This window comes from Chloroherpetonaceae bacterium (assembly GCA_033763895.1).
Lineage (GTDB): Bacteria > Bacteroidota > Chlorobiia > Chlorobiales > Thermochlorobacteraceae > JANRJQ01.
The window spans coordinates 1-53,816 of sequence record JANRJQ010000002.1; the positions used below are offsets into that span (position 1 = coordinate 1).

A 53,816-nucleotide genomic window follows, 5' to 3' on the forward strand; every position below is an offset into this window, starting at 1 on the left:
ATCACCGCCACACGGAACAAACCGGAAGTTTTTCTCAAACCTCGGCTTTCACCACCACCGCCCGCCTTCGCTTGCATTTACAAGCCTTTAGCCCATTTCCCCATCATTTTCTCATTTCTCAAACTTCCGAATCCTTTATAGTTGGTACCTCAAAAGATTCGAGGCAGTACAAACGTATGAAAGAATTATGCCGAAGAGAAGGATTATCTAAAATGAAAAAGGCGGTTTAACCCGCCTTAGTCTAAGTAAACAGACGCAATCTGTTTTTACTTTGACAAAAATTTCACCCAATCATAAGGAGCTTCAGCGCCACTTTCAGCGACTTGTTCGGCTTTTTCTATCAGGAAATTCGTCATTGTGTTAATAATCCAATTGTAGTTGTCGTGACCAACGGAGTGAAAATCGGCGTCCGGTGCCGGGTTGAGGTAATCAATGGCGTACGGGATTCCGTTTCGAACTGCAAATTCAAGTGTATTGAGTTCATAGCCTAACGCATTACAAATGTCGAGGCAATAGGTTTCGAGTTTTTTCTTCATTTCCTCTGTTGGTTTGAAATCGGCAACATACCTGAGATGATGCGGGTTTCGCGGTTCATAAGGCATAATATGAACATGCTTTTTCCCAACACAATAGCAGCGGTAATACTCAGTAAAATCAATGTCTTCCTGCATGACCATAACCAAGTCTCCGGTTTGGTTATAGACGCTAAAAAATTCATCAGCATTGTGAATTTTATAAACATTCTTCCATCCACCGCCTGAATGTGGCTTAAACCAAAAAGGAAACCCGATATACTCAAAGTACTCTTGCCAATTGAGAGGGTAAATGAGATTTCTCATTGAATCGGAGGTTGTGTTCGGTGGGTGTTGGTTGCTGGGAAGCAAAACCGTTTTTGGAACAGGGATGCCCATTTTATCCGCGACTGCATAATTAAAAAATTTATCATCAGCACTCCACCAAAAAGGGTTGTTAACAACATAAGTTCCGCTCAGGATAGCATTCTTTAAATAAGCACGGTAAAAAGGAATGTCATGAGAGATACGATCGAGAATGACTGTATATTCACACGGCTCAGCCATTTTTGCACCGCCGGCACGAACAAATTCTGCAGAAATTTTCTTGCCCGATGACTCTGCAACCCGATTTATATTGGCGATAAGGCCTTCAGGAAAACTGTTTTCCTGCCCACGGAGAACACCGATTTTCAAGGTTTCACCTTTTTGATTTCGCTCAATCGTGCCTTTTTTTGTTTTTGCCATAGGAATTTTTGAATAAGTTTATTGAATGAATTACGGGTAAATTTACTAAACACAACGACGATTCTTTGCAAAACAAAGTCTGAAATCAGAAAAAGAGATAAAAAAACATTCACTTTCTCAAAAATCCGAAACTTTACTCAATTTCTCTTCGTTAATCGACAAAATGACTGCAAGTCATTAAATAACTGATGGTCATTATGTTCCTGAAAGTTCAAAATTTCACTGAAAACCATTTTATGAAATCGCTTATCAAAACGCCAAAACGGCTGCTCGTTATTCTTTTTATAGGCGTAACGGCATTGTTAATTGTTCCGCTACGAGCCCAAGTGAAGATTTTATCTCTTGATGAAGCAGTCACACTTGCTTTGGAAAATAATCGTGAATTGCAGATTTCTAAATTAGAAAGTGAAAAAAACGACCAATCGGTTCGTGAGGCGTGGGGAAATGCAATGCCTTCCATTTCATTTTCAAGTAACTTTACGCATAGTTTTCAAACCGCACAATTTTTCCCTCGCAGTTTCGGAAATCCGGGTGCAACTGGTTTTCAAGGCATTACACTTTCCGGAGTAAATAGCGCAAATGCAGGAATTACACTTCAGCAACCACTTTATCGCGGTGTGGTTTACGCTGCAATATCAGCTGCAGATATCTTTGCAACTTTGAGTCAAAAGGGTGTTGAAGCGACAATGGCTCAAACCATTACCGATGTAAAAAAATCTTATTATGATGTGCTCATTGTTCAAGAGCAATTGAAGCTCATCGATCAGAGTATAGCGCGATATGAATTGGCTTTGAATGACACGAGAGGGCTTTTTCGTCAAGGGTTAGCCTCCGACCTTGACACATTAAGAGCGTATGTCGCCCTTGAAAATCTTCGGCCCAGTCGTATTAAAGCGGAAACAGGAATCGATATCGCGCTCACGGTTTTGAAAACAAAGATCGGAATCAGCGCTACCGATAATATCTCACTCAGTGATTCTCTTCAAGAAAATGGACTTCAAGCCCCAATTGCTTTTGAAGAAGCCTATGCCACCGCACTTTCCGAACGCCCAGAGGTTGAACAATTAAAATTGCAAGTGGATGCAAGCGAAGCCTTAATCGACGCTGAGTTTTCGAATCACCTTCCAACTTTAGACGCTTTCGCACAATTTCAAACGCTAACCCTTACCGATAATTTTGAATTTTCAAAATATAACTTCATTAGTCAGTACTCTCTTGGAATTCAATTGAATGTTCCCATTTTCAACGGATTTAAGACAGATGCAAAGGTTCAAAAGGCAGAGATTGAAAAGAAGCAATCAGAAACTCGATTTGAAAATCTGAAAGAACTTATCCGCGCCGAAGTTCGGGTGAGTCTTTCGGGCGTTCAAGAATCTAGAAAGCGAATCCTTTCACAATTAAAAACGGTTCAGTCTGCCGAAAGAAGTTATGAGATTACCAGAAGCCGTAGGCAGCAAGGCTTGGTTTCACTTTTAGAGGTTTCAGATGCAGAACTTGCACTCGCTCAAGCAAAAGGAAATTACCTTCAAGCGGTGTATGATTTCCTGATTGCAAAAGCCAATCTGGATAAAGCATTAGGGGTGGCGACTAAATTCGCAAAATCAGAATCAAAGAAGTGATTTTAACTCACTAAGTGCTTGTATAAGTTGCATCAGCAGTTAAAGCAAATTAAACTTACTGCTTAGTTCGCTTCAAAAACAAAAAAGGGCTTCTCCGAAAAGAAGCCCTTTTTATTGCTGAAATTAAACGGATTGAAAGTGTTAAAGCCCTTGAAATGATTGGTTACTTCTCATCATATCCACCAGCAAAGTTTTGAACGCACATTGTTCGATAAACTGAATGTGCACCAATCCCAATTCCCACAACATTAAACGAGCTGTTGAAGATATTCACGCGATGACCACGGCTTGGTACACCATCATCAACAATTAATTGAATCACGATCTCCCTCGCTGTTTTTGAGCCGTAGGCAATATTTTCACCGGCGCTCATTTTCCAAGTTCCATAACGATTCATTCGCGATCCCATATCAGATCCATTAGAACCGGTGTGTCCAATTTTTCCCGTTGGTCCTTGATCATTACAATGATCTTTGGCTGCTTTCGCTAAACCGTTTGAACTTTTCAAGGCACCAATCGGCTTGGCACCTTTAAGATACCGAATCGCTTCATCCAAGGCATCAACGCCTTCGCTGGTAATGATTGCTGTTTCACCGGGTTTTTCAAAGCGTTTGCCTTTGAAATAAGGCCTTATCGATTCTAATTCAGCTGCGTAGGCTTGCGGGTTGGTTCGTGCACGGTTCAATTCAGAGACCACTTCATTTTCGAGAGCGCTCATTGAAGTCGAATTGTTGTTTGAAGACGAAGCAGGAGTGGGCGGAGCATCAGCATGTTTTGGGATATCGGCAGTTGGTGGTGGCAATGGCGGTTCGGGTGGCGGCTCTGGTTTTGAACGGCGGCGTTTTTTTGATTGAACCGGTTCTCGAAATTTCCATAAGCGAATTGCTTTGCTATCGCCTCCGCTTGCCAATTGACTTCCATCGGGACTAAATGCGACGGCATAAACAAAATCGGTATCCATATGTTCGAAAAGCAACTTGCCTGTAAGCGGATCCCAAATACGAAGAAAATTATCGGAACTTCCGCTTGCTAATAATTGGGCATCGGTATTGAAAGCAACGGCATTAACTTCAATGGCAGCATTATGTTTTAGCGTTTGAGCAACCGTTCCTGTTACCATACTCCAAAGCCGAACATTGCCATCTTGACTTGCAGTTGCAAGAAATTTTGAATCGGGGCTAAATGCCATACCTTTAACATAATGATCTTTGGCATAGGCTAAAAGCTTTGCCTTTTGAACATCCCAAAAAGCAATTGAGCCAAAACTCATTACAGCGGCAATGACGCGGCTATTAGGGCTGAAAGTAAGTGCTGAAATTTGATCCAGACCTGCTTCCATTGTTCGAAGCAATTCACCGGTTGATACATCCCAAAAGCGAATGGTGTTATCGTAACTACCCGTGGCAATAACTGTTCCATCATAACTGAAGGAAACAGAGAGGATATCACGCTTGAGCCCGCTCATCGATTGGAGTAGCTTTCCGGTGCGGGCATTCCAAACTTTAATGAGTCGATCGTCACTTGCTGTAACCAAAAGCGTTTCATCGGTAGGGCTAAAAGCAAGAGATCGAATTGCCTTTTTGTGTGCGCCCTTTATAACCCGGAGTTCCTCGCCGCTTTCTGCATTAAAAATATAAATGTTCCCTTCGCGTCCCGCTCCGGCAACAAGTTCGCCATCGGCATTAAATGAAATAGAATTAACTTTCCCGACAAGTTGCGCGCGGAGAGGGATTGTCTCAGAAAAAAAGATTGAACAAAAAAGGATTAGGAAAAAAAGTGGTTTCTTTTTCATATCAGATGTCTTTAAGAAATCAAATAAAGCCAAATTGGAAATTCGCAATTCTATATTTCGTTAAAACTGCACTTCAAATGAAATTTCCAAGAGTGAAATCAATCAACTTGAATATAGATGTGCGTTTTTTGCATAACAATGACACAAATATGTCATTTCAGTGAATTGGTTTATTCGTGAATTCAAACGAAGAGATTATTTTATAAAAAAATTGAATAAGCTTTGCCAAAAGGAGAAGAAACGCCGCTGATGCGGCAATACGAGAAGATAAAATCGCAGTATCCCAATGTGGTTGTTCTTTTTCGTGTAGGTGACTTTTATGAAACATTTAATGACGATGCCAAAAAAGTATCGGCAGCCTTAGGGATTGTATTAACCAAACGCTCGAACGGCGCGGCCTCTGAAGTGCCGCTTGCCGGATTCCCGCATCACTCACTTGACGGATATGTAGAAAAGTTGGTTCGGAAAGGATTTCGAGTTGCTGTGTGCGATCAAATGGAGGATCCAAAATTTGCAAAGGGAATTGTCAAAAGAGAAATTACGGATATCATAACACCGGGCGTAAACTTTAGCGATAAACTATTAAGTGAACGAAAAAACAACTATCTCACCGCCCTCCATTTTTCATATCAAAAAAAGGAAACGATTGTGGGCGTGGCATTTATTGATGCGACAACAGCCGAATTTCAAGTATCTGAAATACACCTTGCCGATCTCAAGGATTTACTAAGTACCATTAACCCAGCTGAGGTTTTAATTTCAAAATCAGAAAAAGCGAGAATCACGGAGATAAAAAAATTTATCACTGAATCTGCCTTTACCGAATTGGAAGACTGGCGATTTCAGGGTGACTTTGCAAGAGAAACGCTCACCACGCATTTTCAAACCCACTCCCTTAAAGGTTTTGGGATTGATGGATTTCAAGAAGGAATAATCGCTGCGGGAGTAATTCTTGGGTACTTACAAGAAACACAACGCGCAAAACTTTCTTATATCCAAAAAATTACGCCCTTTGATATGGGCAGTGTGATGTCGCTTGACCCACAAACAAAGCGAAACCTTGAATTAACCGCAACACTTCAGAATGGGGGAAGAGAAGGTTCTTTGCTTTCAGTATTGGATAAAACTCAAACCTCAATGGGGGCAAGGCTTTTCAAAAAAATGATTGCCCGTCCTTCGAAAGATTTATCCTTAATAAATTCAAGGCTTGATGCCGTAAGGGCCTTTGTAGGTTCAAAGGAAATTCGCACAGCACTTTGTGAATTGATGAGTAACATCTGTGATCTTGAACGCGTGTTTTCAAGAATAGCAACACATCGGGCATTGCCAAAAGAGATATTAGCATTTTATGCTTCAACGGCGTTAGTCCCAAAAATTAAAGAGATTCTTTTGAACATACCCGCTGAGCCCTTTCCTGAACTGCTCAAAGAAATTTGGGATGGACTTTATGAAATGAAGGAAATCCAAGATGAAATAGAACGGGCGTTAAATCCCGATGCTTCAAATTCTTTAGGCGAAGGCGGTGTGATTAAAGAAGGCTACTCGCCTGAACTCGATGAGTATCGAACACTTTCCTCTCATGCAAAAGACAGACTTTTAGAAATCCAAGAAGAAGAGCGGGTAAAGACGGGAATCGGATCTCTGAAGGTACTTTACAATAAAGTCTTTGGTTATTACATCGAGGTTAGTAACGCAAACCGCGCAAAAGTCCCTGATTATTACGAGCGTAAACAAACGATGGTAAATGCCGAGCGATTTATGATTCCGGCGTTGAAAGAATATGAAGAGAAAATTCTCAATGCTGCAGAGCGCATCGCGGAGTTAGAAGTAAAACTTTTTCAGGAATTACGAATAAAAATATCGAAAGAATCGGGTCTAATATTAAGAAATGCCGCTTCTATCGCACTTCTCGATACCCTGCTTTCGTTGGCAACCGCGGCGATAGAGTATGATTATGTTTGCCCTGAACTTCATGAAGGTGATGAGCTAGAAATAGAATTGGGTAGGCATCCGGTGCTTGAACGAATTTTACCCGTGGGCGAAACTTATGTTCCAAACAGCACCCTGCTCAATCACCAAACGCGCGTGATGTTGATAACCGGACCGAATATGTCGGGCAAGAGTTCTTATTTGCGTCAAACCGGATTAATCGTTCTATTGGCTCAAATCGGGAGTTTTGTCCCTGCTGCGCGGGCGCGCGTGGGAATTGTTGATAAAATATTCACCCGTGTGGGTGCTTCGGATAACTTGGCTGAGGGTGAAAGTACCTTCTTGGTTGAAATGAATGAAGCCGCCGCAATTCTTAATAATGCCACCGCAAAGAGTTTGATTCTGCTTGATGAGGTGGGGAGAGGAACGAGCACTTACGATGGAATGTCAATCGCTTGGGCGATGACTGAATATTTGCACGATGTGATTGGCGCAAAAACTCTGTTTGCAACGCATTACCACGAATTATCCGAATTAGAAACGCAACTCTCAAGGCTTAAAAATTTTCATGCGACCGTTGCGGAAAGCGAAGGAAAGGTAATCTTTTTAAGAAGGATTGAAAAAGGTGCGGCTGAAAGCAGTTTTGGTATTGAAGTTGCAAGAATGGCGGGGTTGCCGGAACAAGTGATTTCACGCGCCAAAGAAATCTTGGGTGAATTGGAATCGGCTGAAGCTGCGGCATTCAATGACGGGGACTCGTCTCCTTCAAAAGGAAAAAAGGGGAAAAAGGCAGAGCGGTTTTCGAAGGTCAAACCGAAGGATGATTTTTATCAAATTTCCCTTTTTGAAATTGGGGATTCAAAAGTGAAGGAAGCACTTGATAAAATTGATGTTAATAAACTTACGCCAATCGAAGCCCTTTTAAAATTAGCAGAGATAAAACGACTCGCCGAGAAGCTATGATAATGAATTGCCTCCGGAAAGAAGGTTAAAGCAAAGTTTTTTATTAAAAGGAGTTCGATTCCTTTGCAGATTGGTAGAAAACACCTATCTTTGCGGCTCACTTTGAAAAATTTAGACGCGATTTTTGAACAATGAAAACGCTCGTTTCCATTTCTGATAAGCAGTTTTTTGTAGAAGCCGGGGATATGATTAATGTTCCGACTCAAAAAGCAAATGTAGGGGATACAATTACCTTTGATAAAGTATTGCTGACTGCGGACGGTGCAAATACCAAACTTTCACCAAAACTTACGGTCACTGCAAAAGTTTTAGAACACTTTAAGGACGATAAAGTCTTGATCTTCAAGAAAAAACGTCGCAAGCGTTACCGCCGGACAAAAGGTCACCGACAAGGTTTGACCAAAGTTGAAATTGTCTCGGTTGGATAATATTTTAATTCACACTAAACACTAACGACGATGGCACATAAAAAAGGGGCAGGGTCGACGAAGAACGGACGCGATTCCAATCCGCAATACTTGGGAATTAAAGCTTTTGGCGGAGAAACTGTAAGCGCAGGTTCAATTATTGTTCGCCAGCGCGGTACGCGCTATAAGCCCGGAAAGAATGTTGGCTTGGGCAAGGATCATACCATTTTTGCTTTAACCAACGGAACCGTTCTTTTCAAGACCGGTAAAGAAGATAGAACTTTTGTTCATATCACGCCTGTGGCACAAGCGTAAAAGCTTGTTTCATTAAGACTTTAAGGCTGTTTATTTCCGGATAAACAGCCTTTTTTTATTCATCGAAATTTTAGTTATGACAATACGCTCTTTGAAAGCGGAGGATAAAGAACCTCTTCGAAAACTTCTCTGGGAAACGAATTCCTTCAGAAGCGATGAGATTGAAGTTGCGATGGAACTCGTTGAAGAAAATCTATCGAAACAAGGGAAGCTTACGCCGGAGGATTATCACATTGCTGTTTCTTTCAACGATGAATCAAAAACCGTTGAAGGCTATGTCTGTTTTGGGAAAACACCAATGACCATCAGCACCTTCGATTTATACTGGATTGCTGTTCATCCTAAAGCCCAAGGAAAAGGGCTGGGAAAAAAATTATTTTTTTATGCTGAAATGGAATCGGCAAAGATGGGTGGAAGACTTTTTGTCATTGAAACCTCCTCACAACCTAAATATGAGGCGACGCGTCAATTTTATGAACGTATCGGTTGCACATTAGAAGCGACCATTCGAGACTTTTATGACCTTGGCGATGATAAGCTCATTTACTCAAAAAGAATCGAAGGCCATACTATTGGGAAGGATACACACAGATAATCAGATGTGTGGTATCATCACTGCCTATAAATAAGCGACCTCGGCGGTCGGTGAGCAATCCAACAGGCCTTCCCCAACGCTCGGGCCGCGAGCCATCATATTTCGGTACAAAGCCTGTTAGGAAATCGGAGACGGAATTGGCTTCCAAATCAAAATCATTATCGAAATCGAGATATACGACCTTGTATCCTGTTGCAGGGTTACGATTCCACGAACCGCGATACGCCACAAATGCCCCGCGCTTAAACTCCTTTGGAAATGTTTCGTTTGCAAACTCAATAGCCATCAAAGCGGAATGGGCTTGAACAAGTGCAGCCGGTTGCTTCATTGAGCGCACACGTGCGGAGTCTTCTTTGGTGATGGGCAAAAGACGCTCGTAATCTCGGCTGCCTTTATAAAAATCAAAATAAACCCCGTGGGCATACGCAATCGGGTAGCCATAAAAACCGCCATCGCGAATGATATCAATCCACTCCGGTGGAATATCGTTGCCTTGATTATCGCTTCCGTTATTGGTTGCCCAAAGTGCATTGGTTCTTGGGTGAACCGTGAGCCCCACAGCGTTGCGAATTCCACTCGCATAAATTCTTCGGTTCTTCCCTTCAATTGAGTATTCTTCAATGATGGCGCGGTAGTCTTCGCGGCATACATTGCAAAGCGAGCCGATGGAGAGATACACTTTTCCATTTTTTTCATCAAAGGCAAGAGTGCGGGTATCGTGACCGCCGCCGGGTTGAGTGGCACCGGAGGCAATGTTATTGATGAAAACGGAGCGGGTTTCAAAGCGGCCATCGCGGTCGTCATCATTTAATTTCCACACACGGCGCTCTTCGGTAACATAAAGAGCATCTTGATAAAAGGCCACATCGTGGGGCGAGTCAAAACCTTCTGCGGCAATAAATGCTTCATCCGCTACGCCATCTCGGTTGCGGTCGGGCAGGGCAATAATTTCGCCGCTGTTTTTATTCGCAACATAAATGGTGCTATCCGGCGACCACGCCATAAAGCGGGGTTTATCAAGTTTCGGGCGGCCATTTCCACCGATATAAAATACTTTGGCGCGCCAACCCTGAGGAAGGTTTACTATTTTGGGTTCAATCAATCCTTTATACTGTTCGGGGATTTCGAGTGCAACCGAGCGAAGTTTTAAATCTTTAATTGGGGTTAACCTTACGCCGGATGGTTGAGCCAGAACGAAAGAAGCAGAAAAGAGAAGACAACAAATAAGAGTCAGGTGAGTCAATGAGAAAACATTTTGCTGTTGAGTCATAATCCAAAACAAAAATGTGTGAAATGAAAGTGGTTAAAATTTTTCACGAGCAGAGTCAAGCAAAAAGAGTTTCATTTGTTGTGAAGTAACTCCTTTTGAGAAAATTAAACTTTAAGCAGCAGGGATTGGCACATGTCAACACAATGATCGAATTAATCTGTCATAAAAATTGATATTTCAATCGAAAGCCTCTCGTAAACAAAATTGAACTCGTCGATCGTTGCATAGATTAATTTCCCGCAATCCATTAACCGCGCAATCACTTCATTATTTTTCTTTGGCACATAGCCAACTTTTTCACCGCGTTCTGTTTCAACACGAATTGCAAATTCGTCATAAAGATTTTCTTGTTCGCGAATTAATTTTAGTCGGTCATTTTTACGAAGAGTTTTTGATAGTGTCTCAGGGTCAGGATTTTCTAAATGAAAAGTTCCGGCTATATAGGTTTCAAGAAGAAGAATTTCTTTTGTGAATGGGAGGGGAAGAGGGCTTTTTCCATCTGTAACCTCATTTAAATATTTCCCTAAATGGATGTTGAAAGGCGAGAGATTTGGCATTGCAAAGAGAATTAAGTCAATAAATTTATGTTAGCTTTAAGCTGTTCTATTTGCATCTGAAGATTTTTTTTTAATCCTTCAATTTCATTTCTTTTATTTTCAATCTGAGCCGGATCGGATAAAATTGATTTATAACGAAACGGTACATCAAGCGAAAGGTTTGAAATTTTAGAGCTAATTTTGTTGATTTTTACCTCCCACGTTTCTCTTTCCTGCATCAATGTCTCTAAATGGCTTTCCTCTTTTTCAAAGTTTATCGGAATTGATGTTGTCACATAGTCCCAAAGCGTTTTCAGGGCATCTATATCACGATTTTCGTAGGCATAAAGGGCTGAATACCAAAGCCCTTTATGTACTTCAGTCTGATTTGGGTTTAAATCGGGATGCAAAGTTTTTGCCAAAGCGTGATAAAGACTTGTTAATTGTTTGCTAACTTCAGAACTCATTTGAGAATTCAAATGTTTTTTTGAGGATTCAACGGATTCTGCCCAAACTCTTAAAGATACCTTCCATTCTTCAAATTCAGTTTCAAGAATTTTATCAATCTGTTTTTCATTGGGATATTCATTCCTATTCAATGCAGCTTGAATCAATTCTTTTTTTCGTTGAAGTCGTTTTAAATCGCAATGAAGAAAAAAAACTTCCAATTCAAATTGGCCTATCTCCTTTTGATAGAGTGCTTCCAAATTTGGCTTTTGAACTTGAATCATATTATCGAAGGTTAAAAAAAGCTCTGCATAGGTTTCCTTAAGCTTATTGATGCACTTCTTCAAATCATTTGTTAGTGTGTGGGTCTGCGGTATCATAATATCTTAATCTAGATTATGAAGTGATGAAGATTTTTGAAAGTATTGAAATCTATTACCAAAGCTATTAAAGAATGTACTGCTCTTCAAAAAGCATTTTGGCGTTGTTGGGAACTTTCACGTTCTAAAATTATTTTTGCAATGTTTCAGTATAGATTTTTTTATTGAGTCGAGACGATAGTCGTATCTGCCCCTCGGCGGAAGTTGGATAGCCAACAGCGGGTGCAAATCCCGCCGACTTAACATAAATTTTGAATCTGAAAAGCGGCTCGACTGCTGAGTAGGATTCACCCGGGACGGTGAAAGCCGCCCCTTTTTTATTCAACGATCCGCAAGGAAGGCTTTACCCAAAATCATTATGTTTTTTTCCTTCAAGCGCAATTCTTCAACTTTAATCCTCACGGCTTCCAACACTGCTTGTAAATTCAACTTAATGTCGCTATTAGTGAATCTCAAAAAAGAAATTTCATATTGCGAAATCACGTCTTCGCGTGCTTTGTCCCTTGCCTGTGCCTCGTCGGTAAAATGAACGCCTCCATCTAATTCAATCGCCAAGCGAACTTCGGGTGCGTAAAAATCAATTACAAAGCGCTCGACGCTATACTGCCGTCGAAACTTACAGTTTGCCAGCCGTCGGTCGCGTACACAATTCCAAAATATCGCCTCTGCTTCGGTTTGGTTCTGCCGTAACTTCCGTCGCAAGTCTTTCACTTCCGTCCGATTAAAGACGCGCTTGGTCATATACTCTGCTTGGTTGATTAAACTTTCTACTGCATTGCATAAAATAACGGTTGTGGTCGTGTGCAAGTGTGCTGACCTCACCCTGTTTCGGCTTGTGCCGAAACGACCCTCTCCTTGCAAGGAGAGGGACGTTGCCGCTTGCGGCATCAGGGTGAGGTCACCACCACCGCAATCTCTTCCGCCGTTAAGCCATAAAGCGCATAAACCTTTTCATCAATCTCCCGCTCAAACCCCGCCGTCTCTTCGCCCACAGACTTCGCAGCAATTACCGTTTTTACCAATTCAACAATCTGTTTCTCTGTCTCGACTGAATCGGGTTTGGCGATGCCAAAAGCGTTTAGGTAATCGGGCGTAAAAGCAAAATAGCCGCCGCGAAAAATTGTACCTGTATTTTTTAAAAAATACCAAAGCAGTTCTGAGTTCAGTAAGCCTATCAAGTAATGATAGTCAAGTATAATTCCGCTCTTTTTAATCAAGCCAAAGCATTTTGTATTACCGTAAAAAATGCCTTCCAAATCAGAACTAAACTGACTTTTCAGCCCTAAATATGGACATATCAACTTTGGCTTATCAAACAAAGTCAAGTTTTTTGGATAGATATAACGAAACCAAAATTCGTCGTGCATCAATTTTCCATTTTCTCTTTCTCGCAAAACTTGTTCATTCTTTTTTAGATACGCATAGCCTTTTGGGAAAAGCGTTTTGATTTCTTGCTCCGTGTAAAGAGCGGCTTTACCATTGTTGAGTTTGTAAGGGAAAATTACATAGTTATTTGTTTTTAAGGTTTCGTAGCGATGCACTTGGTCGCCTTTAAGCAAGGGCTTTACAAGACCGCACTCGATTTCTACTTCTTGGTCAAGTTCTTTGGAATAGCCTTTAATGATGTAGCCGCTGTTCGTGCAATTCAAGAGGAAATACACCGAGTCTTTAGATGTTGCAATCCCTTGAAAGATTTTCTCAAAAATGTCTTTAACCTTTAAAGGTTGCTGCTGAATTTTCTTGAGAATATTATGGGTTTGGTTATCTGAAAGAATCCACCCTTCGAGGGAAAGCGAATCAGGGTTAAATGTATTAAATCGTGAATCATCGAGTTCATTTAGAAAATGGTGAAGGTCTTCATTAGTCAATAAATCTCGGTTTAATTGAAAATAATTAAGGTGATTTGAATTGGGTATAAACCATTGCAGACCCGTATAAGTGGAAGCATTAAATACTTGATAGGCTTCAAAGGAAATTATTTTCTGTGCTGCTTTATAATTTTTCACGACTTCTCGAAGTCCTTTTCCAAATGCGGAATTTGTCCATTTTACAGGCATGATATAATTCAATATCCCTCTATGTGTGAGCAATTCGAGCCCTCTTTCCACAAAGAGTACATATAAATCAAAAGAGCCTGTCGCTGAATTAAAAATACTTGCAAGTAAATTGGCATAAGCACTATTAACCTTTCGTATTCCTTGAATTCGTAAGTAAGGCGGGTTCCCGATAATAACATCAAAGCCTTTTGAAATGCCAAACATCCAGTTTTTGTCAAAAAAGGGACTTGGTATTGAGTCATTGAATGGGTCCCACACGTCAAGTCTCGCTGCAATAGAAGCAAAAAGCGGCGGGCCTTCTTTCAAGTCTGTAAGCGTACTTTGTTTGGTGTTTTCGAATTTGGCTTTAATGAGTGCTTTCTTTTCAGGGTCGTGAGCATGATCGTAATAGGTATTTCTCAGCGTTTGCAGTTCGGTGAGGTGCTTTTTATAGGCTTCAAAAAAGATATTAATCTCAGACGTTTTTTCAAGTTCCTCGAGTCCTAATCCTATTAAGGTATCGGCACAAATGAATTTAAAATCAAGGTTGGGCAGGGGCTTCAAGTTGAAATTGTGTTTTGTGTCTATGGGTTTATACTCTTCATCCAAAACCAATGAGAGCCACGCGCGAAGCCGTGCGATTTCGGTGGCCATCGGCATAATATCCACGCCATAGATGTTGTGGCTTAAAATATCCTTTTTGAGTTCATAACGGGTTTTGAGTGTGCCCAGTGCTTCGTTTAACTCCACCAATTGATGCAAGGCTCCCATCGGGAATGCACCCGAGCCGCACGCGGGATCCAATATTTTCACGTCTTCTATCCAACGAAGCAGCTTTTGACGGTCCTCTTTGCTTTCAATGGCTTTCTCGGGATTTTGAGAAAAGAGTTTGGTGAGGCTTTCATCAATCAATTTTTTTTCTGACTTGGAAAGTTCTGCTTTTTTGAGTGGGATTGAAAGCTGTTGATGCGGTTTTTCTCCAAAAAGATTTGGAGTGGGTTCGGGGTTATTGAGTGCTTCGGTTTTGGCCGAAAGAATCTCCTCTTCCCACCGCGAGGCGAGAAATGTTTTGAGGCTTTCGCGCACCATATAATCCACAATTTCGCGGGGCGTATAAAACGCGCCAAAGGCTTTGCGGTCGTTGGCTAATTGTTCGGTTTCCTGATTTTGGCTGGCCAAAAGGTTTTCGAAAATGCGGCCAAGCATTTCGGGGTCAACGGCCACTTGTTGGTAGGTGCTGCTGCTTTCATCAACCGTGAAGTCGTAGCTTTCGAGGGTGGAAACAAATTCTAAAAGCCACACATCAATGGAAAGCGAAGGAATTGCACGGTCTTCGGCGCTGAAATCAAAAAGGCCGCCATTGAGATACGGAACTTTAGAAAAATGTTCGGCTGCAAAGGGGTGGATTTCTGTATGCGCACGATCTTCAACTTTGGTATTGAGCGTTTTGAAAAAGAGCGCCGATAAAATGGTATTGAAAAAATCAGGATTTGCGTCAATGGCTTTGGTGCCAATTGATGCAGTCGGGATGATGCCCTTTTCCTTGAGAAACCAACAAAAGATATAGCGGCCAATGAGGCGAATGGCAAATTGTTTTTGGAGCCTGTCTTCGATGGCAGGATACTGATAGCGAATAAGACCAAGCAGTTTATCGAAACTTTCTTTTATGGCTTTGTAAAACTCCTTATTGACCTCTTTAATATCAAGCGACTCCCAAAGCACAGTTGCAATATCAGGTTTAGGAAGCCGTTCAATCCCTTGCCATTTATGGAGAATTTTTTCGTGTTGGGTAACCGTAAGCCGATTAGCAAATGTAATAATGCGCTTTTGATTGCCTTTATTAAGGACGATAAAAAGCTTTTGATAGTCGGGCGTAGTAACAAAATGGATAAAATAGGGACGAGTTGAAGGAAGCGCGGCGGGGCTTCCTTCACCACCTGCATTCATGAGAGATTCAAAGGCTTGGTAACTTGTTAGGCCCGGGTCGTTATCGACCAGTTGAACGAGCGTGTCTTTGCGTATTTTTTTTAGAACAGCAAATCGCACGAGAATTTTAGTATGGTATGCAGAAAGACGGAATAATTGTGCCTGATTGGTGATTGGCGCGCCTGCAAGCCACTCGCGGAGTTTTTGAGTTTGAGGTGTAATGAGTGGCGGTTTCTGAAATGGTTCTGCGGGAATGCCCATCCACTCTAAAAGGGCAGAAGAAAAGGCAAGAATATGGTCGCGTTTTCCTTCGGAAAATTTGGAAAGAAGTTCATTTAAGCGAGGTAATGACATCATAAAAATTTGGAATTAGACGGTGAACACTTGGAGAACATCAGCTAAGCTTGGTATTTCTTCTCCTGTTGAAGAATTGGGTTGTTCTGAAAACTTTAAGAACGTTTGAATAATGCCATCATCAAACGCGTTCCCACGGCGATTGGCGCGGTTGATGTCACGAATAAGGCGTCTGGTTTCTTTGATTAAAAAGGAATTCGAGGTATGATTAATGAAATCATCGACTTTCATAATATCGTTTTCGGCATACCCTAAAGTAATCATACGGCGAAGCAGCGTGCCGATTGCTTCACGATGGGCTTCATTGAAACGATTATTGTGCTGAGCAATCGGAATTTGGTAATACTCTTTGAAATGCTCTAAGTAGGTTTCGAAAGGTGCTTTTTCTTTGAAGTTATCTCTGAAGCGTTTATTTTGTTCAACTGATGCTTTTATATAGAGAAGTCCTTCATTAAGCGTAATCTGCTCCGGGATAATTTCGCTTTTTTGGCGTTTAAAGAGGAAAAAATAGCCGGAAGACTCTGTTGTATCAGTACCTGCAGAAAAATGAACCAAATAATTAAACCCGTCATCGTCTTTCTTCCGCTGGATTTTGCCCCATTTCCCTTTAGGAAGGTTGATAATGCTTTGTTTATAAGATTCTGAGAAATTGGTGTTTCGGTCAAATTCTCGTAAGTCTTCGAGGAAGATGTCATCGGTAGCCAGTAATTCGGAGGTTTCAAAGATGCGTTGAAACGCGGCGAGTCGTTTTTGTTCATCGCGGCTGTAAAGGTCTTCGGAAAATTCCTGTGAGATAGGCTCTTCGTCAAGAACGCTTTGGTCTGTGCCGACGGAATAGCGTATGAGATTAATCTTATCTTGAAGTTTACTAACCAAATTCAAATAGCTTTCAAGTTGCTCGGTTGGTCTGAAATTATAGATGAATATTTCTTCAAACGGGCTCCCAATACGATTTATACGGCCATTGCGCTGAATCATACGAACCGGATTCCAATGCAAATCATAGTTGACAATCATTCCGCAATCTTGAAGGTTTTGCCCTTCAGAGAGTTTATCGGTAGCGAGTAAGTAATCAATTTCTTTTTCACCCTGCTTCAAGGCGTATTTCTTCGCGTTTGGAGCAAAACGGCAAGCAAAGTTTTCAACCTCATTTTTTGTACCGAGTGCAAACTCCACATTTTTTCCTTTCGTCAGAAGTTGGGGGAGATGTTCTTTGAGATACTGAAGAGTATCGGCAAAGTAGGTAAAGACTAATACTTTTCGATCGTCATTTGTATTGAGGTGTTTTGCTAGAACCGCAATCTTATCATCTTTTTTGATCAGCAATTGAATTTGCTTTTTTAAGATGTCAAGAAGGCGGAGGTCTTTTTCGATGTCTTCTTTGAGAGTTTCGATTCTAAAGTGCGCGTTGCTTGCTTCAATAGGTGCATTCTCGCCAAAGTCAAAGGAATCAATATCAATATCGAGTTCATCTTCCTCGGCATTTTGTTCGTTATAGGAATCAAGCACTTTATTGAGAGCGTCTAAGTTTTTTATCGAAAAAATGCGATTGTATTTCAAGAGATTGTTTTTGAAATCGGTTAGCTTTTTTTCGTAAGTGATGATGGATTTTTGAATTGAAAAAATTGATGATTCCAGCCGCTTTAGGAATACCGTTCTAAAAATACCGTAAATCCCGATTTGGCGAGTTAAAAGCCGGTTATCATCGACATCAAGATTAAGATCGTCTCGATTAATCCCGTAGTATTCGTGGCGGTAAATATTATAGCGATAGCAAGGGAAACCAAGGCAAAGAATTGCAGAATAGATAATTTCGAGAGATGAGTGAATTGGTTTTTCTCTTTTTGAATAATGGTCAAAGAGGTCAAGTGGATGTGCAAGAAACTTGAGTTCGGCTAAGCTATCGATATTGAAATTCAAAGCCTCAGATAGTAAAGGATATTCTTTAGAAAGTTTAAGAAGATCGGAACGGTATTGATTGGGAACTTCGTACTCTAAATTGTCTGGAATTGACTGAGGAAATTTTACTTTTTTTCCATTGATTTCAAGTCCCTCAGGGTATTCTTTTTCGATTCCTTGCCGGGTACGTTTTACAATTACTTTGTTTAAGAGAGGGGTAAGTTGTTCTCTTAAACCGCTGTAATCAACAGACCTTGTTTCACGAATTTGTCTTTTAATTTCTTTTTGAATGCTTTGTATTCGGTCTTCGAAGGTGATGTATTCGCTTCGTGATCGATCATAAAACTTACCGATAGTTTGAAACTCGCCTCCCGATCCCAGCATGATTTGATTGGTAAGATCAGTGAGTTGGTTGTTTATGGGTGTTGCAGTCAGTAAAAGTGTTTTTGAATTTGGGTTAAGCCTTCGCCAGTCGATAAATTCTTTGAACCTATCTCCGCCGCTTCCACGAAGGTTATGGCTTTCATCAAACACAAATAACCCGATTGGGATGTTGTAAACTTCTCGAGTTTGCTTGATTTTGGCAATATCCTGTAAACTGTAAATTTCAGGTAAGTGGGCAAATTGAAAGTCATTAAATGCTGATTGCCACTGCGGTATGAGGCTTGCAGGTGCAACAATTACCACACGTTGATTTTTGATGTTTTTATAATAAGAAATGACCTTTATTGCCGTGTAAGTTTTACCTAACCCTACTGAATCAGAAAGCATTGCCACACTTTGGCGTTCAAGTTTTTTAATCAGTGAATTTGAATTTTTAACCTGAAAAGGAAAAAGTGTGGGTGAATTTTCGTCTTCTGTTTCTTTATCGAAGACAGAATTTTTCTCATCGTTTAAGTCTTCTCCAAAAATCCTGTAAAGTGAGTGGATATACATTTCATATGGGCTATAACACATAGAGCCGTGTCGGCTTAATGTCAGAATTTCTTCAACAAAAACCTTTGTCCAAGGTTCACTTTCTTGCCAAAGACTTTCGAACCAAGAGCGATGCGAAGGATGTTGGGAGATGTTTTTTCGGATATAATTAACCGTTGCGTTATTGTCTTCCACCTGATTGAGCTCTAAATTTCCTTCGAGTCCCTGTTTAGTGAAATTTGAGCTCCCAATTATTCCAATCGCATTTTCTTCTTCAGAGCCAAAGATGTAGCACTTCGCGTGGAGAAATGACTTTTTATATACGCGTATTTCAAAACGGCTGTCAGCATTTTCAGAAGAAAATTCTTGAAGGAGCTTTGCTGCAGAAGAATACTCGTCTTTAAAGCTTAAGGTTTCAAGATCTCTTTTGAGGTACTTCTGAGGAAAATCGGGATCTGGTTTTGAAGGATTTTTTATTTGATATGATCGCACACTTGGTTCTTCACCTAAAAGCAGGTGCAAACGAGTATTTCCTCTATTAAAAAAATAAGATAGTTCCGATTGTAGTAAAGCAATTGCTGGTAAATCCCAGTAACCGGTAGCAATTGAAACTTCAGATACCGATGGGTTTTTGAAAAGATTCTTTAAGGTTTCTGATAAGAGGTAATCTTTGCTTGAATTATCAATAAGCTTAAAATTGCTTTTCATAATTTTTTTTGAATTGGTAGTTTGTGGAAGCGAAAAAAAGAATCAAAAAAATAAGTAAATATCACCAATAGTTAGCTCTTCGAGAAAAGCTCGACATTAAAGACGCCCTCGACACGCTTAATTTTTTCGACAAGGCGGTAGAGGTAGTCGATATCTTTCGTTTGAAGAATCGCGATGCATTAAACTATTCCGTTTTTTTGAATATATAGGGATTGTGTGAGAGTTTTTGATACTTCAAAAAAGTGTTATTGAATACTTTGAATCAATCTTCGTTTTCAATGTTTATGAATAACGGGAATTGAAATTTATTAGAGGCATGAAGCATTTCAAAAATTCATATTCATTCTTTCATTCATCCTATTTTAAGTTTGCCTTTTGTTCTTGAATCTTATTCATTCTGGCCTGAAGACTTCCAATTGCCTTTTGTATTTCAATTGCTAATAAACGAAGTCTGCTTATTGTTCCATCTAAGGGTGTCATGATAAATGAAATTCGTTCATGATCAATTTGAGTCAGAATATCTTCCACATCTCTCATTTTCTTCATCGCTTCTGTATCATGACGTTTATTTACTTTTTGACGCAGTACATAAACGATACAATAAATACTCATCTCTGTAAAAGCTTGAGAGTTAATGAGACTTTGGTTACATACGCCATCATGCATTGTCCATTGACCCGAAAGACCCTCCAGACCGCCTGTTCTTAAGAAAGGACTTGTCCGTACATCAATTCTTGAGTTAGAAGCGAAAGAGGCTATTGCTGCATTGCTTAACTGAGCAATTCTTTTAATTATTGCTAAATTTTCTTGATACTCCGGTGTCATTGCTTCAACAACGATTTCCGGGACTTGATACACCTTCATTGAATCTTGCTGAGAATTTTGGTATGCCTTAAGAGCGTTTTTTGCTTTTTGATTCCCCTTAAGACTTATTTCCGCCAAATCTTTCATTCCTTGATTATTTCCAAGATTTGAGAGTAAAATTCCACGTGCATACCTTGCTTCATCGTAATTTGCATCAAGATTGAGGGCATTATCATAATCCAAAATTGCATCGTTGTACTTTCGGTAGAATTCCTTTATTAAAGCGCGTTGATAATACGCTTCCGGTGAAGGTTCTATAACAATGGATTCTGAGAGATCTTTCACTGCCGCTTCGGGATTTCTAAGTTGGAAGTAACAATATCCTCTATTGTAATATGCTTTTGAATTTCGCGGGCTGTGTTTTAAAAACTGGGTAAAATCGGCAATTGCCCCTTCAAAATTCTTTAATGCAATTCGGGTAAGTCCCCTTTCATATACGTAGTTCGGTGTATTAGGGGATAACTGAACGGCTTGGTTAAAGTCAATTTGTGCCTCAACAAAATTCCCAAGAGCATTGTAGCATAACGCTCTTTGAAAAAAGGGCTCGGCGCTATCGGGGTAGAATTTAATGACAGTTGAATAATCATAAAGCGATCCAAGAGAATCACCGATTACTCGCCTTACTTCTCCTCGTTTCATCAAAGCAGTATAGTTTTTAGGGTCTCTTTGAAGAACATCTGTAAAGTCCAGTATTGCGCGATTGTATGAACCTGATTGAAATCTTGCTATGCCAAGATTCAATAGACTATCAATTGAAATATTCCTTGTTTGAGCATTTAGACTTTCTGATAATAACAAAAAGGTAAGAAGTAGGAGACTGAATCGTTTCATATAAATGTTGTGGGGTTAGATGATTTTAATCCTATAAATCTCCCAATTATTGAAAAAAAAAGATTAAGAATCCATTTAGCTCTTCGAAAATCGATCAACTTTGAAAACACCTTCGACGCGTTTGATTTTTTCAATAAAGCGGGAATGATGATCGGTGTCTTTGACTTGAAGAATCACGGTGCATTCAAATATTCCGTCTTTTGCATTCAGGGTGATGAAATTGAGTGTATAGTAAATATTTCTTAAAGGGTTATTGAATACTTTGAATCATTTTCTCATTTTCAACTTCTATGAATAACGGGAATTGAAGGTTATTCGAAGCATGAAGCATTTCAAGGCCTACGATGTTTCCATCTTTATCAAAGTCTAGAATCAGACCTTTCTTTATTTCATCTGATTCCTTAATTTTTGCACCTGAAAATTCAATTCTCAATATATCCACAGATTTATCATAACTGATTTTCATTATTCCCTCCAATATTTATTGATTTTAGAAGTTAAGTAAAGGGTAATAACTCTCTTTGGCTCATCTTCTGCTACAAAAATCCTCAAAAGATACAATTTCTCTTCCCCAATATCGACTTTTGATTGATAAACCCAAATATTGCCTTCATCTTGAAAAAATTGATCCGGCGTTTGTAAAGTTTTTTCAACTAAAGCGATATTAATATTTCGACGAATAATCTCTTTTTTTGCATAATCAGTAAAAAGAATCATAATTATGATATAAGTGATGGTTCAAATATCAATAACGGTATAAAAGGACTCAGCTCTTCGAGAATCGCTCGACCTTGAAAACGCCCTCGACGCGTTTGATTTTTTCAACGAGGCGGGAGAGATGATCGGTGTTTTTGACTTGAAGAATCACGGTGCCTTCAAACATTCCGTCTTTTGCATTGAGAGTGATAGAGCGGATATTGGTTTCTGCCTTTAAGATGGCTTGGGTAATGTTATTCGTCATTCCAATTTTATCTTCTCCGAAAATTTTAAGTCCGGCAAGGAAGTTGTTTTCTTTTGTATTGCGCCAGCGTACGCTCACGACTTTAGGGCTGCGGGTAAGGTTTTCATCGGTCATGTTTTTGCAGTTTCGGCGGTGAACTTTCACCACACCGCCGGCTGTCACCAACCCGATAATATCATCCCCCGGAACGGGATTGCAGCACTTGCCGTAAGCAAAGGCAATATTTTTAAGCCCTTCAATTACGATAGCCGATCCAGTAACCTCTGATTGTTCATCAGTTTCAAAACGCGCTTCTTTAACAAAACTTTCAAACTCTGCCAATTGCTTTTCAGCTTTTTGCTCAGGCGTCTCAACTTCGACTTTAACCGACTCGGGGTCAATTTGCTTTGTTGCAAGCGCTTGAAAGAAATCTTGCGCTGTGTTGATTCCAAACCGGCGAGCGATTTTTGCGATATCACCTTCTGAAAAAACTTTTTTTGTTTTTTGAACGGCTTTCGTCCAAAGGCTTTTGCCTTCTTCAATTTCCTTTCTGCGCTGATCGTTGAGCAATTGTCGAATTTTTACCTTCGCGCGATGTGTAACAACAATCTTTTCCCAATCGGGTTTTGGCGTTTGATTTTTTGAGGTAATGATTTCGACTTGATCGCCCGATTTTAGTTTGGTAGAAATCGTTACAATCTTTCCGTTAACTTTAGCCCCAATACATTTTGAACCCACTTCGGTATGAATTTCAAACGCAAAATCAAGTGGGGTTGAACCCACCGGGAGCATTTTCATATCACCTTTTGGTGTGAAAATGTAGATTTCATCTTGATACAAATTCATTCGAAAGCCTTCCATAAACTCGCGCGGCGAGGAGGCGTTTTCAATGAGTTCGCGTGCCCATTTCAGCACATTATCAAAGGCTTTATCATCGGTTGTGATTTTCTCTTTATACCGCCAATGCGCGGCAACCCCGCTTTCGGCGAATTCATCCATCTTCTTGGTTCGAATCTGGATTTCAATTAATTGGCCATTGGGTCCGACAACCGTGGTATGAAGGGATTGATACCCGTTATGTTTGGGAACTGAGATATAATCTTTAAAGCGTTCCGGAATTGGTGTGAATTGCTGTGTAATGTACCCGTAAACGGCAAAGCATTCTGAAGAGTTATCAGTGTCGAGAATAATTCTGATGGCGTAAAGATCATAGATTTGATCGAAACTTTTTCCTTTATCGACAATCTTTTTATGAATCGAGTAAAGGTGTTTCGGTCGGTAAGCGATGCTGAACTTAAAATTCCGTTTATGCAGTTCCTTTTCAATCGTAGCGGCAAAGCGCGCTAAATAATTTTGACGATCTTTATCCTGAAAATTGATTTGAGAAGACAGGGTTTCGTAGGCTTCGCGATCGATGTACTTAAAGGCCAAATCTTCTAACTCCGATTTCATTCTTCCAAGCCCAAAGCGATTAGCAAAGGGCGCGTAGATATCACGAGTTTCAAGTGCGATTTTCAACTGGCGGTGCGGTGGTAGTGCATCGAGTGTACGCATATTGTGCAACCGATCGCAAAACTTGATGAGAATCACTCGGATGTCGTTAATCATTGAAAGCAGCATTTTGCGAAAAGATTCTGCTTCTTTGATTTCACGATTGGCAAAAAAGCCGGCAATTTTGGTCAGTCCTTCAACAATCGCCGCGACTTCCTCACCAAACTCTTCATTCAAGTCGTCAAGGCTGTAATCGGTATCTTCAATCACATCATGCAAAAGCGCGGCGGCGACAGAGACATCATCAAGCGGGAGTTCGTTCAGCATGATTTTTGCAACCTCAACGGGGTGAAAGAAATAGGGCTCTCCGGAAGCACGTTTCTCCTCACTATGAGCACGGTAACACAAAAAAAACGCACGGCGAATCAAATCCTCGTCAAACCGATGAAGCTTTTCGCGGCATAGCGAAAGCAACTCATCAAGTTTGACATAGTGCTGCGGTTCAATTTGTGCAATCATAAAATCAAATGGTTCAATTACTCCGGTTAATCTTTTGAGGAGAAAGTAATCATATTCGTTTGAAAAGGTTAATCGTTTAATCTTTAAGAATAAACCAAATTTCTTCTTCAAAAACAATTTGAAAGAAAAGTAGGTTCTCCGAATAAGATTTCAATAATTCAATTCAAGTATTTATGAAAATTTCTCTTTCACCGCTTCAACAAGGGATAGTCAGTTTTTTAGAATCCAATGAAGATTGGCTTCGCCCGATTTTAGTTGAAAAAATGTTTCAAAATGTCGATCTCGAAACTGAAGGTAACATGCTTCGAAATCCCAATGTGATAGTGCCCGAGTATTACCTTCAAGATTTTCATAGCGTTCGCGGCGGCTATTTGAATAAAGATGCAGCGCTCACCTACGACCCAATCACTTCAAAAATATTGGTGCCAAGCGAAGACATGCTTCGCACGGAAACGGCCGCTCGTATCCCCAAAACAGCGAAAAAAGTTTTGGACATAGGATGCGGAACGGGAACGGCAACACGTGCGATAGCAACAGCACTTCCCGAATCACAGGTAACAGGCGTTGACCTCTCGCCTTACATGCTTGCGGCAGCAAAAATGAAAGCAAAGTCATTTAACAATATTTCTTTTTTGCATGCCAATGCCACAGAGCTTCCATTTGAAAACGAAAGTTTTGATGCGGTTTCAGCATCGCTCTTATTTCATGAAATGCCAAAAAGTGCAGGAGAACTCGTAATCAAAGAAGTTCTTCGTGTTTTAAAGCCCGGGGGTACTTTTACAGTGTTTGACGGTGCTCAGTATAATGGCGTTGCAAAATTGGGTGGCAATATCAGTTCAACTTTATTTCTAGAACCTTATGCAGAGGAATTCCTTGCATCGAATCTTGCAGAAATGATGTCGATTTTAGGATTTAAGGAGGTTGAATCGACTCCGATTGTTGTATTTTATGAAATCAGACAGGGCATTAAATCATGAGATTCTGAGTGACATTATTTGAGCATTTTGCATCTAAACGCTTGATTATTGTTGGGGGAAAAGGCGGTGTGGGAAAAACGACCATTGCCGCCGCACTTTCGATAATGATCTCTCAAACCCACAAAACATTAGTTGTTTCTACAGACCCTGCCCACTCACTTTCAGATTCATTTCGCCAATCGATAGGAAGCGAAATCACCAAGCTTTCAGAAAAGTATCCGCTCTTTGGATTAGAGATTTCTGCTGAAGATGCGTATCGAAAATTTATTGATCGGTATCGCAATCAATTAAAACTTCTCTTTGATAGCTCAACATACTTCGATGAAGAGGATATCAATGAAATGCTCTCGGTCTCTATCCCGGGGCTTGATGAAGTAATGAGTTTGAAAACGATCATCGACCTTTTGACAGAAAATCAATTTGATCGAATCATCATTGATACCGCACCAACCGGACATGCGTTGCGTTTGCTTTCAATGCCGGATGTCTTGGATACTTGGATAAAAATGTCCGCTAAAATGCGTTGGAAATACAAAGAAGTCATTCAAACATTTAAGGGAAGTTATACACCGGATGAAGGAGATGATTTTTTAGTTGAGATGAAGAAATCGGTAAAGAGAATCGAAGCAATTCTGAAAGATAAGAACGCCTGCGAATTTTTGCCGGTCATGATTCCTACGGAAATGTCTTTTGCAGAAACAGAACGGTTAATCCTCGCTCTTCAACAAGAGGGAATAAATGCCGAGCATCTTTTTATCAATCAGGTTCTGCCTCCAAAAGAAGCTGGTATTTACTTTGCGCAAAAAGTAAAAGAAGAGCAGGCGCTGATAAAAAGGATACAATCGAAAATCGACTTGACTTTACACCTAGTCGAACAGGAGCCTTTAGAAGTAAGAGGAATGGAAAGGCTGTTTGCCTTTGCTTCGAAAAACTTGAAATGAGAATTCAAAGATTGAAATGAACCCCGTTTTCACCTATCTTCTTAAAAGCGATGATTTGAAAATTGAATTCAGCATAAAGGATGGCTAAAGTCACGAAGTCCAAAAAGAAAACAGATCAAGAGCTGATTGTTGACGCCAATGAAGCAATGAATCGTGCAATTGCACCATATTCCAATTTTCAAGTTGGTGCAGCGCTTGAGTGCGAGAATGGCGAAATCATAACCGGTCATAACATTGAAAGCTCATCATATAGTCTTACGCTCTGTGCCGAGCGAGTCGCCATTTTTAAGGCATTATCTGAAGGTCATCGAAGTTTCAAACGAATTGCTATTGTTGCAAGCTCAGGTGAAATCTGTACACCGTGCGGGGCTTGCCGGCAGATTCTTGCCGATTTTGCACCTAAAGCCAAAATTATTCTTTCCAATAAACAGGGAAAAATGAAACGCTTCCAATTGCGCGAATTATTACCGCACCAATTTGATGCGAGTGTACTTAAATCTTAACCTGCCTTATTCATCCTGATTTCATATCATGTCAATCCGTGTTGCAATCCGTCATCATACCGAGTATCATTATGACCGGCCGGTTAAACTTTCACCTCATATTTTCAGGTTAAAGCCGGCACCGCATTGCCGAACAGCCATTGAATCTTACTCCTTTAAGCTTGAACCCAATAACTATTTCATTAATTGGCAACAAGACCCTTTTGGAAATTACTTGTCGCGGGTGGTCTTCCCCGAAAAAACAAATCGATTGATTGTGGACATCGAGGTTATTGCCAATTTATCCATCATCAATCCGTTTGATTTCTTTCTTGAAGAATCTGCTTCTCATTATCCTTTTCAGTATGACGAGCAACTAAAGCGAGAACTCTTGCCTTATTTGGAAGTGAGAGAAGATGGTTTGCTTTTAAGAGATTGGATAAAGAAAATCAATCGAGAAAGACTTGGTACGGTTGACTTTTTGGTGATGTTAAACCAAATGCTTTGGAAAGATATTGCTTACACGATTCGATTAGAACCCGGTGTTCAAAGTTGCGAAGAAACACTCACTAAAAAGTCGGGGTCATGCCGCGATTCCGCGTGGCTTTTGGTACAGATTGTGCGTCATCTTGGGCTTGCGGCGCGGTTTGTTTCCGGTTATTTAATTCAATTAAAACCCGATGTCAAAGCCATAGATGGACCAAGTGGTTCGGAACATGATTTTACTGATTTGCACGCTTGGGCTGAAGTTTACATTCCGGGAGCAGGGTGGATTGGGTTTGACCCGACTTCGGGCTTGCTTGCAGCGGAAGGGCATATTCCACTTGCTGCAACGCCGGATTTCCAGAGTGCAGCGCCGGTCACAGGAGCAACTGATATTTGTGAAGTGACATTTTCATATCACAATACCGTCGAACGAATTTATGAACGCCCCCGTGTGACAAAACCATTTAGCGAGGAGAGTTGGAATGAGATATTAAAACTTGGAGAAGCGGTTGATTTGCGATTGCAAGCCGGAGATGTTCGGCTTACAATGGGCGGTGAACCAACCTTCGTTTCAATTGATGATATGGAATCGGCACAGTGGAACACCGCGGCCGATGGTGGCCACAAGCGGCATTTGGCCAACGATTTGGTAAAGCGATTGCGCCTAACATTTGCGCCCGGGGGATTACTTCATTTTGGTCAAGGGAAATGGTACCCGGGTGAAGAATTACCTCGCTGGCAATATGGTTGTTATTGGAGAAAAGACGGCATTCCTATTTGGCATAACGATGCGCTATTTGCAGATATAGAAAATGATTATGGGTTTACTCATAAAAATGCAGAGCAATTTGGACTTTTGTTAGCAAATAAGATTGGATTAAGTCAAGAGTTTCTCACGGTGGCGTTTGAAGATGCGATTTATTACGCCGTCAAAGAGCAAGAGCTTCCACCGAACATCGACCCACATCAATTTGATTTGAAAGACTCTTTAGAGAGAAAAAGGCTTGCACGGCTTTTAGAGCGAGGAATGGAAACACCGGCAGGTTATGCTCTTCCGATTATGTGGGATTTGGCCGAGGATACTTGGGTATCGTGTGACTGGAAGTTTAAAAGAGAGAAATGCTATTTGCTTGCAGGCGATTCGCCGATGGGCTATCGGTTACCTTTGAAATCATTACCATATTTAGCTCCTGAGAAAAGGCCGATTGATCTTCCGCGAGATTTACATCAACCTTTGCCGCCTCTTGATGACTTTTCTTTACAAACCGAAAGAGATGCAACGCAAGCACGAACAAAATCAAAAGCCTCTGAATGGAAAGAAACAGGGAAGCTAAGAGAAGTGATTTACACAGCAATCTGTCTTGAAGCTCGTGCTGGAAAGCTTTATGTTTTTATGCCGCCGGTGTCTTATTTAGAACATTACTTGAAATTGGTTGCTGTGATTGAAGAAACGGCTCGCGAACTCTCAATGCCCATAATTCTTGAAGGCTATGAGCCACCACGAGACTATCGGCTCGAAGTGCTCAAAGTAACGCCCGACCCCGGCGTTATTGAAGTCAACATTCACCCGTCAAAAACTTGGAGTGAATTGGTTAAGAAAATAGAATCGCTTTATGAAACAGCACGGCACGCAAGGCTTGGTACGGAGAAGTTTATGCTTGACGGAAGGCATACCGGAAGCGGCGGCGGAAATCATATTACAATAAGCTCCAGTACGCCTTCAGATTCACCGCTCCTTCGAAAGCCCGATTTGCTTAGAAGTCTTATCACATATTGGCAACATCATCCTTCGCTCTCATATCTTTTTTCAAGTGCATTTATAGGGCCAACGTCACAAGCGCCAAGAGTCGATGAAGGACGAGACGAACGGCTTTATGAATTGGAAATTGCTTTTTCAAATATTAAAGAAGGAATTGAGTCACAACCATTTTGGCTCATCGATCGATTGCTTCGGCATTTGCTGACAGATTTATCGGGGAACACGCATCGCTCAGAATTTTGTATTGATAAGCTTTTTTCACCGAATTCCCCAACAGGACGACTGGGAATCCTCGAATTTAGAGGCTTTGAGATGCCCCCACATTATCAAATGAGTTTACTTCAACAATTGCTTGTGCGAGCACTGATTGCGAAATTTTGGGAAAGACCTTATAAAAAGCCACTTGTTCGCTGGGGAACAGCATTGCATGATAAGTTTATGTTGCCACATTATGTAAAATCGGATTTGTATCACGTATTAGAAGATCTTGCAGAAGATGGGTTTCAATTTGACCCGCATTGGTTTGATTCTTTTCTTGAATTCCGATTCCCACATTATGGCACGACAAAATTAGGCGATATGGCAATTGAACTCCGTGCAGGTATCGAGCCTTGGCATGTATTGGGAGAAGAAATGAGCAATATGGGAACGGCAAGGTTTGTCGATTCAAGCGTTGAGCGATTGCAAGTAAAACTTTCAGGATTAATTGATTCTCGACACGCTTTACTCTGTAATGGTGTTCGCGTTCCCTTACACGCGACTGGCAAACAAGGAGAATATGTATGTGGTATTCGGTACAAAGCGTGGGCACCGCCTTCTGCACTTCACCCTACGATAAATGCTCAGACGCCGCTAGTTTTCGATCTTGTTGACCTTTGGAATGAAAGGGCGGTTGGCGGATGTGTTTATCATGTCGTGCATCCCGGCGGAAGAAACTATGAGACTTTTCCAGTTAATGCTTATGAAGCAGAGGGAAGAAGGATTAACCGTTTTGAAGAAGGTGGGTTTACGCCCTCAACCTTACTTCCTCCTCCTGAGATTACGGGTGCATACAGAAGCTTTTCTGAAGTGAGATATGAATCGGTGAAAGACATTAAATCTCTTACCTCGGCGACTGCTTTTCAAGCTTTACTCCCCCCAAAAATGATAAAGGTTAAAGAGCTTTCAGAGAGCCTTGAATATCCTTATACGCTTGACTTAAGGCGTCAATTCTAATACTAAAAAAATATGATAAAACTTGATATGATTCATACGCTGGCATTCGCCGGTTTGGTCATATTTTTGGGGCACTTTCTCCGAATTTGGATTCCTGTTTTAGCCAAATACAGCATTCCCTCTCCTGTGATTGGAGGGCTTCTCGTTGCTTTTACGATTGCATTTTTCAAAACGGGTGATGAATTGCCAATCCAATTTGATAATTCCTTACAAACCCCATTGATGATTGCCTTTTTTGCCTCTGTGGGTTTTAGCGCAAGTTTATCGCTATTGAAAGTTGGTGGTAAACAGGTTTTGCTTTTTTTTGGAATTAGCTCCTTAATGCTTGTTATACAAAATATTATAGGGGTTGGGTTGGGAACTGTGCTCAATGTTCACCCTCTTTTTGGTTTAATGTGCAGTTCGGTTACTTTAGCAGGTGGGCCGGCAACGGCACTGGCATTTGCGCCGGAATTTGAAAAGGCTGGGATGCAAGGCGCAAGTGTTGTTGGCATCGCTGCCGCAATGCTGGGAATAATTTTCGGTGGTGTAATCGGAAGCCCTATTGCTACTCTTTTAATTAGAAGAGACGCACTGGATAAAAAAATTGGACTTTCTAATTCTGACAAAAATAACTTACCTGTTTCAGTTATTGAGGGAAATAAGAGTTTATCAAAAAGTATTGAAGAAGAATCGGGTTTCTCTCTCCTCAAATGTATTGTAGCGATATTGCTTGTCATGTGGGTCGGCTCTTGGCTTAGCAACGCAATTGCAACATCTGGCGCTACACTTCCAGCGTATATCGGCACTATGATTATTGCATCTATTGTTCGGAACTTGGATGATCGGTTTCAGTGGTTTCGCTTATCTAATAAAGTGATTGATGATTTAGGAAACGCAGCTCTCTCTATTTTTCTTACTGTTGCATTAATGACCTTAAAAGTTTGGGAAATCAAAACGCTCGCCTTACCGATGATTCTTATCATTCTCATTCAAACCATTGCCGTCGGTTTAGTAAGCTATACGGTGATATACCGAATGATGGGGCTCGACTACGATGCCGCCACTATGAGTGCTGGTTTTAGCGGCTTTATGCTTGGAACATCGGCCAACGCAATGGCGAATATGAAATCAATTACCGATCGATATGGGGCTGCATCAAGGGCTTTTTTGGTAGTTCCAATAGTTGCAGCATTTTTGATTGATTTCACGAATGCGGTTTTCATTACATTTTGTTTGAACCTTTTGAAGTAAAAGCGAATAATGAAAAAAACAGGAGAACCCAGTCTTTTCGATATTCTTGGGCCAATCATGATAGGTCCTTCGAGTTCGCATACAGCAGGAGCCAGCCGGATTGGATTTGTAGCGCGTCAGCTACTTGATGTTGAGCCTACGGAAGCAGTAATTACACTTTATAATTCCTTTGCAAGAACACACAAAGGGCACGGAACGGATTGTGCTATTATTGGTGGGATATTAGGGTTTGAGCCTGATGATGAAAGGCTGAAAAGTTCCTTTGAACTTGCGTGGCAGAAAAACTTAAAATGGGATTTCAAATTCGCTGGTGATGCCGAGCGCTTTCACTCCAATGCCGCGCGAATTCGATTAAATGGGAAATCGAATGACGATTCTAATCGCTCTATTGAAGTTGTTGGTGCTTCACTTGGTGGTGGAAGAATTTTGATTCAAGAGATAGAAGGATTTGCACTCGAATTTAACGCTCAACTTGATACACTAGTGATCATTGCAGAAGATATCAAGGGGAGTATTCAAAAAATTTCGGGAGTAATTTCTGAATCAGGTCTCAATATTGCACAGATGAGCGTTTCAAGAAATGTGACTCAAAGCATTCCTTTAGCAAGTATGGTTATTGAACTTGACCAAGCACCACCAAACGAAACGGTAAGAGCAATTGGCAATCTTCATTGGGTAAAATTCTCACGACTTGTCCCCTCGATGTTTTCAAGCAGCTCTCGGTATGAAAAGTAAACCTAAGTCGCTTGATTTAATTTTCGGTTAATGTTGAACCCCCGCTTTAGCGTTATATTTAACGATAATACTTAAATCAAGATGGTAAGAACTGCCGGATTTTTCTTTCTCCTTTTAGTCTTTACCTCAGTTCAAAGCACCGCACAAATCGAACGTGATAGCTTAGTTCTATCGATTCAAGCTCTTCCCGATTCAGAAGAAAAAGTAAAAAGGTTTCATGATTTGGCTTGGCAATTCAGGCGTTCTGAGCCTGTGTTTTCGAAGCTACTACTGGAAAAGGCCGAGCCAATAGCGAAGAAATTGAATAACGCAGCACTACTTGCAGAAAACTATAATTTCCAAGGCGTCGTCTTGCGAAATCAAGGTCGATTTGCTGAGTCGATTAACTTTTTCTTTCAAGCTTTGCAACTTACCGAATCTTCGAATCCAACAGGATTAATAAGGCAGCAATATGGATACTCGCTCAATAATATTGGCGATATCTATCAGCGTATTGATGATATCGAAAATGCGATCATTTATTCCAATAAAGCGATTCGTGTATTTAAGGAACTTCACGACTCCGCCGGACTCGCGTATGCGTATTTACGATTAGGAGAACTTTACGAAAACGAGCATAAGTATGACTTGGCTCTCTCCTCATTTCAAAATGTACTTGCGCTCCGAAAAACTAAAGGCAGCAATGAGCAAATCGCTACCACAATGGCTAGAATTGCCAGAACCTACTTGCAACTCCGATTGCCCGAAAATGCATACCCATTGATTCAAGAAGCCCTGAAGATAAAACCGATTCCACCTCACATTGATGTGTATTTGAAAGCTTCTGAAGCAGAAGTACTTTTTCAAAATGGGCTTTCTGAAAAGGCGCTCAATTTAGCGGATTCAGTTCTTCAATCTGCCCGAAAAATCGGGCTTAAAGAATATGAGCGTGATTTACATTACACACTCTTTCGTGCGTATCAGAAAATAGGAAACGATAAGAAAGCCTTGGTCCATCATTTGGACTACACTTCACTTAAAGATTCGCTGGGCAATGTATTAACAACCGGGAAGATTGCTGATTCAAGAATGAATTTCGAATTGAACAAGAAAAACTCTGAAATCAAAATACTTGAACTTCAAGCGGAGCGGCAAATCTTTGTCAATATTCTTACTTCGCTCGTTTTTTTAATCATTGTGGGGTTCATGTTTGAAGTGGTGAGAAGAAATCGAAGTCGAACGCGAATTAACCAAAAACTCAATGAACAAAACTCAACGATTCTGATTCAAAATCAGGAAATCATCAAGCAAAAAGAGTTTTTGATGGCTCAGGCCGAGAGGCTTGAGAGTGCCTTGAGAAAGAAAAATGAAGCATTCGATCAACTTTCAGTAATGATACAAGAAATCACGCTGCAGAAAGATCGAGTTGAGGAGCAAAGAAAAATCGCAGAAAGTGCAAATTCCTTTAAAACTGAACTCTTGGGGATTGCTGCACATGATTTGAAAAATCCACTGACAATTATCAAAGGCTATACGGAACTTCTTCTTGAAAAGGAAAATCTCAATGCAGAGGAATCCGATATGCTCTTCAGAATTAAAGAATCGTGTGAGCGAATGATGAGATTAATCAATGATCTCTTAGGAACCGCATCGATTGACTCCGGTAACCTCAAATTAAATTTTTTATCAACGAACATTACAGCCCTTACCGAATTTGTTATTGAACAAAACCTTACACTGGCTCAAAGAAAAACTCAGAAAATTTTGTTTCAACCGGAAGGTAACTTTTTCGTTTGGGCCGACTCCGAAAGGTTAAAAACCGTCATTGACAACCTTTTAAGCAATGCAGTAAAATATAGCCCGAAAGGAAAAACGATTGAGGTGTCTTTATTGAAAAAGGAGACGAAAGAGATTTTGCACTATTTGAACCCTAATGAACGCTGGGAAGCCGCATCAGGGAATGTGTTATTAGCCGTTAAAGATGAAGGCCCCGGTTTTAGTGAAGAAGATCAAAAGAAACTCTTCAAACGATTTCAACGATTAGCCGTTCGGCCAACGGGAGGAGAGTATTCAACCGGATTAGGACTCTCTATTGCGAAGGATTTGGTTTCGGCAATGAATGGAAAAATTTGGGCTGAGTCCGCAGGCAGCGGTAAGGGAAGCTGTTTTTATATTCTATTTCCACTGCATCAAATTGAATAATCGTTTGGGTGGACATGCGCTCTAAACTTTTGCGAACACTTAAAATATCGTTATGGGCGACGCTCATCTTTGATGGTTGGCTTATCATTTGGCTCTTCACCCCGCTTTTACCCCAAGAAAGAAAACCATTTCTTGCGACTTCATTAAAAATTTACGATCGAAATGGCATGCTCCTACGGGAGGTATTGAGTCGTGAGGGTGGCGTTTCTGAAAGAGTTCAACTCAATGCTATTCCCGATAAACTTCAACAGGCACTGATTATCGCAGAGGATAAAAATTTTTATTCACATCGTGGGATTGATTGGCTTGCTACGCTTAGAGCTTTGAAGCAAAATCTACTTTCGGGAGAAGTGATTTCAGGTGCTTCAACCATATCTCAGCAACTTGCAAGGCTACGATTAGGAATTGGGAGAGGTATTCTTGAAAAAGGAGTTGTGATGCTTTATGCTTTTCGATTAGAAATGCATCTCTCCAAGGCTGAAATCTTGGAAGATTATTTGAATCGAGTTCCCTTTGGAAATCAAGCGATTGGAATTTCAGCAGCGTCTGATCTTTACTTCTCAAAGAAGCCCTCCGCACTGACCCTTGCAGAGTCGTCGCTGCTTGTATCGATTTTGCCGATGCCTTCTTCCACCAATCCCTTTAGAAATCAAGAAGCTGCACTTAAACGTAGAAATCAACTTCTTTATCGATTAAAAGAAGAAAATCTTATCTCAAAGAATCAACTTGAAGAGTCTGTTCAAGAGCCATTGGAGGTGGAAGGGAAGAAAAAATGCTTTCAAGCCCCACATTTTGTCGAGTATCTATTACAAGCCTTTTCAGACTCGCTTGAATCAGTTTCAGAAATTGAAACAACATTAGATTTAGCTCTTCAAAATGACCTTCACATTTACCTTCGCGATCACCTTGAACGATTGAAAAAAAAGCAAGTTACCAATGGTGCATTGATTGTACTGGATAACCATCAGGGTGAAGTGCTTGCCTTTATCGGAAGCCGCGATTACTTCGATGAATCAATCAGCGGGGAATATTCCGTAATCACCGCAAATCGGCAGCCCGGTTCTGCCCTAAAACCTTTTGTTTATGCAATTGGGATTGAAGAGGGGATTCATGCCTCCACTATTCTTGCCGATTTACCCCAGCTTTTTGCTTCATCTAAGTTTCAAGTCGGTGAAAATCTTTATAGAAATGAAAGTTTCATTCCCGAAAATTTTGATCGAAAATATCACGGGCCTATTCGCTTGCGTCAAGCATTGGCCTGTTCTTACAATATTCCTGCGGTATTGATGAATGAAAAAATCGGGGTAGCCAACTTTTATCATTTTTTGAAAAGAGCAGGGATTACAACCTTGAATGAGTCTCCTGAACATTATGGTGTTGGATTAGCACTTGGAAATTCGGAAGTCAGACTGATGGATTTGGCCGAAGCCTACATGATTTTTCAAAATCGAGGAATAAGGAAACGGTTATCCTTTTTAAGAAAGTCTAAATCTTCGGGCAGCGATTCCCCCACGGCGCTTTCAATGCCGAATTCTGAAGAAGCCATTCTTTCACCACAAGCAGCATTTATCATCTCTGATATTCTATCGGATAATAGCGCTAGGCGTCCGGCGTTTGGAGCTAATTCTCCTTTGAATCTCCCTTTCGCATCACTTGCAAAAACAGGGACAACGAAGGACTTCAGAGATAATTGGGCCTTCGGTTCAACCGCCGATTTCACTGTCGGTGTTTGGGTTGGAAATAGTAATGGGATGCCGATGAAAACGCTTTCAGGAATCGACGGTGCCGGACCAATCCTCAAAGACATCTTAATGCATTTGTATAAAAAGCAACCGAATCTGCCGGGATTTCAAATTTCTCGATTTACCGTGCCTCCGAAAATTGTTACCAAAGAAATCTGTACCGTTTCCGGAGATTTGGCGAACATTCATTGCCCAACGACAATGAATGAGTTTTTTTTGAGAAACTGTGTTCCGCAAACAGAATGCACTCAGCATCGTCTTCTTGAAATCGATACGCGAAATGGATTCTTGGCACATCACGAAACACCTAATATTTACAAGGCCTCAAAGGTATTTGAAGATTACCCGCCGCAATTTCAGCAATGGGCAAAAGAGCAAGGAAAACAACTTCCACCTGAAACGTACTCGACACTTAGAGAAAAAAAATTAAATAACCCTGAACCTTCTAAAAGGGTTGCGTCATACCAAAATGAAACTGCAACCCTTGAGCTGAATGACAATGAAACAACGCAATACAAAATTATGTATCCAAAGCCGGATATGATTTTTGCGATCGATAAACACCTTCGAGCAGAGTATCAAAGAATAAATATCAGTACGATAGAGAAAAAAGGGGCACGTTTTTTTTGGAAACTTAATGGTCAACCGCTGAGCCCAAATGGCATTAAAGATTCATTAGCGAGTAAAAGTGAAATCGACTCGACATTTTGGGCTTCTTCTATTTCTTGGCAACTTGAAAAAGGCATGCATACGCTTGAATTATTTGAAATGAATATGAAATCGAAACGTCAATTCAAAAAGATTGATGAAGTCAGGTTTACGGTGGTTGAATAAACAAATGAAAAAGAAAGTATTCAACACATGAAAATATGTTTAGAGCAAGGCATTAAGAATGAATCAATTGGAAAGTGTGTTGCTAACTCGACTGACTTCAACAACTTAATTCATCGTTTGTGACAACCAAAGATCTCTTTCAGTTTTCTTTTAAGAATTTAAGACGCGCTAAACTCCGCACCTTCCTTACGGTTCTTGGCGTTTCTATCGGTGCAGCGGCCCTTTCCGCAATGCTCTCGTATGGAACAGGTGTCCAGAAGACATTTACCGACGAATTCAGCGACCTCGAACTCTTCAACACAGTGAGAATCACTCCCAGCAATTCTGATTTAAATGCACTACTGACTTTTTCAAGAAAAACTGTAAAAAGTACCGCCAAAGGAAAACGCGATGAAAACCAAATGGTTCTCACTCAAAAGGTTTTTCGAGACATTCAATCGTCTGTTCAAAGCCGATTCCCGAAAACCATTGTCTATCCCGAAGTGATTTTCCCCTCCAAAATCGCCATCGATTCTTTGCAAACCGTTGTGATGGCAGAGGCTCTCCCAGCGGCCATTGGCTCGCTTGCGGGCTTTCGCGATATTCGCATCGGGAAGTTTTTCAATAGTGATAGTTCCAATGAAGTCGTGATCTCCGAAATCCTCTTAAACCGAATGGGGTTCAAAAATTCAGATAGCATCATCGGAAAAAAAGTAAAAGTGGTGACAGTTTCAATGGACTTTAATAAAGCTGCTGCTTACGCCGCTGTCCCATTCAACTACGCGCTTGGACTTCCTCTCATCGAAAATACCATTGAATTTACCATCGGCGGTGTAATGAGTGACGATATTCAAAAGCTATCGAGCGGATTCCGAATGATTTTACCCATAAAAACTTCAAACAAAGTCAGTCGCCTGAACTTTCTTTCAACCGTTGACTTGCTTCGAGGTATCGAACAAACGGACGGCTACCAAGCCATTATCGTTCGTACCTCTTCAACTGATGAAGCCGATGAGGTCAAAGCATTTTTAGCCGAAAAGGGCTACAATGCCGTTAGCTTTTTAGATCAATTCAATGAGTTGAAAAAGTTATTCTTGGTTTTCGATATGGCGTTGGCATTGGTAGGCACCATTGGTCTTATTGTAGCCACGCTTGGAATCATGAACACAATGATTATGTCAATTATGGAGCGTTATCGTGAAATTGGCATTATGAAAGCAGTTGGCGCAAGCGACCGCGATATTCGCAAAATCTTTTTCGTTGAAAGCGGCATCATCGGTTTTTTAGGCGGAATCGTTGGGTTAGCTCTTGGTTACTTTGTGACTCAATTGATTACCCTTGCGGCGAATGTGTATATCGTTAGCAAAGCCGGTACTGAACTGTCATTTTTCTATTTCCCGTGGTGGCTTGGAGTGCTTTGTATTCTCTTTTCAATTCTCATAAGCCTTCTTGCAGGTTTTTACCCGGCTAACCGCGCCGCTAAAATTGACCCGATTGAAGCTTTAAGGTTTAACTAAAAAAAATCCCGCAATTGGCGGGATTTTTTATTTCACTAGAAAATAAGAACTCAATTTGCAAGGACTTCCGCTTCGGCATAGCTTGCAATGGGTTCGCAAGCGCAAACCAAATTCCGATCGCCATACGCGCCATCAATCCTACGAACGGTAGCCCACATTTTTCCTTCGCGTACAAACGGCAGTGGGAAAGCTGCTTTTTCGCGGCTGTAGGGCTTTTCCCAATTTTCAGCCGTAACCATTGCAGCCGTATGCGGCGCATTCTTGAGCACATTGTTGGCTCGGTCAGCTCTGCCTTCTTCCACTTCACGAATCTCTTCACGAATCGAAAGCATCGCGTCGCAGAAATGGTCAAGTTCTTGCAGCGGCTCCGATTCCGTCGGCTCAATCATAATCGTGCCCGCCACAGGAAATGAAAGCGTTGGCGCGTGAAAGCCATAATCCATCAATCGCTTTGCCACATCTTCCGCCTCGATTCCCACAGACTTGAACTTGCGTAAATCCACAATCATCTCGTGGGCGCAGCGTCCTCGCTCATTGGTGTAAAGAATCGGATATTCTTTCTCCAACCGTGCCTTGATATAATTGGCATTTAAGATAGCGTACTTCGTGGCATTGGTTAAGCCTTCGCTGCCCATCATTGCAATGTAGGCGTATGAAATGGTGAGAATCGATGCGCTTCCATACGGAGCGGCAGAAATAGCCGTAATGGCTTTATCGCCGCCTGTTTTGTGCAGCGGATGCGAGGGCAAAAATGGCGCAAGCTGTTTGGCAACACCAATTGGTCCCATTCCGGGCCCGCCACCGCCGTGAGGAATGCAAAAAGTTTTATGCAGATTCAAGTGGCACACATCAGCGCCAATTGCAGCCGGACTTGTAAGTCCCACTTGTGCATTCATATTGGCGCCATCCATATACACCTGCCCGCCGTGGTGATGAATGGTATCGCAAATTTCGCGAATGTTTTCTTCAAACACGCCGTGGGTAGAGGGATAAGTCACCATCAAGCAGGCAAGCGTTGCGCCATATTGCTCGGCCTTCGCCTTCAAATCGTTCACATCAATGTTCCCGCGTTCATCGCACTTAACCACAACCACTTGCATTCCGGCCATCACCGCGCTTGCCGGATTAGTCCCGTGTGCCGACTGCGGAATAAGGGCAATATTCCTATGACCTTCTCCTCGAGACTGGTGAAACGCCCGAATCGTCATCAGCCCCGCATATTCACCTTGCGCTCCTGAATTCGGTTGCAGCGAAACGGCATAAAAGCCCGTGACTTCGCAGAGCCATTTTTCGAGATTTTTGATCAGCGTGGCATAACCTTTGGCTTGTTCTGCAGGCGCAAAAGGATGAAGTCCGCCAAACTCCGGCCAAGTAACCGGAATCATTTCTGCGGTGGCATTGAGCTTCATTGTGCATGAGCCTAAAGAAATCATTGAATGCACCATAGAAATATCTTTGTTTTCAAGGCGTTTCAAATAACGAAGCATTTCGTGCTCGCTATGATGCGCGTTGAAAACAGGGTGAGTGAGATAACCCGATTCGCGAACAAAACCGTTTGGCCAATTCAGTTCTAATTCTTCCGCCATTGAACGAAGTTCAGAAAGAGAAACAATTGGCGAGGAAGCGCCTTCAAAGTCAAGTAAATCAAGAAGCGAGGCAACATCTTCAAGTGTAGAGGTTTCATCAAACGAAACGCCCACCCGATTTCCGTCATAACGAAGATTGATACTCGCTTTTTCAGCTTTATGTTTTAGCGCGCCAATCTCATTCAAAGTGAATGAAACGGTATCAAAAAAAAATTCGGAGATAAGCGTATAACCTTTCTTTTTCAGCCCTTCCGCAAAGAGCCGTGCAAGGCCGTGAGTGCGGGTTGCAATTGCTTTGAGTCCGCTTGGTCCGTGATATATGGCGTAAGCGGCTGCCATTACCGAAAGCAAAACTTGCGCGGTACAGATATTCGAGGTTGCCTTTTCGCGGCGAATGTGTTGCTCGCGGGTTTGAAGGGCCATTCGCAAAGCGCGGTTGCCATCGGCATCGATTGAAACACCTATTAAACGACCCGGAATCAATCGTTTGAATGCTTCCTTTGTCGCGAAGAACGCCGCGTGCGGGCCACCGTAACCCATTGGAACACCAAACCGTTGTGCGGAGCCGAAGGCGATATCAGCACCCATTTCACCCGGCGATTTCAGCATCGTGAGCGAAAGCAAATCGGTCGCCACTGCAACAGTGACACCATAATCATGTGCGGAAGAAATCAGCGAAGTAAAATCTGAAATTGAGCCTGTGGTATCGGGATATTGAACAAGCACGGCAAAAAGATCGGGCGAGGTAAGGTCAAGTGTTGCAAGATTTCCTACCTGCAACTTTACGCCAATCGGTTCGGTGCGGGTGCGGAGTAAATCGAGCGTTTGCGGATGGCATTTATCAGAGGCAAAGAAGACTTTCGCCTCTTGCTTCTCCTGAGGTCGCGCAGCATAGAGAAGATGCATTGCCTCAGCGGCGGCGGTGGCTTCATCCAAAAGCGATGCATTGGCAATTTCAAGACCGGTTAAGTCGATGACCATTGTCTGAAAATTGAGCAGCATTTCCAAACGGCCTTGCGCAATCTCGGCTTGGTAGGGCGTGTAAGCCGTGTACCATCCGGGATTTTCAAGAATATTGCGCAAAATGACATTGGGCGTATAGGTGTTGTAGTAACCCGTTCCAATAAAGGACTTGAAGATTTTATTTTTTGCAGCTAAAGTTTTGAACGATTTCAAAAATTCATGTTCGGTTTGCGGGGCTGGAAGCTTCATTGATTTCTTTAATCGAATGCCGCTTGGGATGGTTTGATCAATCAGTTCATCAAGCGAACCAACGCCAATCGCGGAAAGCATTTTTTCGAGATCGGGTGAAGAGGCATTATGTCGAGATTCAAAAGACTCTTGATAGTCTATCGATAATTTCATTAAAACTCCTTGGTAAGCAATATTGGTTAAAAACAAAATGCAAAGATACGGTGCGAAAAGTGTTTTTTCTGTGTTTCAAGTGGTGCAAAAGTTATCCATAAGAATACAAGTTCACGAGACATTCAGTTCAGTTCAGCCAAAGTTCTCACAAAAAAATGGAAATAATTTTTGAAATGAATTCTTCAAGGAAAAACAAATGCGCCGTGAAAATTTTTTTCGAACGCCTTTCATCACGGAATGAAAGTGTTAACTTTGCACTCTTTTTCAAAGCTTCGGCTTTGACTCACTAAAAATGAACGGACTATGTGCAGAATTGGCGTTTATCGCGGAAAACCAATTACACTTCGCAGGCTTATTTTCGACCCGCCCCATAACTTTGTTGAGCTTGCGCGTCAGCCCAAAGAAATGGTGATTACACCAATTAATGTCGATGGCTACGGAATCGGATGGTATAATTTGGAGGTTAGCCCTGAACCCGCCGTGATGAAATCTGAAAAGCCGTTCTGGCACGATTTGAATGTTTCGAGTATTTCGGGGAAAATCAAGTCGGGGAATATTTTTATGCATGTTCGCGCTGCCTCGCCCGGCCTTTTGGTGCATCAAGCCAACTCGCATCCGTTTCAATGGAAAAATGAAATGATGATGCACAACGGCATTATCAGCGATTTCAAAAAAGGCTTTATGCGCTCAATTCGCCAACTGATGAACGACGATATATATTCGCATATTCTTGGAACTACCGATTCAGAGCACATCTTTGGGCTTTATCTCACCATTCGCCAAGCCAATCCTGATTTAACAATGAGTGAAGCCGTGCTCGAAACCTTTTCGCGCTTAAACCATTTGGCACAAAAGCACAATGCCGATTTAATCTTAAACATTGCCTTGACCGATGGGAAAACGACCATCGTCACCAAGTACACCACCATCGATAAAGCCGCCACGCTTTATTATGCAGATCGCTCTCCGTTCTTTCCCGAAGCCGTTGTTGTGGCCTCCGAGCCACTCGACCGCACTGATCCAAGTTGGAAAGAGTTCCCAATGAATACAATGATGGTGATTGGGGAAAATAATGAGTACTCACTCACGCCAATTGCGAACCCATTTGTCAAAGACGGCGAATTCCCGAAAGCCAAGCCTGTCACACTCAAGGTTTCGTTTCCTGCGGAGGATTAAGTTTATTGGAATGAATAGGGAAGTGGAGCTTTGATTTTAGCTTGATTTTGAACAAGGTCAGTAAAATCTATTCTCTACCCAATTTCTTTTGTTCTTGAGATGGGGGAAGAAAGTTTTCATTGGTGATGACTTTCTTACCCGTTTTTTCTTCTAATGCCAATCGTGCATCCTTTGCAATTTTGCCGCCTTTCTTTCCTGCATTAGCATTTTCATCGATACCTTTCGCTTTTTCGGTTTCTGCAATTTGACGTGTCGAAAGTTCTGCGAGCGCCGTAAAAATGAGCTCCGCTTCGCTTATGTGGTCTCGCAAATTTTGCGTTTTTAATCCTTTCAAATCTTTGTGTTTCTTAACCGTAAGCCCAGTCCATTCTTGATGAATGATATTGGTGAGGAATGCAAATTCATCGGCTTTCTGCACCCCACTTTCTTTCCAATAATCAGTGAGTTTATTGCGAGTTTCTTGGCCGGTCATACGCTGTTGAATCCACTTTTCACTTCTTCCCAGTTTTTGCCAATTTTCTCGGGCTCTTTCAAGACTTTGCTCGGGGTCTGCAATTTCCTGCATTCGTTCATATCCGACCTTTGCCAGCTACTGCTTAAATGGTTCAGCTTTCGGAGATGGGATAGATTGAATAAGCCTGAGTAACTACTGAGTATCTGCTACATCCGTCAACCTCAACTTTCCATCTGGTGCTTCCATTTTCAAAGCGTTACAATTTGTAACGGTTTCGTTTCCCTCTGCCAATAGTCTTTTTTTCATTACGCGCCAATAAACTTGAGGGTTATCACTCTCAGTTAAAATGGCTATGACATCCACAATGGCGAAGTGCCAAGTTTACTTTTCTTCATCCCAATGTGTGCGGACTTTCTTCGATTCAAAGAGTTTGATGTTGGACATAAAAATGATGGGTTAGGTTATAAAATAAAATAAGGAATTGGATCAAAGAAGTCAATGCAAGATAAATAAACTGAGGATTGAATAGCGGTTAAACCAAAGGTTAAATATCAAAGCTACTAAGCCCGAGATTTTCAACTTAAAACAGCCTATCGATTTCCTTGAAAAGGTAATTTCATCACTTTTTCAGTATAGCAATAAAGAAAATATTGACGGCTAAATTCCATTTAGGGAACTCACAAATAATACTGAATAACTATTTTAATAGGAATTGCACCTCAAGTATTTTATTTGAATAGGGAGTATATTTTTTTGCCAGCCGCGATCACACCCAAAGCTAAAATTCCACCAAGCATTCCAAACATAAATTCTTTAAGAATATCCGGCCAATCGGTTAAAATATGATGTAAATAGCCGATATTATGAGAAAAAATTCCACCTGAAACAAGAATTAATGCAAGGGTTCCTACCACAGAAAGTACCTTGATAACTACAGGTAAAGCTTTAACCAATAGTAAGCCAATCGAATTCATTAATCCCGTATTATTCGACTTTTTAATGAACATAAAACCTAAATCATCCATACGAACAATAAGAGCAACAATGCCATAAACCCCAATGGTTGCGATGATGGAAACAGCGGATAAGGTTAAGATTTGAATACTTAATGAACTATTTAATACCGTACTAAGCGCGATAATGACAATTTCAACAGAGAGAATAAAATCGGTGGTTATGGCTGATTTTACTTTCGCCTTTTCAGTTTCTGCATTTTCATTTAATTCTCCAACTGAATTAGGCTCCAATACTTCCTTTTTGTGAAAGAAGAATTCGACAATTTTTTCAGCACCTTCAAAAGCGAGGTAAAATCCTCCTAAAATCAGGATTGCGGTTATTGCTGAGGGTAAAAAAATATTCAATAATAAAGTTGCAGGGACAATAATGACTTTATTAATAAATGAGCCCTTCGTAATTGCCCACAATACCGGAATTTCTCTTGAAGAAATAAAGCCTGTCGATTTTTCGGCGTTGACGGCCAAGTCGTCTCCCAGAATTCCCGCTGTTTTTTTGGTTGCGAGTTTTGCATTAACCGCGACATCATCCATTAACGCGGCGATATCATCTAAAAGTGCAATAAGACCTGAGGCCATCGTGAAATTAAATTGATTTAAAGAAGTTGAAAGATGAATGTATTGAATAATTAAATATGGAGTAAAGAATCAATATTTTACGAAGCTAATACTATTAGTGTATAAAATATAAACTGTGCCAAAGGACTGGTTCCTATGCGCAAAGTTTGATTTTAATTTAATTGTTTACTAGAAGCAGAAGGGATCAATGTTTTATTTTTGTCTTACCTGATAATAAAACAGATATTAGAGGTACTCATAATACTTCTATATCTGTTGCAATTTTTGAGTCCCCAAGTAAACTGGGATTGAATTTTATTTTTTTACCTTGCCAAATAATTTTATTTGAATCACTTTCAATTATATATTGCTTAGTAAAAAAATAATCTACCCCGTCTTGACCTCTAACAAACCCTTTTTCGTTTGAGAGAAAACTTATTTCACCTTCAATTTTATTTGGTATTTCACTCTGTGCGATTATTTCTTCGTTAATGTTAGTAGATCTAGTAATCCACTCTCCAGTATTCAAAGACCTTAATTTATCAATTCTTTCACTTCCAATTAGATAATGAGTGGGTATATCTTGAAGTATGCAGTAAGCGTAGTCAAATGCATAAGTCGTTCCTTTCCTTCCCGTTCCCGCATCTATTACTTTTATCAAATTAAATTCTTGCGATTTTTCCATATATTTATATAATGCTTGAGCGTTATATGGGAACTTAAATCTAAAAGTACTTCTACTTTTACATATTTTAGCCAGATTATTCAGATACTCTTTCTCCAAATCAGTATAACCCGTTAATATCGTTTCGGAATGCCTTTTTAAAGCATTGACTGCATCCGAGTGCTTAACTTTTTCCTTTCCATTGTTTAACTTAAATGACTCATTCATTGAAGAGTCTAAAAGTTGGATTAGTCTTCTGTAATTTCCTCCTGAGCCATTAATCAATTCTTCGATACAATCACCATCACTTGTATTTTCACAATCAAAAATTTCTCCTATACGTATTTGGGGTTCATCAAAGTCCACATTTAGATAGTTTTCAATTATTCCTTCAACTCGGCGTCTATAAGTACGATAATTTTGTACAGTATCTATATTTTCTTCTAACGCAACAACATCACCATACCTTGTTTCAGTAAGTATATCAGAATAAGAGTTTGGATATACTGCAACTTTTGTCCTTATAAAATCATTAGTTCTTAATTGATTCATAAAGATTTCAAAGAATGAGTCGTTTGTTTCAGCTTTAAAAAAGTTCTTATCTAATGAACCCGCTTCATCAATCAAGATTAAAATTTTTCCGCCAGAATCACGGATTAGAGTGTCGTACGCCAATACAATATCATTTATGCCCGGATTTTTCTTTTGTTTAATTTCAACAACTTCATTTTTCTTAAATGCCGTAGAAGCTTCAAAAAATTTGTAATTAGTTTTTGCATTCAATCCAAATTCTGATGAAATCTTTTCGACATACTCATCTGATCCTAGTTTCAAAAGTTGATTAGTAGTGTTCTTTATTTTTTCAGGGAAATAAGTATCACTTTTAATCTTTTTCATCCCAAGATGAACATTTGCCATTCCTTTAGCATCTTGAAGTTTTAAATATACATTTGAAAGCTCTTCAACAATTTTAATTACTAATCCCTTATAAATTTCTGATGGTTCCTTTAAGTGTTGAAAATCACTGAGTCTTATAAAGACTGGAAGGATTAGTTCTTGATTTTCAATTAAAGATGGTACTAGTTTGAAAAGGTAAAAGGCATAATTTGCTCTTAAATACATCGTTTTACCTGATCCCATTCTACCCTTAATTATAGAGTTTTCATATTCTATTGGGGTACTAAGTCCATTTATTGGATTTACAAAGAGAGAAAGAATGTCGCTCAGATTATATTCGTCAGCGTTTCTCGTTTTAAATGGTCTTTTTCTAAAAATGTCTTCTGTCATAATTACTTGATTCTTAAAATAATTAAAAACCAATTCTATTGTAGTTGTGATAAGATGATTAAATATATAGAAATATAGTCGGTTTTTGATAATACTTCCAATATTCATCATCAAATAGACTTTATCTTCTTTTGTTCAAATAAAAAAACGGGTTGAAAACCCATTGGCTTTCAACCCGTTTGAAAATCTTATGATTTAGAGACTTGAAACAATTACTTGCTCGCCACCACATCAAACCGATCAAGATTCATCACCTTAGTCCACGCAGCCACAAAATCTCTCACGAACTTTTCTTTCGCATCACCAGCAGCATAGACTTCCGCAAGTGCGCGAAGTTCGGAATTTGAACCGAAAATCAAATCCACGCGTGTGGCTGTCCACTTCGTTTGATTGGTTTTGCGGTCTTTGCCTTCAAAGGTCAGCCCGTTTTTATCGCTTGCGCTCCAAAAGGTGCTCATATCCAAAAGATTCGCAAAGAAATCGTTGGTTAAAACGCCCGGTGTAGCGGTTAATACGCCGTGCTTGGTACCGCCGGAGTTTGCACCTAAGGCGCGCATTCCACCCACAAGTACCGTCATTTCCGGCGCTGTTAAGCGAAGCAATTGTGCTTTATCTACAAGCAAGGCTTCGGGCGAGAGTGTGTATTCCTTCTTTTGATAGTTGCGGAATCCATCGGCCATTGGCTCAAGAACCGCCATACCATTCACATCGGTTTGCTCTTGCGTGGCATCCATTCTTCCGGGTGTGAACGGCACAGAAATGGTTACACCGGCTTTCTTCGCGGCGTCTTCTATAGCGGCGCTTCCCCCGAGCACGATAAGATCGGCGATTGAAACCTTCTTGCCTGTTGGGTTGCTGTTAAACTCCGATTGAATCTTTTCATACACGGCAAGTACGCGCTTCAATTCCGCCGGATTATTCGATTCCCAGTTCGCTTGGGGCTCAAGTCGAATGCGCGCACCATTGGCACCACCGCGGCGGTCGCTGTGGCGGTAGGTTGAAGCAGATGCCCAAGCAGTGCGAACCAATTCATCGGTCTTTAAGCCGGAGCTTAAAATTTTTCCTTTCAAAGATTGAACATCGGCGGCATCCACGAGCGGATGATTCACCGCAGGAATCGGGTCTTGCCAAATGAAATCGACAGTTGGAGCTTCAGGTCCCCAATAGGTGGTTTTCGGCCCCATATCGCGGTGGGTGAGCTTAAACCACGCACGCGCAAAAGCGGCATCAAAGGCATCAGTATCTTCCATAAACTTCCGCGAAATCTTCTCATACACCGGGTCGAAACGGAGCGAGAGATCGGTGGTGAGCATTGTGGGTTTATACTTTTTATTGGGGTCGAAAGGATCCGGAACCATAATCGAAGGATTCTTTGCCACCCATTGCTTTGCACCGGCAGGGCTCTTGGTGAGCTTCCATTCGTTATTGAAAAGAAGACTAAAATAAAAATGATTCCATTTGGTTGGCGTAGGTGTCCAAATCACTTCCAAGCCGGAGGTGATGGCATCGGGGCCTTTGCCTGATTTATACTTGCTCTTCCAGCCAAGCCCTTGCTCTTCAATTGAAGCGCCTTCGGGTTCAGGACCCACATTTTTTGCACTGCCTGCGCCGTGCGTTTTTCCAAGCGTATGTCCACCTGCAATGAGTGCCACGGTTTCTTCATCGTTCATGCCCATTCGGCCGAAAGTTTCGCGAATGTCTTTTGCAGCGGCCACAGGGTCAGGATTTCCGTTCGGACCTTCGGGATTCACATAAATAAGTCCCATTTGAACAGCGGCGAGCGGATTTTCAAGTATCCGTCCTTTTTGATAACGCTTATCATCGAGCCACTTTTTTTCAGGCCCCCAATACACATTTGATTCCGGTTCCCATACATCTTCGCGGCCTGCGGCAAAGCCAAGTGTCTTGAATCCCATTTCCTCAAGCGCCACATTTCCGGCGAGAATCATGAGATCGGCCCAAGAAATTTTGCTGCCATATTTTTGTTTGATTGGCCAAAGAAGACGGCGAGCCTTATCGAGATTGGCGTTATCAGGCCAGCTGTTTTGCGGGGCGAAGCGTTGTTGCCCGGCGCGTGTACCGCCGCGGCCATCGCCGGTGCGGTAAGTTCCGGCGCTATGCCACGCCATACGAATAAACAGTCCGCCATAATTGCCATAATCAGCCGGCCACCAATCTTGTGAACTTGTCAATAGAGCGGCGAGATCTGCCTTCAATGCTTTGTAATCAAGCGAATTGAATGCGGCTCGGTAATTAAAGTTCTCGTCCATCGGGTTCGAGAGCGAAGAATTTTGGCGAAGGATGCTTAAGTCTAATTGATTTGGCCACCACTCTTTATTGGTATTGCCTTCGCCGCGCATAACCTGTCCGCTCGATTTAGAAGGGGTAGATGCAGTTGTAGAAGCGGTGGATTGAACGCCCATCGCAGCATAATCTGGCGCACCGTTCATCGATACATTTTGAAGGTTTGCGCCCGGAGCGTCGTAGCCCAACGGACAAAGTCCTTTTGCGGGGTCGTTCGAGGTTTGTGCTTTAGCCTTCGCCGTTTTGGCCTTCTTAACAGCTTTAGTCGCGTTTCCGCTGCTCACTGTTGTTTCTTGCCCATTGGCGAAACCGCCAAAGACAACGAAAAACACAAAAAGTGCAAGTGTTGCTTTTGTAAGTTTCATAAGTGTCATTGTTTAGTTAATCAAAAACGAAACGGCTTAAAGTTTGTCAATTTTTTTGATAATTGAAAGTTATATAATTAAAAATCCAATCGATTTTGTCTATAATTTATCATTGATTCATTTTCAAAAATCGACCTCTCAAAGGTCAATTCACAGGATTTTCGTTCAGGTTTCACTTCATTGCTTTGAAAGTATTATGTTATCAGATTAATATCGGAACTCGAATTCTGAAAAGTTTCTGAGTTAAAACAAAAACACAATTTGTATGACTTTAGAAGATAAAATTAGAAAAGAAGTCATCCGCGAATACGGCGATGGCTATCATGCATTTGGATTAAACCGCATAATGGGCAATATCGTGGGGTTGCTCATAATTGCAAGTGAGCCACAATCGCTCGATGAAATTTGCAAACAGCTTGGGCGAACCAAGGGCGTGGTGAGTCAGATCATGCGGCGGCTTGTTGAGCGAAATTTGGTGCGGAAGGTTCTTTCTACCGGTACGCGAAAAGATTATTACGAAGTTCATCCCTCCGTATTTGAGAATGCGTTTCGAAATAACCTTGAACTTATTCGCAACAACACGCGAATTGCCAATCGATTGAAGGATTTGGCGGAACAAAGTAAGCACGAGTCGCTGGAGCCATTACAATTAAGGCTTTCCGAGATGGCAAGGTTCTATGAACTTACCGTTGATCACTACGAACGGTTTTTAGCTGAGTGGCACGGTGAGCGAGATAAGCTGCATTCAAAGTTCACAAAAGCAGAAAAGAAAAAGAATCTGAAAAAATAATTTTTTTTCTTCATTACGTTTTATATTTTTCAAACGTTCAAAACATTAGAAATTTCTGACAATTCAATTTCTGTTTTAAGAAATTCAAAGACAATGAGACGCTTGGAAAACAAAGTCGCCATAATTACCGGCGGCGCTCAAGGGATTGGCAAAGCAACTGCGTTGAAATTTGCAGCAGAAGGCGCAAAGCTCATCATTTGGGATATGAATGAAGAGAAAGGGATACTCTTCACTGAAGACCTGTCAAAAATGGGCGCTCAAGCATTGTTCCAAAAAGTGAATGTTTCCTCATTTGAATCTGTAAGTTTAGCCCTTCAATCAGCGTTACAAGTATTTAGCCACATTGATATTCTTATCAATAACGCCGGCATCACCCGCGATTCCTCTCTACTCAAAATGACCGAAGAACAGTGGCAACAAGTCATTGATGTTAATCTTACCGGCGTATTTCATTGCACAAAAGCCGTTGCGCCAATAATGGTTGAGCGCAAGTCGGGCAGAATCATTAATGCAAGCTCAGTAGTAGGCATCTACGGAAATTTTGGGCAAACCAATTATGTCGCTACAAAAGCCGGAGTCATTGGGATGACACAAGTTTGGGCAAGAGAACTTGGCCGCAAAGGCATTACCGTAAATGCCGTAGCCCCCGGATTTATCGCAACAGACATGATTCAAACAATTCCTGAAAAAATTTTAGAAGGCATTAAAGAAAAAACGCCGTTGCAACGCTTCGGAATGCCCGAAGACATTGCCAATACATTTTGTTTTTTGGCTTCAGATGAAGCCTCATTCATTAACGGCGCTGTTATCAGTGTCGATGGTGGGTATATCCCGGCATAAAGAAAGTTTTATTCCATTGCTCCATTAGGAGCATTAACTGAATTGAGAATGAGAAGCGCAGTGATTGCATCAAGCAGTCTTTATGCCCCTTCGCGGGTACTCACCAATCAATATTTCAACGAAATGTTGGGCGAGGATGTTGGAACTTGGCTTGAGCAAAATCTCACCATTCGCGAAAGGCGATGGGCACAAGCAAACGAATCCACCGCCGACCTTGTTGAGAATGCCGCTAAGGACGCTCTTCATAAAGCAGAACTTTCCGCAGAAAAAATCGATCTCATCATTGTAGCAACCGATACTCCCGAATACATCTCCCCATCAACAGCTTCTGTGGTTCAATATCGCTTGGGTGCTAAAAATGCTGGAACATTCGATTTAAATACAGCATGCGCGGGTTTTGTAACCGCATTGGATGTTGCCTCCAAATACATCGCTTCCGATGAGCATTATCAGAATATTCTTGTGATAGGGGCTTACACGATGAGCAAATACTTAGACCTTCATGATAAAAAGACCGTAACACTTTTCGCTGATGGTGCCGGTGGGTTTGTGCTTTCATCAGAGGCGAATTCAAAACGAGGTTTTCTTTCTAGCCAACTACTCACCGAGGGTCAGTATCACGGCTGGATGGGGATATATGGCGGCGGAACACATCTTCCAACCACCACGGAAACGCTTGATAAAAAAGATCATTTACTCAAGTTTGTGAAAAAGTTTCCAAAAGAATTGAATCCGGAAATTTGGTCACAAATGATTCAAACCCTCTGCAGTCGAGTGAACATTCAGCCTTCGGATGTTGCGCAGTATTTCTTTTCACAAATCAATATTAACAGCATTTGGGATACGCTTGGGAAATTGAATCTGCCCAAAGAAAAGGCACATACAATTATGGATCGATATGCCTATACAGGTTCAGCCTGCATCCCGATGGCCTTTCATGAAGCGGTAGAACTTGGAAAAGTGAAGCGCGGTGATTTGGTGATGTTTGTGGGTTCAGGCGGCGGGCTCTCGTTTGCAAGTGCTGCTTTTCGGTATTAAATCATTTAAAGGTAGGAAATGAAAGAGCAGATGATTGCCAATGAAACTCAGGGAGAAGCAAGCCGATATGCGTGGGCGGTGCTTGCACTTCTAACCTTGGTGTATTTGCTCAATTTTTTGGATAGGATGCTCATTTACATTCTCTTCACTCCCATCAAAAAAGAAATGCACTTTACCGATGTAGAACTTGCATTGCTCAGTTCTACCTCATTTGTCATTTTTTACACTGTTCTCGGAATCCCTTTTGGAAAATTGGCCGATAAAATTGAGCGGAAAAAAATGATTGCTTTCGGGCTTGCGGCGTGGAGTTTCTTTTCCGGCATGACGGGTTTTGCGGCTGATTTTTGGAGCATTTTCGCGTGCCGTGTTATGGTGGGTGTCGGCGAGGCCACTCTTGGCCCGGCGGCGCTTTCACTTCTTTCTGATTTTTTCCCGAAGGAAATTCGAGCGACTGCTCAAGGAATTTATTCTTCTGCAATTGCCATTGGAAGCGGCCTTGCTTTTCTGCTTGGTGGTTGGATTGCTGATACTATGGGATGGCGTTATGCCTTTTATTTCCTTGGCTTCCCGGGTGCGATCATTGCATTTCTCGTTATTTTGATTCGAGAGCCAAAACGAGGTGAAAATGAAAAACCTACTGAAAGCATTCAAGAAAGTCGGTTGATTGAACTCTTGAAAACCAAAATGCTTTGGCTTCATCATTTGGGATACTCTGTTTTTAATGTTGCTTCCGCAAGTGTCGGCGCTTGGCTGACGATTTATTTTGTGCGTGTTCATAAGCTTTCAGTAAGCGAAGTTGGTCTTTGGTTTGGGTTGGCAATGATGACAGGAGGGCTCGCGGGAATGGTTGTTGGAGGCATTTTAGCCGATCGATTTCGAAAACAACATTTGGGTGGAAGAATGCTTCTTGCCAGCATCTCGGCTATTGCAAGTTCATTACTCTGGGCTTTGATGCTTTTTGGGAATGAAGTTAAAGTTCTGCTTGTATTGAATATCGCGTTGCAGGCATTTTCTCTCTCTTGGTTAGGTCCGTCTTTTGCCGATTTAAATGATTTGGTTGAACCAAAACAGCGAGGTTTGGCCGTTGGCGTTTACTTTTTTCTGGTGAATGTTTTTGGCTACGGAATCGCGCCGCTCCTGATTGGATGGATTAACGATGCAATGCAAATCACCTTGAATCCGGAAGCAATGAGAACCTCCCTGATGATATGTCCTATTGCTTGTGTGATCGCATCAGGGATTCTTTGGTTTGGTAGCAGAGAAATGAATGTGAAGTATGAAGGGGTGAATCGATGAATACAGACTGGTTGAAAAAACTATCGTCCTACTTCCCAAAGAAAGTTGCGATGAAGGAAGTAGAATCGGGGAGGGAATTGACCTATGAGCAATTTCAAAATTGTGCGTCTCGCTTAGCGTCTGTTTTAACACATGATTTGGGATTAAAGCACGGGGACCGCGTAGCGATTTTAGCTGAAAATTCGCTTGAGCATTTTATTCTCTTTTTTGTTGCTCAAAAAACCGGACTCATCATTGTTCCATTAAACTATCGACTCTCATCAAGCGAAATCGGTGATCTCTTGACGGATTGTACGCCGTCGTTACTCATCATTGAAGATAAATTTCAACATCTCATTGAAGGCTATATAGCACCGCAGATAAAAATCTGGGAGCTAACGAAGGTTGAGCAACTCTGTTATCAAAAGAAGGAGGAACCGTTCGATTTCGAGAGCAAAGAGCTTAATGAAGATAATTCACTTTTTATACTCTACACTGCGGGTACGACAGGAAATCCAAAAGGGGTTTTGTATTCACACAAAATGCTTTTCTGGAATAGTATCAACACCTCGCTTCGAATCGATTTGACGAGTGAAGATCGAACATTGACTTTCTTGCCGCTTTTTCACACGGGCGGGCTCAATGTGGTTGCAACGCCTTTTTTGCATCGCGGCGGGTATGTGGCGTTGGTGAAAAAGTTTGAGGCAGCGCTTGTGACTTCCCTCTTGGAAAGCGAATCGATTACCATTTTTATGGGAGTTCCTACAACGCTGAAGATGATGGCGGAGTCAAATGCTTTTCAAAGCACTTCGGTTAAAACCGTACGGTTTGCTATGGTTGGCGGCGAGCCGATGCCGCTCCCTTTGATTGAAACTTGGCACAATAAGGGTGTTTGGATTCGTCAGGGGTTTGGCATGACGGAGGTTGGGCCAAATCTTTTTTCATTGCATCAAGACGATGCAGTAAGAAAAATCGGATCTATTGGAGTAACGAACTTTTATCTCGACGCAAGAATCGTTGATGAT

General features: G+C 41.3%; 39 protein-coding genes. 21 read left to right on the forward strand and 18 right to left on the reverse strand.

Annotated elements, in window-relative coordinates; translation table 11 throughout:
• A partial coding sequence (locus tag SFU91_00015) for a hypothetical protein (GenBank protein ID MDX2127402.1) occupies nucleotides 1-230 on the forward strand: 230 nt, incomplete at its 5' end.
• A gap of 36 nt (nucleotides 231-266) precedes the next feature.
• Here the strand turns inward: SFU91_00015 and SFU91_00020 are convergent.
• Nucleotides 267-1,259 carry a hypothetical protein gene (locus SFU91_00020; GenBank protein ID MDX2127403.1) on the reverse strand — a complete coding sequence of 331 codons (993 nt, stop codon included), beginning with the start codon at nucleotides 1,257-1,259 and terminating at the stop codon, nucleotides 267-269.
• A 236-nt stretch (nucleotides 1,260-1,495) separates the two neighbouring features.
• Here SFU91_00020 and SFU91_00025 point away from each other — a divergent pair, with 236 nt between their 5' ends.
• Nucleotides 1,496-2,878, forward strand: coding sequence for a TolC family protein (locus SFU91_00025; protein MDX2127404.1), 1,383 nt, complete (start codon nucleotides 1,496-1,498; stop codon nucleotides 2,876-2,878).
• 163 nt (nucleotides 2,879-3,041) lie between these two features.
• Here SFU91_00025 and SFU91_00030 read toward each other — a convergent pair whose 3' ends face one another.
• Entirely contained in the window at nucleotides 3,042-4,670 is a 1,629-nt protein-coding gene (locus SFU91_00030; protein MDX2127405.1) for a CAP domain-containing protein, read from the reverse strand.
• Between the two features lie 249 nt (nucleotides 4,671-4,919).
• Here SFU91_00030 and mutS point away from each other — a divergent pair, with 249 nt between their 5' ends.
• The 4 genes from mutS to SFU91_00050 all read left to right on the forward strand — a co-directional run bounded on the left by mutS (nucleotide 4,920) and on the right by SFU91_00050 (nucleotide 8,879).
• The gene (gene mutS / locus SFU91_00035; protein MDX2127406.1) at nucleotides 4,920-7,562 is read left to right on the forward strand and encodes a DNA mismatch repair protein MutS; all 2,643 of its coding nucleotides are present in this window, start codon (nucleotides 4,920-4,922) and stop codon (nucleotides 7,560-7,562) included.
• Nucleotides 7,563-7,693: 131 nt separating this feature from the next.
• Nucleotides 7,694-7,990: a 50S ribosomal protein L21 gene (gene rplU, locus SFU91_00040; GenBank protein ID MDX2127407.1), complete on the forward strand. Its 297-nt coding sequence runs from the start codon at nucleotides 7,694-7,696 to the stop codon at nucleotides 7,988-7,990.
• A gap of 30 nt (nucleotides 7,991-8,020) precedes the next feature.
• Nucleotides 8,021-8,284 carry a 50S ribosomal protein L27 gene (rpmA, locus tag SFU91_00045; GenBank protein MDX2127408.1) on the forward strand — a complete coding sequence of 88 codons (264 nt, stop codon included), beginning with the start codon at nucleotides 8,021-8,023 and terminating at the stop codon, nucleotides 8,282-8,284.
• A 76-nt stretch (nucleotides 8,285-8,360) separates the two neighbouring features.
• Nucleotides 8,361-8,879 (forward strand): GNAT family N-acetyltransferase, encoded by a 519-nt coding sequence (locus SFU91_00050; protein ID MDX2127409.1) that lies wholly within the window; start codon nucleotides 8,361-8,363, stop codon nucleotides 8,877-8,879.
• On the opposite strand, the gene SFU91_00055 is transcribed toward SFU91_00050, so the two are convergent.
• The 11 genes from SFU91_00055 to SFU91_00105 all read right to left on the reverse strand — a co-directional run bounded on the left by SFU91_00055 (nucleotide 8,854) and on the right by SFU91_00105 (nucleotide 23,995).
• Nucleotides 8,854-10,149, reverse strand: a complete 1,296-nt coding sequence (locus tag SFU91_00055; protein ID MDX2127410.1) for a PQQ-dependent sugar dehydrogenase — start codon at nucleotides 10,147-10,149, stop codon at nucleotides 8,854-8,856. The two genes, SFU91_00050 and SFU91_00055, sit on opposite strands and share 26 nt — an antisense overlap.
• A 152-nt stretch (nucleotides 10,150-10,301) precedes the next feature.
• Entirely contained in the window at nucleotides 10,302-10,706 is a 405-nt protein-coding gene (locus SFU91_00060) for an HIRAN domain-containing protein (protein MDX2127411.1), read from the reverse strand.
• An 11-nt stretch (nucleotides 10,707-10,717) separates the two neighbouring features.
• Nucleotides 10,718-11,512 (reverse strand): hypothetical protein, encoded by a 795-nt coding sequence (locus SFU91_00065; GenBank protein MDX2127412.1) that lies wholly within the window; start codon nucleotides 11,510-11,512, stop codon nucleotides 10,718-10,720.
• 130 nt (nucleotides 11,513-11,642) lie between these two features.
• Nucleotides 11,643-11,837, reverse strand: coding sequence for a hypothetical protein (locus tag SFU91_00070; GenBank protein ID MDX2127413.1), 195 nt, complete (start codon nucleotides 11,835-11,837; stop codon nucleotides 11,643-11,645).
• On the reverse strand, nucleotides 11,834-12,400 hold the full coding sequence (locus SFU91_00075; protein MDX2127414.1) for an endonuclease domain-containing protein: 567 nt from the start codon (nucleotides 12,398-12,400) through the stop codon (nucleotides 11,834-11,836). Before SFU91_00075 ends, SFU91_00070 begins: the two co-directional genes overlap by 4 nt.
• Nucleotides 12,400-15,831: an Eco57I restriction-modification methylase domain-containing protein gene (locus SFU91_00080; GenBank protein MDX2127415.1), complete on the reverse strand. Its 3,432-nt coding sequence runs from the start codon at nucleotides 15,829-15,831 to the stop codon at nucleotides 12,400-12,402. Before SFU91_00080 ends, SFU91_00075 begins: the two co-directional genes overlap by 1 nt.
• Nucleotides 15,832-15,843: 12 nt before the next feature.
• The gene (locus SFU91_00085; protein ID MDX2127416.1) at nucleotides 15,844-19,350 is read right to left on the reverse strand and encodes a helicase-related protein; all 3,507 of its coding nucleotides are present in this window, start codon (nucleotides 19,348-19,350) and stop codon (nucleotides 15,844-15,846) included.
• A 357-nt stretch (nucleotides 19,351-19,707) separates the two neighbouring features.
• Entirely contained in the window at nucleotides 19,708-21,045 is a 1,338-nt protein-coding gene (locus SFU91_00090; protein ID MDX2127417.1) for a tetratricopeptide repeat protein, read from the reverse strand.
• A 250-nt stretch (nucleotides 21,046-21,295) separates the two neighbouring features.
• On the reverse strand, nucleotides 21,296-21,511 hold the full coding sequence (locus tag SFU91_00095) for a DUF2283 domain-containing protein (protein MDX2127418.1): 216 nt from the start codon (nucleotides 21,509-21,511) through the stop codon (nucleotides 21,296-21,298).
• Nucleotides 21,511-21,762, reverse strand: a complete 252-nt coding sequence (locus SFU91_00100; GenBank protein ID MDX2127419.1) for a hypothetical protein — start codon at nucleotides 21,760-21,762, stop codon at nucleotides 21,511-21,513. Before SFU91_00100 ends, SFU91_00095 begins: the two co-directional genes overlap by 1 nt.
• 49 nt (nucleotides 21,763-21,811) lie before the next feature.
• Nucleotides 21,812-23,995, reverse strand: coding sequence for a bifunctional (p)ppGpp synthetase/guanosine-3',5'-bis(diphosphate) 3'-pyrophosphohydrolase (locus SFU91_00105; GenBank protein ID MDX2127420.1), 2,184 nt, complete (start codon nucleotides 23,993-23,995; stop codon nucleotides 21,812-21,814).
• A gap of 173 nt (nucleotides 23,996-24,168) precedes the next feature.
• Here SFU91_00105 and SFU91_00110 point away from each other — a divergent pair, with 173 nt between their 5' ends.
• The 9 genes from SFU91_00110 to SFU91_00150 all read left to right on the forward strand — a co-directional run bounded on the left by SFU91_00110 (nucleotide 24,169) and on the right by SFU91_00150 (nucleotide 38,076).
• On the forward strand, nucleotides 24,169-24,972 hold the full coding sequence (locus SFU91_00110; protein MDX2127421.1) for a class I SAM-dependent methyltransferase: 804 nt from the start codon (nucleotides 24,169-24,171) through the stop codon (nucleotides 24,970-24,972).
• An 8-nt stretch (nucleotides 24,973-24,980) separates the two neighbouring features.
• Complete coding sequence (locus tag SFU91_00115) at nucleotides 24,981-25,913, forward strand: ArsA family ATPase (protein ID MDX2127422.1); 933 nt, start codon at nucleotides 24,981-24,983, stop codon at nucleotides 25,911-25,913.
• 80 nt (nucleotides 25,914-25,993) lie between these two features.
• Nucleotides 25,994-26,416 (forward strand): cytidine deaminase, encoded by a 423-nt coding sequence (gene cdd / locus SFU91_00120; protein MDX2127423.1) that lies wholly within the window; start codon nucleotides 25,994-25,996, stop codon nucleotides 26,414-26,416.
• 28 nt (nucleotides 26,417-26,444) lie between these two features.
• Complete coding sequence (locus SFU91_00125) at nucleotides 26,445-29,855, forward strand: transglutaminase family protein (protein MDX2127424.1); 3,411 nt, start codon at nucleotides 26,445-26,447, stop codon at nucleotides 29,853-29,855.
• Between the two features lie 12 nt (nucleotides 29,856-29,867).
• The gene (gene gltS, locus SFU91_00130; protein MDX2127425.1) at nucleotides 29,868-31,088 is read left to right on the forward strand and encodes a sodium/glutamate symporter; all 1,221 of its coding nucleotides are present in this window, start codon (nucleotides 29,868-29,870) and stop codon (nucleotides 31,086-31,088) included.
• A 9-nt stretch (nucleotides 31,089-31,097) separates the two neighbouring features.
• On the forward strand, nucleotides 31,098-31,823 hold the full coding sequence (gene sdaAB / locus SFU91_00135) for an L-serine ammonia-lyase, iron-sulfur-dependent subunit beta (GenBank protein MDX2127426.1): 726 nt from the start codon (nucleotides 31,098-31,100) through the stop codon (nucleotides 31,821-31,823).
• A gap of 81 nt (nucleotides 31,824-31,904) precedes the next feature.
• Nucleotides 31,905-34,004 carry a tetratricopeptide repeat-containing sensor histidine kinase gene (locus SFU91_00140; GenBank protein ID MDX2127427.1) on the forward strand — a complete coding sequence of 700 codons (2,100 nt, stop codon included), beginning with the start codon at nucleotides 31,905-31,907 and terminating at the stop codon, nucleotides 34,002-34,004.
• Nucleotides 34,005-34,018: 14 nt separating this feature from the next.
• The gene (pbpC, locus tag SFU91_00145; GenBank protein ID MDX2127428.1) at nucleotides 34,019-36,580 is read left to right on the forward strand and encodes a penicillin-binding protein 1C; all 2,562 of its coding nucleotides are present in this window, start codon (nucleotides 34,019-34,021) and stop codon (nucleotides 36,578-36,580) included.
• Nucleotides 36,581-36,699: 119 nt separating this feature from the next.
• Nucleotides 36,700-38,076 carry an FtsX-like permease family protein gene (locus SFU91_00150; protein ID MDX2127429.1) on the forward strand — a complete coding sequence of 459 codons (1,377 nt, stop codon included), beginning with the start codon at nucleotides 36,700-36,702 and terminating at the stop codon, nucleotides 38,074-38,076.
• 50 nt (nucleotides 38,077-38,126) lie between these two features.
• Here the strand turns inward: SFU91_00150 and gcvP are convergent, their stop codons facing one another.
• Nucleotides 38,127-41,027 (reverse strand): aminomethyl-transferring glycine dehydrogenase, encoded by a 2,901-nt coding sequence (gene gcvP / locus SFU91_00155; protein ID MDX2127430.1) that lies wholly within the window; start codon nucleotides 41,025-41,027, stop codon nucleotides 38,127-38,129.
• Nucleotides 41,028-41,330: 303 nt separating this feature from the next.
• Here gcvP and SFU91_00160 point away from each other — a divergent pair, with 303 nt between their 5' ends.
• Complete coding sequence (locus tag SFU91_00160; GenBank protein ID MDX2127431.1) at nucleotides 41,331-42,203, forward strand: class II glutamine amidotransferase; 873 nt, start codon at nucleotides 41,331-41,333, stop codon at nucleotides 42,201-42,203.
• Nucleotides 42,204-42,270: 67 nt separating this feature from the next.
• Here the strand turns inward: SFU91_00160 and SFU91_00165 are convergent, their stop codons facing one another.
• The 4 genes from SFU91_00165 to katG form a co-directional block, all read right to left on the reverse strand.
• Nucleotides 42,271-42,768 carry a hypothetical protein gene (locus tag SFU91_00165; protein MDX2127432.1) on the reverse strand — a complete coding sequence of 166 codons (498 nt, stop codon included), beginning with the start codon at nucleotides 42,766-42,768 and terminating at the stop codon, nucleotides 42,271-42,273.
• A 617-nt stretch (nucleotides 42,769-43,385) separates the two neighbouring features.
• The gene (locus SFU91_00170; protein ID MDX2127433.1) at nucleotides 43,386-44,249 is read right to left on the reverse strand and encodes a DUF808 domain-containing protein; all 864 of its coding nucleotides are present in this window, start codon (nucleotides 44,247-44,249) and stop codon (nucleotides 43,386-43,388) included.
• Between the two features lie 235 nt (nucleotides 44,250-44,484).
• The gene (locus SFU91_00175) at nucleotides 44,485-46,179 is read right to left on the reverse strand and encodes a hypothetical protein (GenBank protein ID MDX2127434.1); all 1,695 of its coding nucleotides are present in this window, start codon (nucleotides 46,177-46,179) and stop codon (nucleotides 44,485-44,487) included.
• A gap of 212 nt (nucleotides 46,180-46,391) precedes the next feature.
• Nucleotides 46,392-48,539: a catalase/peroxidase HPI gene (katG, locus tag SFU91_00180; GenBank protein MDX2127435.1), complete on the reverse strand. Its 2,148-nt coding sequence runs from the start codon at nucleotides 48,537-48,539 to the stop codon at nucleotides 46,392-46,394.
• A gap of 574 nt (nucleotides 48,540-49,113) precedes the next feature.
• On the opposite strand from katG, the gene SFU91_00185 reads away from it, so the two are divergent.
• The 5 genes from SFU91_00185 to SFU91_00205 all read left to right on the forward strand — a co-directional run.
• Entirely contained in the window at nucleotides 49,114-49,638 is a 525-nt protein-coding gene (locus SFU91_00185) for a MarR family transcriptional regulator (GenBank protein MDX2127436.1), read from the forward strand.
• 93 nt (nucleotides 49,639-49,731) lie between these two features.
• Nucleotides 49,732-50,478, forward strand: a complete 747-nt coding sequence (gene fabG / locus SFU91_00190) for a 3-oxoacyl-[acyl-carrier-protein] reductase (GenBank protein MDX2127437.1) — start codon at nucleotides 49,732-49,734, stop codon at nucleotides 50,476-50,478.
• Between the two features lie 48 nt (nucleotides 50,479-50,526).
• Complete coding sequence (locus SFU91_00195) at nucleotides 50,527-51,516, forward strand: ketoacyl-ACP synthase III (GenBank protein ID MDX2127438.1); 990 nt, start codon at nucleotides 50,527-50,529, stop codon at nucleotides 51,514-51,516.
• A gap of 18 nt (nucleotides 51,517-51,534) precedes the next feature.
• Nucleotides 51,535-52,812, forward strand: coding sequence for an MFS transporter (locus SFU91_00200; GenBank protein ID MDX2127439.1), 1,278 nt, complete (start codon nucleotides 51,535-51,537; stop codon nucleotides 52,810-52,812).
• On the forward strand, nucleotides 52,809-53,816 hold a 1,008-nt coding region (locus SFU91_00205; protein ID MDX2127440.1), incomplete at its 3' end, for an AMP-binding protein. The genes SFU91_00200 and SFU91_00205, both read left to right, overlap by 4 nt.

Excerpts from the sequence above, each read along its gene's own strand:
- SFU91_00020 (MDX2127403.1), bottom strand. The coding sequence starts at position 1,259 with ATGGCAAAAACAAAAAAAGGCACGATTGAGCGAAATCAAAAAGGTGAA.
- SFU91_00025 (MDX2127404.1), top strand. The coding sequence starts at position 1,496 with ATGAAATCGCTTATCAAAACGCCAAAACGGCTGCTCGTTATTCTTTTT.
- SFU91_00030 (MDX2127405.1), bottom strand. The coding sequence starts at position 4,670 with ATGAAAAAGAAACCACTTTTTTTCCTAATCCTTTTTTGTTCAATCTTT.
- mutS (MDX2127406.1), top strand. The coding sequence starts at position 4,920 with ATGCGGCAATACGAGAAGATAAAATCGCAGTATCCCAATGTGGTTGTT.
- rplU (MDX2127407.1), top strand. The coding sequence starts at position 7,694 with ATGAAAACGCTCGTTTCCATTTCTGATAAGCAGTTTTTTGTAGAAGCC.
- rpmA (MDX2127408.1), top strand. The coding sequence starts at position 8,021 with ATGGCACATAAAAAAGGGGCAGGGTCGACGAAGAACGGACGCGATTCC.
- SFU91_00050 (MDX2127409.1), top strand. The coding sequence starts at position 8,361 with ATGACAATACGCTCTTTGAAAGCGGAGGATAAAGAACCTCTTCGAAAA.
- SFU91_00055 (MDX2127410.1), bottom strand. The coding sequence starts at position 10,149 with ATGACTCAACAGCAAAATGTTTTCTCATTGACTCACCTGACTCTTATT.
- SFU91_00060 (MDX2127411.1), bottom strand. The coding sequence starts at position 10,706 with ATGCCAAATCTCTCGCCTTTCAACATCCATTTAGGGAAATATTTAAAT.
- SFU91_00065 (MDX2127412.1), bottom strand. The coding sequence starts at position 11,512 with ATGATACCGCAGACCCACACACTAACAAATGATTTGAAGAAGTGCATC.
- SFU91_00075 (MDX2127414.1), bottom strand. The coding sequence starts at position 12,400 with ATGCCGCAAGCGGCAACGTCCCTCTCCTTGCAAGGAGAGGGTCGTTTC.
- SFU91_00080 (MDX2127415.1), bottom strand. The coding sequence starts at position 15,831 with ATGATGTCATTACCTCGCTTAAATGAACTTCTTTCCAAATTTTCCGAA.
- SFU91_00085 (MDX2127416.1), bottom strand. The coding sequence starts at position 19,350 with ATGAAAAGCAATTTTAAGCTTATTGATAATTCAAGCAAAGATTACCTC.
- SFU91_00090 (MDX2127417.1), bottom strand. The coding sequence starts at position 21,045 with ATGAAACGATTCAGTCTCCTACTTCTTACCTTTTTGTTATTATCAGAA.
- SFU91_00095 (MDX2127418.1), bottom strand. The coding sequence starts at position 21,511 with ATGAAAATCAGTTATGATAAATCTGTGGATATATTGAGAATTGAATTT.
- SFU91_00100 (MDX2127419.1), bottom strand. The coding sequence starts at position 21,762 with ATGATTCTTTTTACTGATTATGCAAAAAAAGAGATTATTCGTCGAAAT.
- SFU91_00105 (MDX2127420.1), bottom strand. The coding sequence starts at position 23,995 with ATGATTGCACAAATTGAACCGCAGCACTATGTCAAACTTGATGAGTTG.
- SFU91_00110 (MDX2127421.1), top strand. The coding sequence starts at position 24,169 with ATGAAAATTTCTCTTTCACCGCTTCAACAAGGGATAGTCAGTTTTTTA.
- cdd (MDX2127423.1), top strand. The coding sequence starts at position 25,994 with ATGGCTAAAGTCACGAAGTCCAAAAAGAAAACAGATCAAGAGCTGATT.
- SFU91_00125 (MDX2127424.1), top strand. The coding sequence starts at position 26,445 with ATGTCAATCCGTGTTGCAATCCGTCATCATACCGAGTATCATTATGAC.
- gltS (MDX2127425.1), top strand. The coding sequence starts at position 29,868 with ATGATAAAACTTGATATGATTCATACGCTGGCATTCGCCGGTTTGGTC.
- sdaAB (MDX2127426.1), top strand. The coding sequence starts at position 31,098 with ATGAAAAAAACAGGAGAACCCAGTCTTTTCGATATTCTTGGGCCAATC.
- SFU91_00140 (MDX2127427.1), top strand. The coding sequence starts at position 31,905 with ATGGTAAGAACTGCCGGATTTTTCTTTCTCCTTTTAGTCTTTACCTCA.
- pbpC (MDX2127428.1), top strand. The coding sequence starts at position 34,019 with ATGCGCTCTAAACTTTTGCGAACACTTAAAATATCGTTATGGGCGACG.
- gcvP (MDX2127430.1), bottom strand. The coding sequence starts at position 41,027 with ATGAAATTATCGATAGACTATCAAGAGTCTTTTGAATCTCGACATAAT.
- SFU91_00160 (MDX2127431.1), top strand. The coding sequence starts at position 41,331 with ATGTGCAGAATTGGCGTTTATCGCGGAAAACCAATTACACTTCGCAGG.
- SFU91_00165 (MDX2127432.1), bottom strand. The coding sequence starts at position 42,768 with ATGCAGGAAATTGCAGACCCCGAGCAAAGTCTTGAAAGAGCCCGAGAA.
- SFU91_00170 (MDX2127433.1), bottom strand. The coding sequence starts at position 44,249 with ATGGCCTCAGGTCTTATTGCACTTTTAGATGATATCGCCGCGTTAATG.
- SFU91_00175 (MDX2127434.1), bottom strand. The coding sequence starts at position 46,179 with ATGACAGAAGACATTTTTAGAAAAAGACCATTTAAAACGAGAAACGCT.
- katG (MDX2127435.1), bottom strand. The coding sequence starts at position 48,539 with ATGCGCGGCGAAGGCAATACCAATAAAGAGTGGTGGCCAAATCAATTA.
- SFU91_00185 (MDX2127436.1), top strand. The coding sequence starts at position 49,114 with ATGACTTTAGAAGATAAAATTAGAAAAGAAGTCATCCGCGAATACGGC.
- fabG (MDX2127437.1), top strand. The coding sequence starts at position 49,732 with ATGAGACGCTTGGAAAACAAAGTCGCCATAATTACCGGCGGCGCTCAA.
- SFU91_00195 (MDX2127438.1), top strand. The coding sequence starts at position 50,527 with ATGAGAAGCGCAGTGATTGCATCAAGCAGTCTTTATGCCCCTTCGCGG.
- SFU91_00200 (MDX2127439.1), top strand. The coding sequence starts at position 51,535 with ATGAAAGAGCAGATGATTGCCAATGAAACTCAGGGAGAAGCAAGCCGA.